The sequence below is a fragment of the Micromonospora mangrovicola genome (assembly GCF_047200535.1).
Lineage (GTDB): Bacteria > Actinomycetota > Actinomycetes > Mycobacteriales > Micromonosporaceae > Micromonospora.
Window position 1 is genome coordinate 1 of record NZ_JBJZOG010000005.1, and the last position, 53,715, is coordinate 53,715.

Annotated in this window: 62 protein-coding genes, 2 pseudogenes and 3 riboswitches; of the genes and pseudogenes, 34 read left to right on the top strand and 30 right to left on the bottom strand. The window is 73.2% G+C overall.

Annotated elements, in window-relative coordinates; genetic code table 11:
• Positions 1–11: 11 nt before the first annotated feature.
• On the bottom strand, positions 12–1,247 hold the full coding sequence (locus tag ACL02O_RS03210) for an MFS transporter (RefSeq protein ID WP_412816412.1): 1,236 nt from the start codon (positions 1,245–1,247) through the stop codon (positions 12–14).
• A gap of 72 nt (positions 1,248–1,319) precedes the next feature.
• Here ACL02O_RS03210 and ACL02O_RS03215 point away from each other — a divergent pair, with 72 nt between their 5' ends.
• From ACL02O_RS03215 to ACL02O_RS03235, 5 genes are all read left to right on the top strand, one after another.
• Positions 1,320–1,844 carry a MarR family winged helix-turn-helix transcriptional regulator gene (locus ACL02O_RS03215; RefSeq protein ID WP_412816413.1) on the top strand — a complete coding sequence of 175 codons (525 nt, stop codon included), beginning with the start codon at positions 1,320–1,322 and terminating at the stop codon, positions 1,842–1,844.
• 40 nt (positions 1,845–1,884) lie between these two features.
• Complete coding sequence (locus ACL02O_RS03220) at positions 1,885–2,466, top strand: isochorismatase family protein (RefSeq protein ID WP_412816414.1); 582 nt, start codon at positions 1,885–1,887, stop codon at positions 2,464–2,466.
• Between the two features lie 61 nt (positions 2,467–2,527).
• Positions 2,528–3,067, top strand: a complete 540-nt coding sequence (locus tag ACL02O_RS03225) for a DUF2087 domain-containing protein (RefSeq protein ID WP_412816415.1) — start codon at positions 2,528–2,530, stop codon at positions 3,065–3,067.
• 21 nt (positions 3,068–3,088) lie between these two features.
• Positions 3,089–3,598 (top strand): GNAT family N-acetyltransferase, encoded by a 510-nt coding sequence (locus ACL02O_RS03230; RefSeq protein ID WP_412816416.1) that lies wholly within the window; start codon positions 3,089–3,091, stop codon positions 3,596–3,598.
• A gap of 81 nt (positions 3,599–3,679) precedes the next feature.
• Positions 3,680–4,105: an Hsp20/alpha crystallin family protein gene (locus ACL02O_RS03235; protein ID WP_412816551.1), complete on the top strand. Its 426-nt coding sequence runs from the start codon at positions 3,680–3,682 to the stop codon at positions 4,103–4,105.
• 17 nt (positions 4,106–4,122) lie between these two features.
• On the opposite strand, the gene ACL02O_RS03240 is transcribed toward ACL02O_RS03235, so the two are convergent.
• A complete protein-coding gene (locus ACL02O_RS03240; RefSeq protein ID WP_412816417.1) occupies positions 4,123–5,151 on the bottom strand; it encodes a helix-turn-helix transcriptional regulator in 1,029 nt (342 codons plus the stop codon).
• Between the two features lie 168 nt (positions 5,152–5,319).
• Between ACL02O_RS03240 and ACL02O_RS03245 the strand changes: the two genes are divergently transcribed.
• From ACL02O_RS03245 to ACL02O_RS03255, 3 genes are read left to right on the top strand one after another with little or no spacing between them, the layout of a single operon-like run.
• Positions 5,320–6,312 (top strand): tyrosine-type recombinase/integrase, encoded by a 993-nt coding sequence (locus tag ACL02O_RS03245; RefSeq protein ID WP_412816418.1) that lies wholly within the window; start codon positions 5,320–5,322, stop codon positions 6,310–6,312.
• 42 nt (positions 6,313–6,354) lie between these two features.
• Positions 6,355–7,137, top strand: coding sequence for a TetR/AcrR family transcriptional regulator (locus ACL02O_RS03250; protein ID WP_412816419.1), 783 nt, complete (start codon positions 6,355–6,357; stop codon positions 7,135–7,137).
• Entirely contained in the window at positions 7,134–7,508 is a 375-nt protein-coding gene (locus ACL02O_RS03255) for a VOC family protein (RefSeq protein ID WP_412816420.1), read from the top strand. The genes ACL02O_RS03250 and ACL02O_RS03255 overlap by 4 nt, the downstream gene beginning before the upstream one ends.
• A 123-nt stretch (positions 7,509–7,631) precedes the next feature.
• Here the strand turns inward: ACL02O_RS03255 and ACL02O_RS03260 are convergent, their stop codons facing one another.
• Positions 7,632–8,576, bottom strand: coding sequence for a helix-turn-helix transcriptional regulator (locus ACL02O_RS03260; protein WP_412816421.1), 945 nt, complete (start codon positions 8,574–8,576; stop codon positions 7,632–7,634).
• A gap of 88 nt (positions 8,577–8,664) precedes the next feature.
• Between ACL02O_RS03260 and ACL02O_RS03265 the strand changes: the two genes are divergently transcribed.
• Positions 8,665–9,069 carry a VOC family protein gene (locus ACL02O_RS03265; RefSeq protein ID WP_412816422.1) on the top strand — a complete coding sequence of 135 codons (405 nt, stop codon included), beginning with the start codon at positions 8,665–8,667 and terminating at the stop codon, positions 9,067–9,069.
• 97 nt (positions 9,070–9,166) lie between these two features.
• Here ACL02O_RS03265 and ACL02O_RS03270 read toward each other — a convergent pair whose 3' ends face one another.
• Positions 9,167–9,538: a VOC family protein gene (locus ACL02O_RS03270; RefSeq protein WP_412816423.1), complete on the bottom strand. Its 372-nt coding sequence runs from the start codon at positions 9,536–9,538 to the stop codon at positions 9,167–9,169.
• 122 nt (positions 9,539–9,660) lie between these two features.
• On the opposite strand from ACL02O_RS03270, the gene ACL02O_RS03275 reads away from it, so the two are divergent.
• Positions 9,661–10,119, top strand: coding sequence for an Rv0361 family membrane protein (locus ACL02O_RS03275; RefSeq protein WP_412816424.1), 459 nt, complete (start codon positions 9,661–9,663; stop codon positions 10,117–10,119).
• A gap of 40 nt (positions 10,120–10,159) precedes the next feature.
• Positions 10,160–10,236: riboswitch (ZMP/ZTP riboswitch) on the top strand.
• A 23-nt stretch (positions 10,237–10,259) separates the two neighbouring features.
• Positions 10,260–11,150 (top strand): metallophosphoesterase, encoded by an 891-nt coding sequence (locus tag ACL02O_RS03280; protein WP_412816425.1) that lies wholly within the window; start codon positions 10,260–10,262, stop codon positions 11,148–11,150.
• Positions 11,151–11,156: 6 nt separating this feature from the next.
• Here the strand turns inward: ACL02O_RS03280 and ACL02O_RS03285 are convergent, their stop codons facing one another.
• From ACL02O_RS03285 to ACL02O_RS03295, 3 genes are read right to left on the bottom strand one after another with little or no spacing between them, the layout of a single operon-like run.
• Positions 11,157–11,876 carry a thymidine kinase gene (locus ACL02O_RS03285; RefSeq protein WP_412816426.1) on the bottom strand — a complete coding sequence of 240 codons (720 nt, stop codon included), beginning with the start codon at positions 11,874–11,876 and terminating at the stop codon, positions 11,157–11,159.
• A 55-nt stretch (positions 11,877–11,931) separates the two neighbouring features.
• Positions 11,932–13,323: an MFS transporter gene (locus ACL02O_RS03290; RefSeq protein ID WP_412816427.1), complete on the bottom strand. Its 1,392-nt coding sequence runs from the start codon at positions 13,321–13,323 to the stop codon at positions 11,932–11,934.
• A gap of 15 nt (positions 13,324–13,338) precedes the next feature.
• A complete protein-coding gene (locus ACL02O_RS03295) occupies positions 13,339–14,106 on the bottom strand; it encodes a glycerophosphodiester phosphodiesterase family protein (RefSeq protein ID WP_412816428.1) in 768 nt (255 codons plus the stop codon).
• Positions 14,107–14,205: 99 nt separating this feature from the next.
• Between ACL02O_RS03295 and ACL02O_RS03300 the strand changes: the two genes are divergently transcribed.
• Both ACL02O_RS03300 and ACL02O_RS03305 read left to right on the top strand, forming a co-directional pair.
• Positions 14,206–14,664, top strand: coding sequence for a helix-turn-helix domain-containing protein (locus ACL02O_RS03300; protein WP_412816429.1), 459 nt, complete (start codon positions 14,206–14,208; stop codon positions 14,662–14,664).
• Positions 14,657–15,022 carry a DUF4180 domain-containing protein gene (locus tag ACL02O_RS03305; RefSeq protein ID WP_412816430.1) on the top strand — a complete coding sequence of 122 codons (366 nt, stop codon included), beginning with the start codon at positions 14,657–14,659 and terminating at the stop codon, positions 15,020–15,022. The genes ACL02O_RS03300 and ACL02O_RS03305 overlap by 8 nt, the downstream gene beginning before the upstream one ends.
• 10 nt (positions 15,023–15,032) lie before the next feature.
• Here the strand turns inward: ACL02O_RS03305 and ACL02O_RS03310 are convergent, their stop codons facing one another.
• The gene (locus ACL02O_RS03310) at positions 15,033–15,875 is read right to left on the bottom strand and encodes an SDR family NAD(P)-dependent oxidoreductase (protein WP_412816431.1); all 843 of its coding nucleotides are present in this window, start codon (positions 15,873–15,875) and stop codon (positions 15,033–15,035) included.
• 65 nt (positions 15,876–15,940) lie between these two features.
• Positions 15,941–16,717 (bottom strand): lysophospholipid acyltransferase family protein, encoded by a 777-nt coding sequence (locus ACL02O_RS03315; RefSeq protein WP_412816432.1) that lies wholly within the window; start codon positions 16,715–16,717, stop codon positions 15,941–15,943.
• A gap of 177 nt (positions 16,718–16,894) precedes the next feature.
• On the opposite strand from ACL02O_RS03315, the gene ACL02O_RS03320 reads away from it, so the two are divergent.
• Both ACL02O_RS03320 and cydB read left to right on the top strand, forming a co-directional pair.
• Positions 16,895–18,307, top strand: a complete 1,413-nt coding sequence (locus ACL02O_RS03320; protein WP_412816433.1) for a cytochrome ubiquinol oxidase subunit I — start codon at positions 16,895–16,897, stop codon at positions 18,305–18,307.
• A 15-nt stretch (positions 18,308–18,322) separates the two neighbouring features.
• Positions 18,323–19,321, top strand: a complete 999-nt coding sequence (gene cydB, locus ACL02O_RS03325) for a cytochrome d ubiquinol oxidase subunit II (RefSeq protein ID WP_412816434.1) — start codon at positions 18,323–18,325, stop codon at positions 19,319–19,321.
• Between the two features lie 65 nt (positions 19,322–19,386).
• On the opposite strand, the gene ACL02O_RS03330 is transcribed toward cydB, so the two are convergent.
• The 3 genes from ACL02O_RS03330 to ACL02O_RS03340 form a co-directional block, all read right to left on the bottom strand.
• A complete protein-coding gene (locus tag ACL02O_RS03330) occupies positions 19,387–20,277 on the bottom strand; it encodes a GNAT family N-acetyltransferase (RefSeq protein ID WP_412816435.1) in 891 nt (296 codons plus the stop codon).
• A gap of 188 nt (positions 20,278–20,465) precedes the next feature.
• Entirely contained in the window at positions 20,466–21,149 is a 684-nt protein-coding gene (locus tag ACL02O_RS03335; protein WP_412816436.1) for a hypothetical protein, read from the bottom strand.
• Positions 21,150–21,216: 67 nt separating this feature from the next.
• Entirely contained in the window at positions 21,217–21,675 is a 459-nt protein-coding gene (locus ACL02O_RS03340; protein WP_412816437.1) for a peroxiredoxin, read from the bottom strand.
• Positions 21,676–21,803: 128 nt separating this feature from the next.
• On the opposite strand from ACL02O_RS03340, the gene ACL02O_RS03345 reads away from it, so the two are divergent.
• Positions 21,804–22,532 carry an SDR family oxidoreductase gene (locus ACL02O_RS03345; RefSeq protein WP_412816438.1) on the top strand — a complete coding sequence of 243 codons (729 nt, stop codon included), beginning with the start codon at positions 21,804–21,806 and terminating at the stop codon, positions 22,530–22,532.
• A 56-nt stretch (positions 22,533–22,588) separates the two neighbouring features.
• Here the strand turns inward: ACL02O_RS03345 and ACL02O_RS03350 are convergent, their stop codons facing one another.
• From ACL02O_RS03350 to ACL02O_RS03360, 3 genes are all read right to left on the bottom strand, one after another.
• Positions 22,589–22,744: an MFS transporter small subunit gene (locus ACL02O_RS03350; RefSeq protein ID WP_412816439.1), complete on the bottom strand. Its 156-nt coding sequence runs from the start codon at positions 22,742–22,744 to the stop codon at positions 22,589–22,591.
• On the bottom strand, positions 22,741–24,159 hold the full coding sequence (locus ACL02O_RS03355) for an OFA family MFS transporter (RefSeq protein ID WP_412816440.1): 1,419 nt from the start codon (positions 24,157–24,159) through the stop codon (positions 22,741–22,743). Before ACL02O_RS03355 ends, ACL02O_RS03350 begins: the two co-directional genes overlap by 4 nt.
• 150 nt (positions 24,160–24,309) lie before the next feature.
• Positions 24,310–25,449 carry a hypothetical protein gene (locus tag ACL02O_RS03360; RefSeq protein ID WP_412816441.1) on the bottom strand — a complete coding sequence of 380 codons (1,140 nt, stop codon included), beginning with the start codon at positions 25,447–25,449 and terminating at the stop codon, positions 24,310–24,312.
• Between the two features lie 295 nt (positions 25,450–25,744).
• On the opposite strand from ACL02O_RS03360, the gene pdxY reads away from it, so the two are divergent.
• Positions 25,745–26,596, top strand: a complete 852-nt coding sequence (pdxY, locus tag ACL02O_RS03365; RefSeq protein WP_412816442.1) for a pyridoxal kinase PdxY — start codon at positions 25,745–25,747, stop codon at positions 26,594–26,596.
• 30 nt (positions 26,597–26,626) lie between these two features.
• Here pdxY and ACL02O_RS03370 read toward each other — a convergent pair whose 3' ends face one another.
• The 3 genes from ACL02O_RS03370 to ACL02O_RS03380 form a co-directional block, all read right to left on the bottom strand.
• Positions 26,627–28,420: an aminotransferase class V-fold PLP-dependent enzyme gene (locus tag ACL02O_RS03370; protein WP_412816443.1), complete on the bottom strand. Its 1,794-nt coding sequence runs from the start codon at positions 28,418–28,420 to the stop codon at positions 26,627–26,629.
• A 400-nt stretch (positions 28,421–28,820) separates the two neighbouring features.
• Positions 28,821–29,057 carry a YgaP-like transmembrane domain gene (locus ACL02O_RS03375; RefSeq protein WP_412816444.1) on the bottom strand — a complete coding sequence of 79 codons (237 nt, stop codon included), beginning with the start codon at positions 29,055–29,057 and terminating at the stop codon, positions 28,821–28,823.
• Between the two features lie 120 nt (positions 29,058–29,177).
• Entirely contained in the window at positions 29,178–29,828 is a 651-nt protein-coding gene (locus ACL02O_RS03380; protein WP_412816445.1) for a hypothetical protein, read from the bottom strand.
• Between the two features lie 70 nt (positions 29,829–29,898).
• On the opposite strand from ACL02O_RS03380, the gene ACL02O_RS03385 reads away from it, so the two are divergent.
• The 10 genes and pseudogenes from ACL02O_RS03385 to ACL02O_RS03430 all read left to right on the top strand — a co-directional run bounded on the left by ACL02O_RS03385 (position 29,899) and on the right by ACL02O_RS03430 (position 37,053).
• Positions 29,899–30,891, top strand: a complete 993-nt coding sequence (locus ACL02O_RS03385) for a tyrosine-type recombinase/integrase (protein WP_412816446.1) — start codon at positions 29,899–29,901, stop codon at positions 30,889–30,891.
• A 39-nt stretch (positions 30,892–30,930) separates the two neighbouring features.
• Positions 30,931–31,659, top strand: a complete 729-nt coding sequence (locus tag ACL02O_RS03390) for an SAM-dependent methyltransferase (RefSeq protein ID WP_412816447.1) — start codon at positions 30,931–30,933, stop codon at positions 31,657–31,659.
• A 95-nt stretch (positions 31,660–31,754) separates the two neighbouring features.
• A complete protein-coding gene (locus ACL02O_RS03395; RefSeq protein WP_412816448.1) occupies positions 31,755–32,786 on the top strand; it encodes a hypothetical protein in 1,032 nt (343 codons plus the stop codon).
• A riboswitch (ZMP/ZTP riboswitch) is annotated at positions 32,778–32,861 on the top strand. It overlaps the preceding gene by 9 nt.
• 13 nt (positions 32,862–32,874) lie before the next feature.
• Entirely contained in the window at positions 32,875–33,753 is an 879-nt protein-coding gene (locus tag ACL02O_RS03400) for a bifunctional 5,10-methylenetetrahydrofolate dehydrogenase/5,10-methenyltetrahydrofolate cyclohydrolase (protein ID WP_412816449.1), read from the top strand.
• Positions 33,754–34,121: 368 nt separating this feature from the next.
• The gene (locus ACL02O_RS03405) at positions 34,122–34,472 is read left to right on the top strand and encodes a hypothetical protein (protein ID WP_412816450.1); all 351 of its coding nucleotides are present in this window, start codon (positions 34,122–34,124) and stop codon (positions 34,470–34,472) included.
• The gene (locus ACL02O_RS03410; protein WP_412816451.1) at positions 34,469–34,924 is read left to right on the top strand and encodes a MerR family transcriptional regulator; all 456 of its coding nucleotides are present in this window, start codon (positions 34,469–34,471) and stop codon (positions 34,922–34,924) included. Before ACL02O_RS03405 ends, ACL02O_RS03410 begins: the two co-directional genes overlap by 4 nt.
• Positions 34,911–35,216, top strand: a complete 306-nt coding sequence (locus ACL02O_RS03415; protein WP_412816452.1) for a hypothetical protein — start codon at positions 34,911–34,913, stop codon at positions 35,214–35,216. Before ACL02O_RS03410 ends, ACL02O_RS03415 begins: the two co-directional genes overlap by 14 nt.
• Positions 35,213–35,544: pseudogene (locus ACL02O_RS03420) on the top strand (YnfA family protein). The gene ACL02O_RS03415 and the pseudogene ACL02O_RS03420 overlap by 4 nt, the downstream one beginning before the upstream one ends.
• 49 nt (positions 35,545–35,593) lie before the next feature.
• Positions 35,594–36,427, top strand: a complete 834-nt coding sequence (locus ACL02O_RS03425) for an SDR family NAD(P)-dependent oxidoreductase (protein WP_412816453.1) — start codon at positions 35,594–35,596, stop codon at positions 36,425–36,427.
• Positions 36,428–36,612: 185 nt separating this feature from the next.
• Entirely contained in the window at positions 36,613–37,053 is a 441-nt protein-coding gene (locus ACL02O_RS03430; protein WP_412816454.1) for a tyrosine-type recombinase/integrase, read from the top strand.
• Between the two features lie 126 nt (positions 37,054–37,179).
• Here ACL02O_RS03430 and ACL02O_RS03435 read toward each other — a convergent pair whose 3' ends face one another.
• Positions 37,180–38,094, bottom strand: a complete 915-nt coding sequence (locus ACL02O_RS03435; protein WP_412816455.1) for an EamA family transporter — start codon at positions 38,092–38,094, stop codon at positions 37,180–37,182.
• Positions 38,095–38,206: 112 nt separating this feature from the next.
• Here ACL02O_RS03435 and ACL02O_RS03440 point away from each other — a divergent pair, with 112 nt between their 5' ends.
• Positions 38,207–38,749 (top strand): MarR family winged helix-turn-helix transcriptional regulator, encoded by a 543-nt coding sequence (locus ACL02O_RS03440; protein WP_412816456.1) that lies wholly within the window; start codon positions 38,207–38,209, stop codon positions 38,747–38,749.
• A 127-nt stretch (positions 38,750–38,876) separates the two neighbouring features.
• Here ACL02O_RS03440 and ACL02O_RS03445 read toward each other — a convergent pair whose 3' ends face one another.
• Complete coding sequence (locus ACL02O_RS03445; RefSeq protein ID WP_412816457.1) at positions 38,877–39,656, bottom strand: endonuclease/exonuclease/phosphatase family protein; 780 nt, start codon at positions 39,654–39,656, stop codon at positions 38,877–38,879.
• A gap of 186 nt (positions 39,657–39,842) precedes the next feature.
• Here ACL02O_RS03445 and ACL02O_RS03450 point away from each other — a divergent pair, with 186 nt between their 5' ends.
• Positions 39,843–40,616: a sulfite exporter TauE/SafE family protein gene (locus ACL02O_RS03450; RefSeq protein ID WP_412816458.1), complete on the top strand. Its 774-nt coding sequence runs from the start codon at positions 39,843–39,845 to the stop codon at positions 40,614–40,616.
• A 9-nt stretch (positions 40,617–40,625) separates the two neighbouring features.
• Here the strand turns inward: ACL02O_RS03450 and ACL02O_RS03455 are convergent, their stop codons facing one another.
• Positions 40,626–41,225, bottom strand: coding sequence for a malonic semialdehyde reductase (locus ACL02O_RS03455; RefSeq protein WP_412816459.1), 600 nt, complete (start codon positions 41,223–41,225; stop codon positions 40,626–40,628).
• Positions 41,226–41,320: 95 nt separating this feature from the next.
• On the opposite strand from ACL02O_RS03455, the gene ACL02O_RS03460 reads away from it, so the two are divergent.
• Both ACL02O_RS03460 and ACL02O_RS03465 read left to right on the top strand, forming a co-directional pair.
• Positions 41,321–41,683 carry a winged helix-turn-helix transcriptional regulator gene (locus ACL02O_RS03460; protein WP_412816460.1) on the top strand — a complete coding sequence of 121 codons (363 nt, stop codon included), beginning with the start codon at positions 41,321–41,323 and terminating at the stop codon, positions 41,681–41,683.
• Between the two features lie 24 nt (positions 41,684–41,707).
• Entirely contained in the window at positions 41,708–42,478 is a 771-nt protein-coding gene (locus tag ACL02O_RS03465; RefSeq protein ID WP_412816461.1) for a GNAT family N-acetyltransferase, read from the top strand.
• Positions 42,479–42,538: 60 nt separating this feature from the next.
• On the opposite strand, the gene def is transcribed toward ACL02O_RS03465, so the two are convergent.
• Both def and ACL02O_RS03475 read right to left on the bottom strand, forming a co-directional pair.
• Complete coding sequence (gene def, locus ACL02O_RS03470) at positions 42,539–43,048, bottom strand: peptide deformylase (protein ID WP_412816462.1); 510 nt, start codon at positions 43,046–43,048, stop codon at positions 42,539–42,541.
• Between the two features lie 10 nt (positions 43,049–43,058).
• Positions 43,059–43,598, bottom strand: a complete 540-nt coding sequence (locus tag ACL02O_RS03475; RefSeq protein WP_412816463.1) for a MarR family winged helix-turn-helix transcriptional regulator — start codon at positions 43,596–43,598, stop codon at positions 43,059–43,061.
• 51 nt (positions 43,599–43,649) lie between these two features.
• Here ACL02O_RS03475 and pip point away from each other — a divergent pair, with 51 nt between their 5' ends.
• Positions 43,650–44,597 carry a prolyl aminopeptidase gene (pip, locus tag ACL02O_RS03480; RefSeq protein ID WP_412816464.1) on the top strand — a complete coding sequence of 316 codons (948 nt, stop codon included), beginning with the start codon at positions 43,650–43,652 and terminating at the stop codon, positions 44,595–44,597.
• Positions 44,598–44,628: 31 nt separating this feature from the next.
• Here the strand turns inward: pip and ACL02O_RS03485 are convergent, their stop codons facing one another.
• A complete protein-coding gene (locus ACL02O_RS03485) occupies positions 44,629–45,825 on the bottom strand; it encodes a chorismate-binding protein (protein WP_412816465.1) in 1,197 nt (398 codons plus the stop codon).
• Between the two features lie 123 nt (positions 45,826–45,948).
• Between ACL02O_RS03485 and ACL02O_RS03490 the strand changes: the two genes are divergently transcribed.
• Positions 45,949–46,149, top strand: coding sequence for a DUF5999 family protein (locus ACL02O_RS03490; RefSeq protein WP_412816466.1), 201 nt, complete (start codon positions 45,949–45,951; stop codon positions 46,147–46,149).
• 123 nt (positions 46,150–46,272) lie between these two features.
• Here ACL02O_RS03490 and gcvP read toward each other — a convergent pair whose 3' ends face one another.
• Positions 46,273–49,095, bottom strand: a complete 2,823-nt coding sequence (gene gcvP, locus ACL02O_RS03495) for an aminomethyl-transferring glycine dehydrogenase (protein ID WP_412816467.1) — start codon at positions 49,093–49,095, stop codon at positions 46,273–46,275.
• A 74-nt stretch (positions 49,096–49,169) separates the two neighbouring features.
• A riboswitch (glycine riboswitch) is annotated at positions 49,170–49,269 on the bottom strand.
• Between the two features lie 66 nt (positions 49,270–49,335).
• Positions 49,336–50,199 carry an NAD-dependent protein deacetylase gene (locus ACL02O_RS03500; RefSeq protein WP_412816468.1) on the bottom strand — a complete coding sequence of 288 codons (864 nt, stop codon included), beginning with the start codon at positions 50,197–50,199 and terminating at the stop codon, positions 49,336–49,338.
• Positions 50,200–50,342: 143 nt separating this feature from the next.
• Between ACL02O_RS03500 and ACL02O_RS03505 the strand changes: the two genes are divergently transcribed.
• Positions 50,343–51,002, top strand: a complete 660-nt coding sequence (locus ACL02O_RS03505; protein ID WP_412816469.1) for an NAD(P)H-binding protein — start codon at positions 50,343–50,345, stop codon at positions 51,000–51,002.
• A gap of 46 nt (positions 51,003–51,048) precedes the next feature.
• Here ACL02O_RS03505 and ACL02O_RS03510 read toward each other — a convergent pair.
• The 4 genes and pseudogenes from ACL02O_RS03510 to ACL02O_RS03525 form a co-directional block, all read right to left on the bottom strand.
• A pseudogene (locus tag ACL02O_RS03510) lies at positions 51,049–51,369 on the bottom strand (winged helix-turn-helix transcriptional regulator); the annotation flags it as partial.
• 1 nt (position 51,370) lies between these two features.
• On the bottom strand, positions 51,371–52,054 hold the full coding sequence (locus ACL02O_RS03515; protein WP_412816470.1) for a DivIVA domain-containing protein: 684 nt from the start codon (positions 52,052–52,054) through the stop codon (positions 51,371–51,373).
• A complete protein-coding gene (locus tag ACL02O_RS03520; RefSeq protein ID WP_412816471.1) occupies positions 52,051–53,217 on the bottom strand; it encodes a globin domain-containing protein in 1,167 nt (388 codons plus the stop codon). Before ACL02O_RS03520 ends, ACL02O_RS03515 begins: the two co-directional genes overlap by 4 nt.
• A 2-nt stretch (positions 53,218–53,219) precedes the next feature.
• On the bottom strand, positions 53,220–53,609 hold the full coding sequence (locus tag ACL02O_RS03525) for a group I truncated hemoglobin (protein ID WP_412816472.1): 390 nt from the start codon (positions 53,607–53,609) through the stop codon (positions 53,220–53,222).
• Positions 53,610–53,715: the final 106 nt, after the last annotated feature.

Genomic DNA, 53,715 nt, shown 5'->3' on the forward strand with positions numbered 1-53,715 from the left:
GAGACGCCGGGTCAGCGTCCCACCGGCACCTGCTCCGCGGTGCCGGCGGGGACGCTCGCCGGCCAGCCCAGCCGACGTACGCCGGGGACGGCGGCGGTGCCGGCGCAGGCGAACAGGACCAGCAGGCCGGCGACCGCGAGGGGCGCGGGCGGCCCCCAGGCCCGGGCGGCGAGCGGGGCCAGGGCGTACCCGAGCGGCATGGCGCCCAGCGACATCAGCCAGTCGTACGAGGTGACCCGGGCCAGCACCTCGGGCGGGAACTGGCCCTGCACCACCGTCTCCCAGACCGGGTTGAGGAAGCCGAGCGCGGTCAGCGCGAGGCAGTAGGCGGCGATGGTCACCGGGGCGGGCGCGGCGGCGGCGAGCAGGAGCAGCGGCGCCGCGTACGCAGCGAGGGCGAGGTTGCCCAGCAGCACCGGCCGGGCCGGGCGGACCCGGGCGGCGAGCAGCGACCCGGCCAGCAGGCCGACCGCCCCGACCTGCTGGAGCAGCACCCAGACGCCTTCCCCGCCGAGGCGCTCCACGGCGACCAGCGGTCCGACGGTGAGCAGCACCGCAGCGGCGCCGTTCCACACGCCGTGGGCGAGCAGACTGCTCCAGTACCAGTCGCGGGAGCGGACCTCCCGCCAGCCGTGCACCAGGTCGGCGCGCAGCGACCGGTGCGGGACGGGCACGTGCCGGACCCGGATGACCGCGAGCAGCGCGGCGCTGGCCGCGAACGAGGCCGCGTCCAGCACGAACGCCCAGCCGGGGCCGGCGGTCCAGATCAGCAGCCCGGCCAGTGCGGGGCCGGCCAGTCGGCTGGCGTTGGCGGTGACGCCCATCAGCGCGTTGGCGCGCTGCCGGCCGTCGGCGTCGACCGTGCCGGCGACCAGCGGGGACGCGGTGGGGATGGCGAATCCGGAGGCCGCGCCGCCCACGGCCGAGGCCACCGCGAGGTGGGTCAGGGACGGGGCCCCGCCCAGCAGTTCCACGCCGACGACGAGTTGGGCGGCGCTGCGCACCAGGTCGGTGACGAGGGCGACGCGCCGCGCGTCGAAGCGGTCGGCCACCACGCCGCCGAGGGGGAGCAGCAGCAGCCGGGGGACCATGGCGCAGCCGAGCACCAGGGCGAGGGCGGCCGTGGACCCGGTGGCGCGGAGCACCGCCAGGGCCAGCGCGGTGGGGACCACCGCGTCCCCGACGGCGGAGACGGTACGGCCGAGGAAGAGCAGTCGGAAGGCCGGCAGGCGGAGGGGATGAGTCATCACCTCGACAGGGTATTTAGACATCGAATATTTCGGCAACGAATATTTCGTGCCCCGGCGTACGGTGTTCCGGTGACCGAACGCGACCGCACCGACCAGCACGTCGCACGCTGGCTGCCCGTCCTGCCCGACCTGGACCCCGACGTCGAGGGCGCGGTCACCCGGATGTCCCTGCTCAGCCGGCACCTGCGCGAGGTGAAGGAGCGGGCCCTCGCGGAGCTGGACCTCCAGGAGAAGGAGTACGGCACCCTGCACGCCCTCGCCGGCCGCGGCGGGCGGGCCGCACCCTCGGAGATCGCCGGCGACCTGCGGATGGCGCCCGCCTCGATCACCGCCCGGGTGGACGCGCTGGTCCACCGGGGCTTCGTGCGGCGGATCCCGTCCACCGCTGACCGGCGGCGGATCGACGTCGAACTGACCGACGCCGGCCGGGACGCGTGGCGGCGCGCGATGGGCGTGGTCGGTGACGAGGAGCACCGGGTGCTGGGCGCCCTGTCCCCGGACGAGCGGCGGCTCCTGTCGGACCTGCTCCGCCGGGTCGCGCTGGTCGCCGAGCGGTCACCGTCGCCCGCCCGGAATGTCGGTGGGCCGGTCTAGGTTGGTCCCGGACCATCAGCCGCACCATCGGGAGGGCAGCATGACCACGCTCGTCGACCGACCGCACACCGCCCTGCTCGTCATCGACGTGCAGAACGGCGTCGTGGCGCAGGCGTACGACCGGGACCGGGTGGTGGGCAACATCGCCACCCTGGTCGAGCGGGCCCGCGCCGGCGGGATCGAGGTCGTCTGGGTCCAGCACCACAGCGAGGAACTGCCCCAGGGCAGCGACCAGTGGCGGTACGTGCCGGAGTTGGTGCGCCGCGACGCCGAGCCGCTGGTGCACAAGGCCTACGGCGACTCCTTCGAGGACACCGACCTGGAGCAGGTTCTGGCCGAGCGCGGCGTCGGTCGGCTCGTGGTCGCCGGCGCCCAGACCGATGCCTGCATCCGCTCGACCCTGCACGGGGCGCTCACCCGGGGCTACGACACCATGCTGGTCGCCGACGCGCACACTACCGAGGACCTGACGGCCTACGGTGCGCCATCGCCCGACCTGGTCATCGCCCACACCAATCTCTACTGGCGCTACCAGAGCGCGCCCGGCCGAACCGCCGGCACGCTCGACACCGCCGACGTCGACTTCGCCGCCGCTCCCGTCCCCGCCTACCCGCGCCCGTAGGGACACCGGGGCGACGAAAACGCCTGGCCGTCCGGGGCGGCGCGCTGGCAGGCTGCCCGGTATGACCTCTGATGCCCTGTCGGGCGCGCTCGCCGACGACCGACGTCGCGCCGTGTTCGCCGCGATCGTCCTTGGCGCCGGGGACGTCCCGGCCGTCGTGGCGCGCACCGGTTTGTCCGCCCGGGACGCCGTCACCGGGGTGCGCCGGCTCGTCGACGCCGGGATCGTCGCCGAGGACGGCACGGCCCTGCGGATCGACGGCGAACGGCTGCGCGGGTTCGCGCGGTCCGGGGGCGCGGCGGGCCTGTCCCCGGCGGCGAACCCGCGCGAGGCGATCCTGCGCACCTTCGTCCGCGACGGCCGGCTGATCCGGCTGCCCGCCCAGCGGGGACGGCGCCGGCTGCTGCTGGAACACATCACCGAACGGTCCTTCGAGCCCGGCGTCCGGTATCCGGAGCGGGCCGTGGACGACGCGCTGCGCGCGTGGTGCGAGGGCGGCGAGGCGGACCATGTCACGCTGCGCCGCTACCTGGTGGACGACCTGCTCCTGACCCGCGACCACGGGATCTACTGGCGCCCTGACCGGGGAAAATGTCGTTGACCGTCCGGTGAGGATCAGGCCGTGACGACCTGGACGACGACGCCCACCCGGCCCGACGCGCCCGAAGCGGCCACCCTGCTGCGCGAGTACCTGGCGGAGATGGTCCGTCGCTGGTACGGCCGCCCGGAACGGCCCGGGGAGGTGGACGCCGCGCTCGCCGAGTCGCCCAGTGACGACCTGCTGCCGCCCACCGGCCTGTTCCTGGTGGCCCACCGGGACGGGCGGCTCGCCGGCTGCGCGGGAGTGCGCTGGCGTCCCGGCTGGGCGGAACTCACCCGGGTCTACGTCCGTGCGGCGCACCGGGGCGCCGGAGGTGGGGCCGCCCTCCTCGACGCCGTCGAGGCGTACGCGCGCGCGGCCGGGGCGGACCGGATCCGGCTGGACACCCGCAGCGACCTGGTGGAGGCGCGTGCCCTCTACGCCCGCCACGGCTACGTCGAGATCCCGGCCTACAACCACGACAGGTACGCCCAGCACTGGTTCGAGAAGCTGTTACCGGCCGGAGTTGACGACGCGCTCGCCCCGCGCTAAAACGGAATCGAGGAGTTGAGTCACTCAGACTCAACTCGACTCTCGACACCTTCGGCCAGGAGAACCGAGGAGGGCATGGCCATGTTGATGCGTACCGACCCGTTCCGCGAGATCGACCGGATCGCCGATCAGTTCTTCGGCACCACCGCCCGGCCGGCGGTCATGCACCTGGACGCCTACCGCGACGGCGACTTCTTCTACGCAGCGTTCGACCTGCCCGGCGTCGACCCGGACAGCATCGACTGCACGGTGGAGCGCAACGTGCTGACGGTCCGCGCCGAGCGGCGCCGGCCCACCGGGGACGACATCGAACTCGTCGCCGCGGAGCGGCCGATGGGCACCTTCACCCGGCAACTCTTCCTCGGCGACACCCTCGACACCGAGAAGCTGGAGGCCGGCTACGAGAACGGCGTGCTGACCCTGCGCATCCCGGTCGCCGAGCGCGCCAAGCCGCGCCGGATCAGCGTCACCGCGACCGGCAACGGCCGCCGGGAGATCAGCGCCTGACCCGGCATCGGCGCAGATCAGCGACCGGCGGCGGAATCGGTGGGGGCGTCCGGTGCGGACGCCCCCACCGACGCGTCCGGGTAGAGCCGGGCCAGGGCGTGCGCGGTGGCGCCGAGCCGGTCCCGCAGCTCCGCCGGCTCGAGCACCTCCACCTCGGCGCCGAGCTTGAGCAGTTCGGTGTGGGCGTGCCGCACCGACTCGATCGGCACGGTGGTCTCCAGCCAGCCGTGCTCGTCCGGCTCACCCGCCGCGGCCCGGGCCGCCCGGCTCATCTCGGGCGGGAAGACGTACGGCATGAACTCCAGCGCGGCCACCGTCATCCGGACCCGAGCCTGGGCGCGGTAGACGTCCCGCTCGTAGCGCTGCGTCCACTCCCGCCAGTACCCGGCCAGGTCGAAGTCCGCCGGACGGGTGTACCGCTCGTCGGAGACCACGACGTCGAGGACCGCGCCGACCCGGTAGGTGCGCAGCTGCTCCTCGCAGGAGGCCACCAGGTACCAGCGGCCCGCCTTGAGCACCACGCCCAGCGGGGCCACTACCCGGGTCACCTCGCGCGGGGCGCGCCAGCGCCGGTAGCGCATCTCCACCAGCCGGTCCTCCCACACGGCACGGGCCAGCGTGGCCAGGTGCGGGGTGGCCTCGGGATGCCGGAACCACCCGGGCGCGTCCAGGTGGAACCGCTGCCGCATCCGGCCGCCCCGGTCGGCCAGCTCGTCGGGGAGCGCGGCCAGCACCTTCAGCTCGGCCGCGGCCACCACCGGGCCGAGCCCCAGCTCGGCGGCCGGGCCGGGCACCCCGGCGAGGAACAGCGCCTCCGCCTCCGGCGCGGTCAGCCCGGTCAGCCGGGTCCGGTAGCCCTCCAGCAGCCGGTAGCCGCCGGCCGGGCCGCGGTCGGCGTACACCGGGACACCCGCGGAGCCCAGCGACTCGACGTCCCGGTAGACGGTCCGGACCGACACCTCCAGGGCGTCGGCGAGCTCCTGGGCGGTCATCCGTCCCCGCGTCTGCAGGAGCAGCAGCAGGGAGACGAGGCGGCTGGCACGCACGCCGTGACGGTATCCCGGGCGGATGGCCGGTCGCGCCAGGGCCCGAACGCGGGTGGGCTTCGACCGGTCCCGACGGTCGACTCGTGGCGGCGGTCGGGTGAGGTTCGGCGGACTTCCGTCTGGCGCGCCTCGTCGCGATTTTGCGCGCCGGCTGAGAGCCTTTCTCACATGCTGCGTCCCGAGGTCCTGCCCCGTGCGTCGGCCCGCCTCGCCGCAGGTGGCGGGCCGGCCGACTTCACCGAGGCGTGGCTGCGCAACCGGCGGCTGTCGGAGCACACCCGCGACGCGTACCGGCGGGACGTCAACGGCTGGCTGAGCTGGTGCGCCGACCGGGGGATGGACCCGCTGGGGGCCAACTTCCTGGACGTCAACGCCTACGGCCGGGAACTGGAGTCCACGCTGGGCGCGCGCAGCGGGCGCCCGCTCACCCCGGCCACCGTCGCCCGTCGACTCTCCGCCCTGTCCAGCTGGTACGACTTCCTGGTCAAGCTGCGTGCGGTCGAGGCCAACCCGGTCGCCGGCGCCGACCGTCCCCGGGTCGACCGGGACCACTCGGCCACGGTGGGGCTCACCCCGGAGGAGGTGGACGCGCTGCTGGCGGCCGCCGAGGCGGACAGCGGCCCGACCGCCGCGCGCAACCGGGCCACCATCGCCCTCCTGGCCGACCTGGGGCTGCGGGTCGGTGAGCTGATCTCCCTGAACCTGACCGACCTGGGTGCCGAGCGTGGGCACCGCAGCGTCCGGTTCGTCGGCAAGGGCGGTAAGGTGCGCCGCCGGGCGCTCACCCCGGGCACCGCGTACGCGGTGGACGCCTACCTGGCCGCCCGGGCCGCCGCGCAGCGGCTGACCGTGCCCGAGCTGACCGGGCCGCTGCTGGTCACGGCGACCGGCGCCCGGCTGGACCGGCACTCGGTGTTCCGGCTGGTCCGCCGGCTCGCCCAGGCTGCCGGCATTCCGGCGTGGGCGAAGCTGTCTCCGCACTCGCTGCGGCATGCGTTCGCCACCTCGGCGCGCGCCGAGGGGGTGCCGCTGGAGGACGTGCAGGACGCGATGGGCCACGCGGACCCGCGGACCACCCGCCGCTACGACCGGGACCGGCACAACCTCGACCGCGATCCCGCGTACGTGATCTGGGCCGCCCGGGCGCGCCGGCGCGGATAAACCCGTTGACGGAGTGAGTACTCACTCCGCATGCTGGGCGGCATGACGGACACCACCGCGCCCCGACGCCGCGCCCCGGGAATGAGCCCGGACGAGCGCCGCGCGATGATCGTGCGGACCGCCCTGCCGCTGCTCGTCACTCACGGCGCGACCATCACCACCGCCCAGGTCGCCCGGGCGGCCGGCATCGGGGAGGCGACCGTCTTCCGCGCCTTCGCCGACAAGGACGCCCTGCTCGACGCCTGCGTCGCCGAGGCACTGCGGCCCGACACCGCGCTCGCCGAACTGTCCGCGATCCCGCTCGACCAACCCCTCGGAGACCGGCTCACCGACGCAGCCGGCGCGCTGCTCGCGCACTTCGAGCGGATGGGCGCGGTGCTCGCCGCCGCCCACGCCGCCGGCCGCCCCGGGCGGTCCCGCCGTGGTGGCCGCACCGCCGAGGGCCGCGACCACGGCGGGACGGCGGCCACCACCGCCGACGGTCCCACGTCGACCGCTACCGCGGGTGCCCCGCCCTCGTCGGCCACCACGCCGCGGGACCGGCCCGGCGGCACCGCGTGGGGTCCGGCGGAGCCGCCCGCCGGCGACCGTCCCGTCGCCGGCCGCCAGGAGTCGGCCGCCGCCGTCCGGGCGGCCGTGGCCGTACTGCTCGCCCCGGAGCGGGACCGGTTGCGGCTGCCGGAGGACCGGCTGGCCGCGCTGTTCCTCGCCGTCCTGCTGCCCGGGCGCGGGCCGCTGCCGGGCGACGCACCCACCCCGGCCGAGCTGGTCGACCTGTTCCTGCACGGCGCGCTCACCCCGACCGCCGAGGAGGCGAACCCGTGACCGTCACCCTCAACCACACGATCGTCCCGGCCCACGACCACCACGCCGCCGCCCGGTTCTTCGCCGAGGTGATGGGACTACCCGTACTGCCGCCCGCCGGCCGGCGCGGTCACTTCGCGCCGGTACGCGTCAACGACCAGCTCACCGTCGACTTCATGAGCGTGCCGACGCCCGAGGGGCATCACCTCGCCTTCGACGTGGACCCGGACACCTTCGACGCGATCCTCGGCCGGCTGCGCGACGCCGGGGTGCCGTACGGCAACGAACCCGGGTCGCCCGACAACGGGCGTACCGACCATCCACTGTGCGCCCGAGGGCTGTTCTTCCGGGACGACTCCGGCAACCTCTACGAGGTGATGTCCCCGGCGTGACCGGCGTACCCCGGTCGTGGCTCGTCCGGATGCGACACGGGCTGGAGATCTCCCGCGTCGGCGGTGTCCACCCTCGCCGAGGCGCGGCGACCGCCACGACGATGGCATCCTCCTGAGCCGCGTTCAGCCGGCGTGGCGGGTGACGAGTTCGGCCCCGATGCGGGCCAGCTCGTCCCGCACCGACGGCGGGTCGACGACCTCGACCAGCGCGCCCCAGCCGGCCAGCTGCCGGGCGATGTCCAGCGGGGTCGGGGCGGCGACCCGGACCCGGACCCGGCCGTCGACGGGTTCGCCGTCGAGGTGGCAGTGCCGGCCGAACTGGTCGTGCAGGACCGGCGCGAACCGGGTCGGCAGCAGCACCGTCGCCCAGGTGCCCGAGCGCCGCCGCTCGATCTCGTCGACGACCTTCTGCCACGCGTCGGCCAGGACGAGGTCGTCGGGGCGGTCGGCGGGCCGGTCGGTCGGTTCGGCCCGGGCGATCCGGTCGACCCGGAAGGTGCGCCGCCCCCGGTCGGTGCCCGCCAGCAGGTACCAGACGTCGTCCTTGTCGATCAGGCCCCACGGGTCCACCAGGCGTTCCGTCGGCTTCCCGGCACGCCCGGCGTAGCTGAGGCGGACCTTGCGGCGCCGGACCACGGCGGTCTGCAGAACGTCGACCGTGGAGGGCCGGGTCCGGTCGCGCTCGCCCCACCGGACCGGGTCGACCAGGGTGGCGTCGCCGGCGGCCTCGGCGTCGGCCCGGAAGGTGCGCGGCAGCGCCGTCAACAGCTTGCGCAGCGCCGCCCGGGCCTCGGGCGAGACGGCCGCGGCGGGGCCGACGAGCAGGAACAGCGCCTGCGCCTCGGTCGCCGTCAGGCCACTGAGATCGGTGCGTGCCCCGCCGACCAGGGACCAGCCGCCACCGCGCCCGGCCTGCGGATACACCGGTACGCCCGCCGCCGAGAGCGCCTCCAGGTCGCGCCGCGCGGTGGCGACCGACACCTCCAGTTCGGTGGCGAGTTCGGCCGCGGTCACCCGGCCCCGGGTCTGCATGAGCAGCAGCACGGCCACGAGGCGGTCAGCGCGCATGACCGGGATTCTCCCCCAAAGTGCTCAGAAGGTGAGCACTTTACGACGAAGGATGGGGCGTGTCATCCATCGAGAAGGGAACCAACCGATGCTGCGAGGTCTCACCACCGTCAGCTTCTACGCCGCCGACGTCGCCGCCGCCGCCAGCTGGTACAGCGAACTGCTCGGCACCGAGCCGTACTTCACCCGCCCGGCCGCGGGACCGCCCGCGTACGTCGAGTTCCGCATCGGCGACCACCAGCACGAACTGGGCATCATCGACAGCCGGTTCGCCCCGCGTCCCCGGCCCGCGGAGGCCGGCGGCGCGGTGGTCTACTGGCACGTCGACGACGTGGAGGCCGCCTTCGCACGGCTGCTGGGGCTGGGCGCCACGGCGTACGAGAAGCCGGTCGAGCGCGGGCCGGGCTTCGTCACCGCCTCCGTGGTCGACCCGTTCGGCAACCTCCTCGGCGTCATGTACAACCAGCACTACCTGCGGATGTCGAACCGGTGACGCACTTCGCGGACACCGCCGTCCGGCGGAGGGCCGTCGGGTGACCGCCGGGGTCGGCTCGGCGGGTGGGCCGACCACCCGCCCAGCCGACCCGCCCTCAGTCCTGCGGACGCGGGCAGAGGCAGAACGGCTGCCCCACCGGGTCGAGCAGCACCGTCCACCGCTCGCCGCCCGGCTGGAACTCCGGCCTACGGGCGCCGGCTGCCACGAACTCCTTCTCGGCGACGGTCACGTCGTCGACGTACAGGTCGAGGTGGTAGCGCTTGCCGGCGGTCTCGTCCGGCCAGGCCGGCGGGGTGTACCCGGGCACCAGGCCGAAGCCGATCGAGACCCCGTCCTTGCTGATCATCGCGTACTCGGCCTGGCTGTGGGTGACCTCCCAGCCGAGGACACGGGAGTAGAAGCCGGCATGGGCGACCGGGTCGGAGCTGTCGAGGTTGACCATCGCGAGGTTGGCGTGCACTGTCATGCCGCCCATCCTCGCCACCGAAGCTGACACCTGCTGGCAGGTACCTCCGCCGGATCTCGGCCCGCCGGCAGGGGGCACAACCGCCTGCGCGGGCCGGGCGGTGTCTCTACGGTCGGTAGGTGATGGGCAGGGATCAGGGGTGGACCAGACCGGCCCGGCGCCGCCGGCCGGTCCGCGCGGGCCTGCTGTTCGGCGGCCTCGGGGTCGGCCTGTGCCTGGTCGGGGTCGCCGGCCTCGGCGTGTGGAACGTGCAGGTGGTGCTCCAGGCCAACGGCCCGGTCCGGGAGACCGCCGACACGTTCCTGCGGGAGGTCGCCGCCGGGGACACCGACCCGGCGTACGAGAAGCTGTGCCGGCAGGCGCGCGGCAAGTGGAGCCAGGTCGGGTTCCGCAGCTGGGTGCGCACCCCGCCGCAGGTCACCGGCTACGAGATCGTGGACGTGTCGGTGGCCACCCGGAGCGGTCGCCCGCGCGGCACGGTGAAGGTGCGGCTGACCCGCGAGGGCGGCGGCAGCGAGGAGCGGGACCTGCCGGTGGTGCAGGAGAACGGAGAGTGGCGGGTCTGCGGAGACCCGTTCTGACCGGTCGGGGGCAGCGTCGCCGGCCGGTCCTGTCCTAAGCTGTCGGCCACACGACTGGCGCGGGTGGGCGACCACCGGGGAGTGAAGTCGGGGGCGTCGACCGCCTGGGGGTCCCCTCATCGACACCGATGAGGAGCCAGATGTCCGCCACCTCGATCGCCCGCCACCGGATCCTGCACCTGTCCGACACCCACGTCGGCGCCGACGGCCGCGTCGAGGACGGCGTGGACGCCCGTGCCGCCCTCGACGGGATGCTGCACGACGTGCGGCACGTGCCCGACATCGACCTGGTGGTCGTCAGCGGGGACATCGCCGACGACGGCTCGGTCGAGGGCTGCGTCGCGGTGCGGGAGGCGGTCGGCCGGTTCGCCCGCGAACGCGGCATCCCGCACGTCTACTGCCCGGGCAACCACGACCGCCGGGCGTCCTTCGCGGCCGCGCTGGGCACCGGCCACCTGGCCGCCGACGGAACCGACACGGGTGAGCCGGCCCGCCCCGCGGGCGAGGAGCGGGCGGCGGTCAGCGTGGTCCGCGGGCTGCGCGTGGTGACGCTCGACAGTCTCGTGCCGGGGGCGGTGCACGGCCAGCTCGGTGACCGGCAGCTGCGCTGGCTGCGCAGGGTGCTGGCCCGGCCGGTCGAGGCCGGCACGGTGGTGGTGCTGCACCACCCGCCGATCGCGCTGCCCTCGTCGCCGCTGATGGCCTCGGTCAACCTGCGCGACGTCGACGGATTCGCCGCCGCCCTGGCGGGCAGCGATGTGCGGGCGGTCCTCTGCGGCCACTACCACCTGCAGTTGTCCGGCGCGCTGGGCGGCGTGCCGGTGTCGGTGACGCCCGGTGTGGTGACCCGCATCGACCTGACCGCCCCGCCCCGGCTCGAGCGGGCCGTCACGGGCGCCGGCGCGACCGTGGTCGACCTCGGCGGTCCCGGGTCACCGATGTTCCACACCCTTGCCGCCCGGGATCCGCGGGCGGGTCGACAGGTGTACCTGGTCGACGCCGTGTCGGGCGTCGACGTGCCGGGGGAGTGAGTGGGGTCAGCCGCGCGGGCCGAGGTCGCCGGAGCGGTAGTGCCGGCGGCAGAGCACCTGGTAGCGCACATCGGCGGTGTCGACGGTGTCCCCGATGACGACCTGCTCGCCCTCCCGGACCACCCGCCCGTCGACGACCCGGGCGTTGAGCAGCCCCTCCCGGCCGCACCAGCAGAGCACCTCGACCTGGATGCGGGCCACCTCGTCGGCGAGCTCGAACAGCCGCTGCGCGGCCGGGAACAGGCAGGAGCGGAAGTCGGTGGCCAGGCCGAACGCATACACGTCGACGTCGTAGTTGTCAACCAGCTCGGCCATCTGCTCGACGTGCTCGAGGTTGTAGAAGGACGCCTCGTCGCAGATCAGGTAGTCGACCCGTACCCCCTCGGCCCACGCGTCGCGGACCAGGTCGCGCAGGTCCAGGGCGTCGGTGACCTCGATGGCCGAGTGGGCCAGGCCGATGCGGGTGGTGACCTGCGGGCCGAGGGAGCGGTCGATACGGGTGGTGACCAGGCCGCGGCGACCCTGCCGGGCGTGGTTGTAGTTCATCTGCAGGGCCATCGTGGACTTGCCGCAGTCCATCGGGCCCCAGAAGAACTTCAGCGCGGCGGCGTGCAGCGGTCGCCCGTCGACCCCGCGGGCGGCGGCGCAGCCGCCGGCAGGGCCGTCGCCCGGCCCCGGGAGGGGGCGGGCCAGGCAGGTCGGGGCGGCAGCGGCGTCGTCGGTCACGTCGGGGCAGCCTAGCCCATCGACGCGAGAGGATCTTGCCGGCGCGCGCCTCGACCTACAGCACCCGGGGCGGGGTGTTGCCGGCGGCGACGATGGCCCGCCGCATCGGCACGGCGGCCAGCAGCGCGAAGCCGACCACGAAGAAGATCAGCAGGGAGACCAGACCCACCCGGTACGAGGCGGTGAGCTGGAACACCAGGCCGAAGGCGAGCGGGCCGAGCCAGCTGGTGCCCTTGTCGCTGATCTCGTAGAAGCCGTAGTACTCGCCCTCCTTGCCGGTCGGGATGAGCTGGCTGAACAGCGATCGGCTCAACGCCTGGCTGCCGCCGAGCACCAGGCCGATGCAGCCGCCGAGCAGCATGAACGGCAGCGGCGCCTCGGCGGGCAACCGGAACGCGGCGATGATCACCGCGGTCCAGAGCACCAGGCTGAGCAGCACGGTCTTCCACGCGCCGATGCGCCGGGCGAGGGCGCCGAGGGCGAGCGCGCCGCCGAAGGCGAGGAACTGCACCAGCAGGATGGTGACGATCAGGGTGCTCTGCTTCAGGCGCAGCTCCTCGGTGCCGTACTGGCTGGCCAGGGTGATGACGGTCTGGATGCCGTCGTTGAAGACCAGGAAGGCGAGCAGGAAGAACAGCGTCAGCGGGTACGTCTTGATCTCCCGCAGGGTGCGGCCGAGCTGCCTGAACCCGTCGGTGAGCACATTGCCGCCCCCGTGCAGCGCCTCGGCGGTGGGATGCTCGCGCAGCCAGCGCAGCGGCAGCAGGGTGAACGCCGCCCACCACAGGCCGGCCGAGACGATCGACCAGCGGGCCAGGTCGAGGGTGCGCTGCGGGTTGCCCTCCTCACTGAGCATCGTGACCGCGACCAGGTTCAGCGCGAGCAGCAGCCCGCCGCCGAGGTAGCCGATGGCCCAGCCGCGGCTGGAGATGGCGTCACGGTCGTCGGGGCCGCCGAGCTGCGGCAGGAACGAGTTGTAGACCACGACGGCCGCGCCGAAGGAGATGTTGGCGATCAGGAACAGCGCCCCGCCGAGCAGGTACCGCTCGCCGGTGACGAAGGCGAACGCGATCGTCGCCCCGGCGCCGGTGAACGCGGCGGCGGCCAGTAGCCGCTTCTTGTGCACCGAACGGTCGGCGACCGCCCCGATCACGGGCAGCACGAACACGGTGAGGAACACCGACAGCGAGATCAGGTACGGGTAGTAGGAACCGGCGGCGACCCGGATGCCCAGTGGGTGCACGTACCCGTGGCACTCGTCGGCGCCCAGCTCGCAGCCGGCGGCGAGTTCGGTGACGGTGGTGAGGAACGGCCCGAGGAAGACCGTGATCACCGTGGTCTGGAAGGCGGAGTTCGCCCAGTCGTAGAAGTACCAGCCGGTGCGTTCGCGGCGGGTGCTGCCCGGGTGGCCGGGCTCGACGACGGCTGGGGCGACCGTTTCGGCCAATGGGGGTCCTCTGGCTCAGGCGGCCCAGTGGCCGCGGCTGCGGTAGACGTCGCGCAGCACGCCGACGTGATCGGTCATGATGCCATCCACACCAAGATCAAGTAAGTCGTGCATTTCGGCAGGTTCGTCGATCGTCCAGACGTGCACCTGCAACCCGAGTCGGTGGCAGTACGCGAGGAACCGCCGGTCGACCACCGGGATGCGCCCGTACCGGACCGGGACCTGGGCGGCGACCACGGACGGTGGCAGCCGCAGGGACCGGCCGTGCAGGGAGGCCATCCGCAGCCGGGCCACCCCGCGCATGCCGAGGCTGGTGGCGATCTTCGGCCCGGCGAGGGCGCGCAGCCTCGCCAGCCGGGCGTCGCTGAACGAGGCGAGCAGCACCCGCTCGCCGGCGCCGGCCCGGGTGAGCGTGTCGACGGTCGGCGTGACCGCGCCGTCGGACTTGACGTCGACGTTGAACCGGACCTCGGGCCAGGCGGCGAGGACCTCGTCGAGGCGGGGCACGACGGCGGCGCCGCCGACGCGCACCGAGGCGAGGTCGGCCCAGCGCAGATCCGCGATGCGCCCCGGCTCGCCGGTGACCCGTAGCAGCGTGGCGTCGTGGAAGATCACCGGCACGCCGTCGGTGGTGGCGTGCACGTCGGTCTCCACGTACCGGTAGCCGAGGGCGATGGCCCGGGCGAACGCGGCAGCGGTGTTCTCGTCGCCGTCGGCCGCGCCACCGCGGTGGGCGAAGGCGAGGGGTGCGGGGGCGTCCAGGTAGCCGTGTCGGGGCTGCACGCGGGAAGTATGCCGCGCGCCGGTGGCATCCGGATGACCGGCCGGCGTCGCCACAACGAACTTCCCCATCGCTCCCTATTTCCCGTAGGATAGGGAACGATGGGTAATGACATGTACTCGGTTGAGCAGGTCGCGGATGTGCTGGGGCTGCACGTGCGCACGGTGCGCGGCTACATCCGCGCCGGCCGGCTGCCGGCGGTGCGGATCGGCAAGCAGTACCGGATCGCCCGCGCCGACCTCGACGCGCTGACCGGCCGACCCGCGGCGGCCACGCCCGCCGGTCCGGCGGTGCTGGAGGTGTCGAGCATCGCGCAGGTCGACGGCGTCGACCGGGCCACCACCGACCGGCTCACCACCCTGCTGCTGGCCACCGCGAACACCCACCACGATCCGGCGCGCCCGCTGCGCGTGCAGACCGTCCACGACGAGGAACGCCACCGCATGAAAATCGTGATCCTGGGCGACGCCGCCGCCACCGCCGACCTGCTGCACCTGCTCGACGCCGTCCTGCACGGCGCGGGCGGCCTGCTCGCCCGGGAAGGGCCCACCGATGTCTGACCTGCTTGAGCAGCGGGCCGGGGTGCGGGTGCTGGTGTGCGACCCGACCGGGCCGCCGATCGCCACGGAGCGCGACGCCCTGGACCTGATCGGGGCGGCCTTCCTCGGCGCCGCGGTGGTCGCCGTACCGGCCGAGCGGCTCGACCCGAGCTTCTTCTCCCTGGGCACCCGCTTCGCCGGGGAGATCATGCAGAAGTTCGTCAACTACCGGCTGCGGCTGGTGGTCGTCGGCGACATCTCCCGGCACCTGGCGGCCAGCGCCGCCCTGCGGGCCCTGGTGACCGAGTCCAACCGGCACGACCACGTCTGGTTCGTCCCCGACCTGGACGCCCTCGACGCCCGGCTGGGCCGCGCCTGAACCTGGACCCTCAGCGCAGCCAGCCGGCGGTCAGCGCGGTCACCCCGAGCCCGTCGGTGTCGGTCAGCTTGACGCCGACGAACTGTCGGGCGGCGGGGGAGGTCTGTACCCGGGGCGCCGGCTCCGGGTCGATCAGCGTCGCCACCACCACGGCGGCGGCATCGGCCGCCGACTGCGCGGCCGTGAACGCGCCCGCGCTGCGCGCCAGGTACGCCCGCAGCGCCGGGCCGTACACCCCGGCGGCGGCGATCGCGGCCTCCGGGTCGATGCCGACGTTGGCGACGAACTCGCTGGCCACCGCGCCCGGCTCGATCACGGTGACGCTCACCCCGACGGTGGCGGCGACCGGGGCGAGGGACTCCATGAACCCCTCGACGGCGAACTTCGCGGCACAGTACGCCTCGTTGAACGGCTGCCCGACCACCCCGCCGACGCTGGTGACGGTGAGCAGCCGGCCCTGCGCCGCCCGCAGGTGCGGCAGGGCGGCGCGGGTGACGTGCAGGACGCCGAAGAAGTTCACCTCCATGACCGCCCGGACGTCCGCGACGCTCTCCCGTTCGAGGGTGCCGACGTGGCCGGCCCCGGCGTTGTTGACCACCGCGTCGAGCCGGCCGTGGCTGGCCACCACGTCGGCCACGCAGGCGGCCACCGACGCCTGGTCGACGACGTCGAGCCGGCGCACCTCGACCAGGTCGGCGACCCCGGCGTCGGCGGCGGCGGCGCGCAGCCGGTCGGCGCGGGCGAGGTCGCGCATGGTGGCGACGGCCCGCCACCCGGCACGGGCCGCGCCCAGCGCGATCTCCAGCCCGATGCCGCTGGACGTGCCGGTGATCAGCACGGTGGGTGCGCTCACGGATGCCTCCCTGCGGGGTGTCCCGGCCCGAAGGGTCTCACCGTCGGGGGCGGTGGCGTGCCGATTCAGCCGGACCGGTGCCGCCGGTGGGCGCGGGTGGTCTCCACCGGCCGGCCGGGGTCGACGTGGCGGGGCCGGTCGGGCTCGTCGGGGCGCAGTGGCACCAGGTCCTCGGTGATCGCGTCGATGATCCGGTCGGTGGCCCGCCGGGCCGCGCCGGGCGTGCCGGCGTGCAGGTCGCGCAGCGCCACCGGGGCGCCGAAGTGCACCCGGATAGCCGGCCGGCGCACCAACGCCCGGGCGATCCCGCGCAGCATGCCCTTGGGCGTTCGGTACGGCAGCACCTCGTGGGAGCCCCACTGGGCGACCGGGACCACTGGCGCGCCGCTGGCGAAGGCGAGCCGGGCCGCGCCGGTCTTGCCCCGCTCGGGCCACAACCCGGGGTCCAGGCCGATGCGTCCCTCGGGGTAGACCAGGACGACCGACCCGCCGGCAACGGCCGTGGCGGCGACCTCCAGGGCCCGGTGCACGGAGGTGGTGCCGCGGTCGACGCGGATGTGGCCGGCGCGACGCATCAGCGGGCCAACGACAGGGGCGCGGAACAGTCCGGCGGTGGCCATGATCCGCGGGTGGATCCGGCGGGCCCGGCAGGCGGCGGTGAGCACGACTGGGTCGAAGGGGCTGATGTGGTTGGCGGCCAGGATCAGCGGCCCGTGCCGCAGCCCGGCCGGCACGTCGCCGGTGACCTCGAGGCGGCCGAGCAGGGCGACGACGGCGCGGGCGAGCAGTTGCGCGACGCGCCAGAGCAGCGGCGCCCGCCAAGGGGAGGTCGGGGTGTTCATCAGTGCTGGATGGTCGCACGCCGCCGGGTGAGGCGGGGGTCCGGTCCCGGGTCGAGCGGCAGAGGTGATCAGGGTCATTGGTCCCGGGACTGATCGGGCCCTGCGGCCCTGCCAACTCTTGTACGACGCCAAGTAGTATTTACTACGTCTCGTAGTATGCACAGCTGGGGGTTTCAGGTGGACGCGTTGGACGTCGCCCGCTGGCAGTTCGGTGTCACCACCGTCTACCACTTTCTCTTCGTGCCGTTGACCATCGGGCTGTCCATCCTGGTGGCGATCCTGCAGACCCTGTGGCACCGCACCGGCAACGAGCGGTACCTCAAGCTCACCAAGTTCTACGGCAAGCTCTTCCTGATCAACTTCGCGATGGGTGTGGTCACCGGCATCGTGCAGGAGTTCCAGTTCGGGATGAACTGGTCGGACTACTCGCGCTTCGTGGGGGACATCTTCGGCGCACCCCTGGCGATCGAGGCCCTGGTCGCGTTCTTCCTCGAGTCGACCTTCATCGGGCTGTGGATCTTCGGCTGGGACCGGCTGCCCAAGCGGCTGCACCTGGCCGCCATCTGGGCCGCCGCGATCGGCACCAACCTGTCCGCGTACTTCATCCTCGCCGCGAACTCGTTCATGCAGCACCCGGTCGGCTACCGGATCAACCCCACCACCGGCCGCGCCGAGCTGACCGACTTCTTCGCCGTGCTCACCAACAAGGTCGCCCTGATCACCTTCCCGCACACCCTCGCCGGGGCGTTCCTGGTCGCGGGGTCGCTGATCGTCACCGTCGGCCTGTGGCACGTCATCCGCAACCGGGACAGCGCCGACACCGACGCCTACCGCTTCGCCACCAGGTTCGGCTCGTGGGTGGTGCTGATCGCCTCGGCGCTGGTGCTGTTCACCGGCGACATCCAGGGCAAGATTATGACCGACGTGCAGCCGATGAAGATGGCCGCCGCCGAGGCCCTCTACACCACCGAGAGCCCCGCCTCGTTCTCCGTGTTCACCGTCGGCAGCCTCGACGGCAGCCGCGAGGTCTTCGCCGTCAAGCTCCCGTACCTGCTGTCGTTCCTCGGCACCGGCGACCCCAACGGCACCGTGCAGGGCATCAACGACCTGCAGGCCCAGTACGCCGCCCAGTACGGCGCCGGCAGCTACACCCCGATCATCCCGGTCACCTACTGGAGCTTCCGCTTCATGATCGGCTTCGGGCTGGCCGCCGCAGCGATCGCCCTGATCGTGCTCTGGAGCCAGCGCAAGGGCCGCACCCCCAGCAGCAAGTGGCTGCTGCGCGCCGGCCTGGTCCTGCCGGCGCTGCCGCTGCTGGCCAACTCCTTCGGCTGGATCTTCACCGAGATGGGCCGCCAGCCCTGGATCGTCTTCGGCGAGATGCTCACCCGCAACGGCGTGTCCCGCACCGTCTCGCTGACCGAGGTGCTCACCTCGTTCACCGCGTTCACCCTGATCTACGCCGTCCTCGCCGTCATCGAGTTCAAGCTGCTGCTCCGCTACGCCAAGGCCGGCGTCCCCGACGTCACCCCGGCCCCCGTTGACGACGACACCGACGACGCCGAGCGCCCGCTCGCCTTCGCCTACTGATCCCCGGAGCCCATCGTGGAACTGACGACCGTCTGGTTTCTCCTCGTCGCCGTACTCTTCACCGGCTACTTCATCCTCGAAGGCTTCGACTTCGGCGTCGGCATGCTGCTGCCCGTGCTCGGCCGCGACGACCGGGAACGCCGCGTCCTGATCAACACCATCGGCCCGGTCTGGGACGGCAACGAGGTGTGGCTGATCACCGCCGGCGGCGCCATGTTCGCCGCCTTCCCCGAGTGGTACGCCACCCTCTTCTCCGGCTTCTACCTGCCGCTGCTGCTGATCCTGCTCGCCCTGATCGCCCGGGGTGTGGCCTTCGAGTACCGGCACAAGCGCCCCGAGGCGTCCTGGAAGCGCCGCTGGGACCAGGCCATCTTCTTCGGCTCGCTGGTACCGGCCATCCTGTGGGGCGTCGCCTTCGCCAACATCTTCCGGGGCGTGCCACTGGACGCCGACCACGAGTACGTCGGCGGATTCTTCAACCTGCTCAACCCGTACGCCCTGCTCGGCGGCGCGACCACCCTCGGGCTGTTCCTCACCCACGGCGCGGTGTTCCTCGCCCTCAAGACCAGCGGCGACATCCGCGAGCGCGCCGCCGCACTCGCCGTCAAGGTCGGCGTCGGCACCGCGGTGGTGGCGGTGGCCTTCCTGAGCTGGACGCTGACCATCCGCTCCAGCGCCACCGCCGTCGTGCTCGCCGTCGGCGCCGCACTCGCCCTGGTCGGAGGTATCGCCGCCGCCCGGGCACGCCGGGAGGGCTGGGCGTTCACCGGCACCGCCGTGGCGATCGGCCTGGCCGTGGCGACCATGTTCGCCGCGCTGTTCCCGAACGTGCTCCCGTCCACCCTGGACGCAGCCGGCACGCTGACCGCCAGCAACGCCGCCTCCACCCCGTACACCCTGAAGATCATGACCTGGGTGGCCGTGGTGTTCACCCCGATCGTGCTGGCCTACCAGGGCTGGACCTACTGGGTGTTCCGCAAGCGAATCGGGGTAATGAACATCCCGCAACACTGATCAGCCTGCGGGCGTGGGTGACGCGGGGTCGGTGCGAGGGGGTCGCACCGGCCCCGCGGGGCGCCTCAGACCAGGTCGACGCGTTCCCACTCGACCGGGTGGCCGGCCCGGGCGAAGGTGGCGGCCATCGGCGTGTTGTGCTGGTCGGTGGCCGCCACGATCTGCTCCGCGCCCACCTCGACCAGCCGGTGGGTGGCCTCGACCAGCAGGTCGTAGGCGTATCCGTGGCCGCGCTGCCCGGGCAGCACCCCGACGAACCCGACGATGTGATCGGTCTGGGTGCGGGCCGGCACGATGAGGCCGGCCAGCTCCCCGCCGGGGGTGTACCCGAGCCGCCACCAGTCACGCGGGCTCGGCAGCCACCGCAGCAGGTCCAGGTCCTCCCGCGCCGCGGCCTCCGGGCCGTGCCGCTCGGCCGCGTGCCGGTAATGGGCGTCCAGGCTGCCCTCGCCGATGCGGCGCAGCACGTCCAGGATCACCGCGTCGTCCGGCTCGGGCCGGAACCGCAGCCGGCCCGGCCGCGCCGGCAGGCCGCACTCCGGTGTCCACCGGTACCGGTAGCGTTCGACCAGCACCCGCATGCCGGCGGCCGTCGCCGCGTCGATGCGGGCCTGCCCCTGCGCGCGCAGCACCGGATCGTCCCGCCAGCCGGGCGGCAGCAGGATCGAGTACTCGGCCCGCAGCGGCGCGGTGCGCAGCAACGCCACCGCGGCGTCCGGATCGGTGAAGTCGAACCAGTCCAGCGCCAGCGGCGCCGGGTCGTCCGGCGCGGCCCACCAGGCGGCGCGGGCGACCACCACGCCGTCGCGCAGCGCCACCCAGGTCCACTCCGGGCGGTAGCCGCCGTCGGCGTACGTCCGGCCGAGCACGGCCCGCCCGACCAGCCCCGGGTCGGACAGGGAGTCGAAGAGGTGTTCCTCGCCCGCGACGAGCGGGCGGATGACCAGGTCGGTCATGAAGGTCCTTCCGGGAAGCGGTGCGCTCCCGGTTCAGGAACCCGAGGTCCTCGCGGTCGGGTGGGAGCGCATGACAGTCGTACGTGCCATGGCGCTCACCTCCCTCCGGTCTCGTCGAGGACGTGGCGGAACCGTACCAGACGGCCCGCGCCCCGGCCGAGGCGAATTCCGGCCGGGGCGCGGCGTGCTCAGTGGGCCTCGCGCAGCTCCGCCAACCGCGCCTCGATCTCCGCCAGCTCGGCGCGCAGCTTCTCCGCCTGCTGCTCCGCCTCCGTGCGCTCCGCGGCCAGGATCTGCTCCACCGCCTCCTGCACCCCCGGCACGTCCACCAGGGCCACCATCCGCAGCGCCTCCGCCGGCTTCACCACGTACGGCCGCGCGAGCGCCTTGCTGCCCTGCTGCGCCGCCACCGTCCACTCGCCCTCGGCGTACGCCAGCGTCACGGTCAGCCCGGCCGGGCTCTTCGGCTTCGCCGCCTTCGCCGCCCGCTTCGCCGGCCTCGGCTCCGCCTGCCGCTGCTCCACCTTCGGCTCCTCCCGACGCGGTGCCGGCACCGCCGGCGTGTCCAGCACGAACTCCGGCTCCGCCGGCGCCGGCGGCTCCTCGATCTCCGGCTTCGGCTCTGCCGGCTTCCGCCCGGCCCCCCTCGGCGCGATCGACACATCGACGGGGGAGAAGGGCAGCTCGTCGCGGCCGAACCGGACCACCACGAACTCCTCGGACAGCTCCGGGTCGGTCAACTCCACCACCTGCCCGAGCTGACCGGCCATCTGCCCGGCGGCCGCGGTGAACACCACCTTCGGCTTGCGGCCCGCCGCCAACGCCTCCCGGATCCCCTGCACCTCGTCAGTGGACAAACCCTGACCCGCCATCACGCCCTCTTCCGTACACCCGTCTGATTAGCAGCCTTGATACCAGCCGGCTGCGACAACCGGAAGATCAACCCCCCAGGGCGCGCAACGCCGCGTCGGCGTGCTCGTTCATGCTCAGCTCGCTGTGCACCACCGCGAGGACCCGCCGGTCCGCACCGATCACGAAGGTCATCCGCCGCATGCTCAGCGCACCCAACGGCAGCCGCCGGCGCACCCCGAACGCGTCCGCCACCGTCCCGTCGACGTCCGACAGCAGCGGATAGTCGAAGCCGTGCCGGCGGGCGAACTCCGCCTGCTTCGCCACCGGGTCCCGGCTGATCCCGACCCGCTGCGCCCCGACGGCCGCGAACTCCGCCGCCAGGTCACGGAAGTGGCAGCTCTCCGCCGTGCAGCCCCGGGTCATCGCCGCCGGGTAGAAGAACAGCACCACCGGCCCCGCCGCCAGCAACTCCGACAGCCGCCGCGGCGTACCCGTCTCGTCCGGCAGCTCGAAGTCCTCGACCAGGTCACCAACACCCACCGCCATCGCGTACCTCCACTCGCCGATCCCGACGCGGTGAGCCTAGGCCGTCCCGGTGTGACCGTCCTCTCCACCCTGGCGCCCCGCCGGCCACGGTAACGTCACCGGCACCACCAGGGCAGGGGAGAGGGCCATTGACCTCCGTCACCATCATCACCGGCGGTAGCCGCGGCATCGGCGCCGCCACCGCCCGACGGCTCGCCGCCGCCGGCCACGACGTCGCCATCGCCTACCGCAGCGACCACACCGCCGCCCAGGCCGTCCTCGCCGACATCCGCGCCGCCGGCCGCCGCGGCGTCGCCGTGCCCGCCGACACGACCGACCCCGACCAGGTGCACCGCCTCTTCGACGCCGCCGCCGACCTCGGCCCCCTCACCGGCCTGGTCAACAACGCCGGCATCACCAGCCCGATCGGCCCCTTCACCGACCTGCACGCCGACGACCTGCGCCGCGTCGTCGACGTCAACCTCATCGGGTACGTCCTCTGCGCCCAGCAGGCCGCCCGCCGGATGACCCGCGGCGGCGCCATCGTCAACGTCTCCTCCTCCGCCGCCACCCTCGGCAGCCCCGGCGAGTACATCCACTACGCCGCCGTCAAGGCCGCCACCGACACCCTCACCGTCGGCCTGGCCAAGGAACTCGCCCCCCACGGCGTCCGGGTCAACGCCGTGGCCCCCGGCATCATCCGCACCGACATCCACGCCCTGTCCGGCGCACCCGACCGCGCCGACACCGCCGTCGGCCGCATCCCGCTGGGCCGCGCCGGCGAACCCGACGAGATCGCCGGCGCCATCGCCTTCCTCCTCGGCCCCGACTCCTCCTACACCACCGGCGCCGTCCTGCGCATCGCCGGCGGCCTCTGACCACCCGCCCGAACGGGCCCGGGGGCGCACCCCCGGGCCCGTCGGCTGCCCACCGCTCAGTTGGTGAACAACTTCGCCGCAGTGATCATCGTCTGCACCACGCCGTAGACCAACAGTGCCGTCACCACCAGCCACGACACCATCAGCCGGACCCGCTGGCCGTGCATCGCAGGCTCGTCCACGGTCTGCTCGTGCACCGCGTCCTCGTTCACGACGCGCTCCTCTCCGCCGCCACCGGCTCCGTACCCTCAGCCTCGTCCCGGTCCGACGCCGGTTCGTGGAACCGTTCCGGCACCGGCCGGATCAACAGGTTGGCGATGAACCCCACCGCCAGGATCCCGACCATCGTGAACAGCGCCGGCCGGTACGCCGCTGCGGTCAACGTGCCCGGCTTGCCCTGCGCGTCCAGGAACGCGTTCACGATCAGCGGACCGGCCACCCCCGCCGCCGACCACGCCGTCAACAGCCGACCGTGGATCGCACCCACCTGGTAGGTGCCGAACAGGTCCCGCAGGTACGCCGGCACCGTGGCGAACCCACCGCCGTAGAACGACAGGATCACGCACGCCAGCAGCACGAACAGCGCCGTCGCGGTCTGCCCGAACAGGGCCAGCAGCGTGTACAGCACCATCCCGACACCGAGATAGACCAGATAGATCGGCTTACGGCCGATCACGTCCGACGTCGACGACCACACGAACCGGCCCGCCATGTTGAACAGCGAAAGCAGCCCCACGAAACCGCCGGCCGCCGCCACCGACACCGAAGAGGTCCCGTTGTCCCGGAAGAAGTCCTGGATCATCGGACTCGCCTGCTCCAGGATCCCGATACCCGCGGTCACGTTGCAGAACAGCACGATCCACAGCAGCCAGAACGACCACGTCCGCACCGCGTTCGCCGCCGACACGTTCGCCGTGGTCACCAGCGGCTTCGCCGCCACCCGCGCCGAATCGAACCCGGCCGGACGCCAGTCCACCGCCGGCACCCGCACGTTGAACACCCCGAACATCATGATCACGAAGTAGCCGATGCCGAGCGTCACGAACAGCCACACCAGCGCGCTGCCCGTCGCCGTCGACCCCGCCACCGCCGGGTCGTACCCGGAGTCGTAGAACGACAGCAGCTGCCGGGACAGGGGAGAGGCCACCATCGCCCCACCACCGAACCCCATGATCGCCAGACCGGTCGCCAGACCCGGCCGGTCCGGGAACCACTTGATCAACGTCGAGACGGGGGAGATGTACCCGATCCCCAACCCGATCCCGCCCAGCACCCCGTACCCGAGGTACAACAACCACAACTGCTTCGTCGCGATACCCAGCGCCCCGACCAGGAAGCCGGCCGCCCAGAAACACGCGGAGACGAACATCGCCTTACGCGGCCCGTTCGCCTCCACCCAGGTGCCCGCCACGGCTGCCGACAACCCCAGCATCACGATCGCGATGCTGAAGATGATCCCGATCGCCGTCTGACTGGCACCGAAGTGCGCGATCAAAGAGTTCTTGTAGACGCTGGTCGCGTAGACCTGCCCGATACACAGATGGATCGCCAACGCGGCCGGGGGAATCAGCCAACGGCTGTACCCGGGCGGCGCGACGGTGTGCCGACGATCGAGTGCGGAAAGCATCCGTGCTTCCTCTCGGAAAAATGACGGGAAACTTCCCGCCACATGCCCACACCGCCCGCTGCGCGCAAACCCACCACGCGCCGGACGGTCGAAACCCTGAGCCGAACGGTCACCCGCCCACACCGCGGCGCACCCACCAACCCCACCAGGTCACGCCGCGGAACTGTCCGAACCCACCCCGGACTCCGCCCCGCCACCGTTCGACCCACCGACCAGCCCGCCACCGGGGATCAGCCGCAACGCCAGCCGCGCCCGCCCCGGCCCGATCAACCGGCGTGGCCCGTACTTGGCGTCGAACAACGCGAACACCCGCGCCCGCTCCGCATCCCCGTCCACCCGCGCCAGCCGGAACCGCGTACCCGACCAGCCGTTCACCGCCAACGGCCGGGACAACTCCACCTCCAACGGCCCGGTGCCGAAGTCGGTCAACTGGTCCACGATCGGCGACCCATCGATGCACCAACCGCCCGCCGTCACCACGAAGTGCATCACGCAGGACCGCAACACCACGCCGTCGTGCCGCAGCGTCACCGGCAGGCAGATGTACTCCTCCAACGGCCGCGTGCTCGGATGCCACCACAACTCGTCGAAGCGACTCTCCACGAACTCACCCAACGGGCTGCCCATGAAGACCTCCAGATGCGGAGCCGCCGACGCCCGAACCCCGATCGGAAAGAACGAGATCAACGCCTTCTCGTCCCAGCGGAACATGTGCACCGACGGCGAGGCGTCGTAGATCCGCACCTGGAACCGGTTGCGCTCCGCGACGTCCAGGGACTCGACGAACTCGTTGAGCCGGCGCAGGTTGTCCACGATCACCTCCCGGACGTTCACCGGACGGATCTCCTCGGCCCGCTGCGACGCCGCCGCCGAGTCCGGATCCAGCAGCAACAACCGCACCAGCACGCCGTTGGTCAACGCCGTCCGCAACGCCCGCAGGAACCGCTCCCGCCCCGACCCCTCCAACAGGTGACTGCCGATATCCATGATCGACACCGTGGACGTCGCCGCCGCCACATTCCGGCTGAACTCCTCATCGTCGAAGCGTGGACGCTCCTCCACCCGGGAACGCCGCAACTCCTCGAACAACGGATCCACGATCGCGTACGAGAACGCCACGATCACCGTGCTGGCCCCGATGTTCAGCAGCAACTCCTGGTTGTAGCCCTCGACCATCCGTCCCCAGGCCAACAGGCCCACCGACACGGCCAGCAGCCCCAGCACCCCCACCACCCGACGGGCCCGCCAACGCAACCGCCTACGCAGAGCCCCCACGACCGGTCCGCCCACGCGCCCTCCCCACTGACGCAGGTAGATCGATGATGCCCACCACAGTGGAACGACGCAACGACATCCACCTGCCGCCGGCCGCGAGCACCGGACTCGGCCAGAACAAGCCGCCGCGAGACCGAACTGACCGAAGCACCGGGGAAGGTGGCCGAACCAGGCGCCACCGCCCACCGCCCGCGGCCGGCCGAGTCGCCGAGTCGCCGACGGCGGCTACCGGGCGCACCCGCACGCCCGGCTACGCACTGCCGGCCGACCAGGCGCCACCTGCGAATTCGCAAGGTGCGACCATGAGCTGGTGAAGATCCTGTCCATCCAGTCCTCGGTCGCCTACGGCCACGTCGGCAACTCCGCCGCCGCCTTCCCGCTGCAACGGCTCGGGCACGAGATCTGGCCGGTGCTGACCGTGCACTTCTCCAACCACACCGGCTACGGTGCGTGGCGCGGGCCGCTGCTGGCCCCCGGGGACGTGGCCGACGTGATCGCGGGCATCGAGGACCGGGGAGTGCTCGGCGACGCCGACGCGGTGCTCTCCGGCTACCAGGGCGACCCGGCGATGGGCGCGGTGATCCTCGACGCCGTCGACCGGGTCAAGGCGGCCAACCCCGACGCCGTCTACTGCTGCGACCCGGTGATGGGCGACGTCGGCCGCGGCATGTTCGTCCGCCCCGGCATCCCGGAGTACCTGCGCGACACCGTCGTCCCCCGCGCGGACATCGTCACCCCGAACCAGTTCGAGCTGGAGTTCCTGGCCGGCCGGACGACCAACTCGCCCGCGGAACTGCTGGCCGCCGTCGACGTCGTACGCGCCATGGGCCCCCGGCACGTGCTGGTCACCAGCGTCCTGCACGGCGACGTCCCGCACGGCTCCCTGGAGGTGGTCGCCGTGTCCGACGAAGGCGCCTGGGCGGTCACGACGCCGCTGCTGCCGATCAGCCCCAACGGCGGCGGCGACGTCACCGCCGCGCTGTACCTGGCGCACCTGCGGACCACCGGCTCGCCCGCGACGGCACTGGAGCGCACCGTCAACGCCGTCTTCGCCGTCTACGAGACGACCCTCACCGCAGGCACCCGGGAACTCCAACTGGTCGCCGCCCAGGACGCCATCGCCCACCCGCAGACCCGGTTCGCCGCCCGACAGCTGCGCTGACCGGCCCCGGCGCCGGCCGCCCGCCCGACGTCAACCCGCACCAGCCAGCGGCAGCCGCGCCTCGACACCACACGCCCGAGCAGGCCCGAGCGTGACACCCTCCACCCGGTCCACCGGCACCAGGCAGGCCGGCGGCAGCTGGAACCAGCGCAGTGCCTCGAAGTCGTCCGGCAGCCCGGTGACCCCCTCGTCGACGTGATCGTCCCGGGCGGCGAAGAGCTCCCGCGCCTCGCGCAGGTACCCGACCAGGGCGTCCTCACCGACCCGGTCCCGCGACTGCGGGGCCGGCACCACGCCGCCGAACAGGTAGCCCAGCTCGGCCAGCCGCAGCGGCGGCTGGGCAGGGCCACGATGGTGCCGCCACAACCCGGTGCGGGCATCGAAGCGGTAGTCGGTCAGCAACCGGTGCCCGTACCGGGCGACCAGGTCGACCGCCTCGATGAGATAGTCGGCGACAGCGTCGGAGATGAAGTAGTTGAAGTTGATCCGCGTCCAGCCGGGTTTGATCCCCTCGCAGCCCAGACCGATCTCGTCCCGGAACGCGTGCGACCGCTCCGCGTCGATCGCCAGCAGACGGTGCCCGTACGGCCCGGCACACGAGCAACCGCCGCGCGTCTGGATGCCGAACAGGTCGTTGAGCAGCGCGACCACGAAATTGTGGTGCAGGTAGCGGACTCCGTGGCGGACCCGCAGCGACACGATCGACAGGCGCCGGGCCGTCCGGTTCCCCAGCACCTCGATGCCCGGGTTGTCCGACCAGCGCCCCAGCGCGCGGGACCACAGCCGCTCCTCGCGGGCCTGGATGACATCAGTGCCGACCGCCTGCTTCAGCGCGAACACCAACCCGGCCCGGATCGACTCGACGATCGCCGGCGTACCGCCCTCCTCCCGCGCCACCGGGTCGTCGAGATACCGGTGGCCGACCGGGTCGACGAACGCCACCGTGCCGCCGCCGGGCACGGTCGGTACCCGGTTGCGGACCAGGTCGCGGTGCACCACCAGCACACCGGGTGTCTGCGGTCCGCCGACGAACTTGTGCGGCGACAGGAAGACCGCGTCCTTGCCGTCACCGGCCCCCGGCCTCGACTCGCCCATCCGGATCGGCACGTACGGGCCGGCGGCCGCGTAGTCCCAGAACGACAGCGCCCCGTGCGCGTGCAGCAGCGCCGCGACCGCGTCGGCGTCGGACAGGATGCCGGTGACGTTGGAGGCGGCCGAGAAACTGCCGATGCGCAGTGGCCGATCCGCGTGCCGGATCAGCTGCCCGGCCAGCTCCGCCTGGTCGATGTGCCCGTCGGCGTCCGCGCCGATGGCGACCACGTCGGCGTACGTCTCCCGCCACGGCAGTTCATTGGAGTGGTGCTCGTAGGGACCCACGAACACCACGGGCCGCAGCTCGGGTGGGATGCGGTCGGCGAGCCCGTAGCGCCGCGAGGGTCCGTCGGGCAACCGCAGTTCCAGGATCCCGATCAGTTTGTTGACCGCCGCCGTGGCGCCCGAACCACAGAAGATCACCACATGCTCGTCGGTCCCGCCGACGGCGTCGTGGATGATCTGCCGGGCGTCCTCGCGCAGCCGCCCCGTCGCGAGGCCGGTGCCGGAGCTCTCCGTGTGGGTGTTGGCGTAGCGGGTCAGCACCCACGTCCGGATCGCGTCCTCGATGAAGTCGAGCGACCGGCCCGACGCGGTGTAGTCGGCGTAGGTGATCCGCCGCGGCCCGTAGGGGCAGTCCAGCACCTCGCCCTCACCGATGATCCCGTCGCGGATCCGGGCCAGCAGCTGTTCCTTCCCGCCGGGCGCAACCGGATCGTCGGTCAGGCCCATCTCGCACCCCTTCCTCAGCCGGTCGAAGTCAGAGCCGGATTTCGGGCACCCGCGCCAGGCTCGCGTCGGCGACCTGCCCGCCTGCCTGCGCCATCGGTTGCTCCCTTCGCTGCCTCATCAGCCAACACCCGCGACCGGTGTCAGCGGTAGGCCCGCCCGGCTCGGGCTGCCGGGCCATGTGACCCGCCCTCGGCCCGCCGGCAGCTCGGGCCGGGGCCGGGCGAGAGTTGCCGGGCGCCCCGGGTCGCTCGATGATCCGAAGCGCCCTGCCGCGGGTCAGGAGTTCGCAGCCGTCCCGAACGAATCCGGGCTGCCGAGGCCGGCGTCGTGTGTCGAAGGCCCAGGGGAGTAGCACCGCGCGGTGCTCTCAGGTCGGTGGGCAGCTGATGGCGCAGCGTGGTCAGGCCCGGCGTCCGCCCCGGGTGGCCTCTCGAAAACGGCGGCCGGAAAGCGGCAGGTGGAACAGGGGAGCCAGGGTGCAGATGTCGAACAGGCCGGCGAGCAGCGGAAGCAGGCCGGCGAGGGCCAGCAACCACCACCAGCCGCCCAACGACACGCCGATCACGATGAGCACCAGCCCAAGGACGACTCGTGTGACCCGGCCGGCCGGCGAGTTGAAGAAACGCAGGATGGGCATGACCGCTCCCTGGGGAAAATAGGGACGAAAGTCTCCCGCTTCCCGGTCAGCCTACCGCCATCGGGAGAGCCTGACGCCGCGCTGCGGAAAGCTCGCCATGCGAAGATTCGATAATCTACATTATGTCAAGTAGCGTCGTCCCGGCCCTCCTCCGGGGAGGGTCAGCGGAGTGGTGATCTCGAAATCGCGGTCGACCGCCGCGACGAGGGCGGCCCCCCGCGCACCGAGCCCGCTGTCGCGCGCCCAGTGGTCGAGCCGGTCGAGGAAACCCACCAGATCGGCCTGAGCGGACGCCAGCAGCTCCGCCAGGCCCGCCCGGGTCAGGTCGACGTACGGGCCGTGCCGCCGCGGCCCGCCGTGCTGCCACGCGCGCAACAGTTCGCCCCGCATCTCGATCTCCGGCCGGGGGTCGTGGCCCAGCCAGGGCGCGCCGCCATCCAGCGCCGACGTCCACTCCCGCCAGTCCTCCAGGCCCGCGCAACAGCCCGGCGACAGGGACGCCCCGGTGGCGCTGTCCTCCAGCCGTAGTCCGCCGGCGGCCAGCAGCGGGTCCTCGCCGAGCAGCGCGTCCACCACCTGGTCCCGGCTGCCGGGCGGCTCTACCTCGACATTCGCCGCGAGGTTCGCGAGGAACGCCTCGACCTCCTCCGGCGGGCAGCCCGCGTGCAGCGTGAGCCATCCTCCGGGCGGCGGCGTGCGCGCCGGCCACGTACGGGTCGCGGCGGGCTCGGACAGCTCGACGACCGGTCGCAGGGTGAGCATGTTGCTCATTTCATCGTGCGTTCCGCTCCCCTGTGGTCCCGGCATGACCAGAACGCGAAAATCATGCATAATATCCCTTATGCATGACAAACCGGGCGAATCGATTGGGTGGTTGATCGAGGAGTTCCTGACCGCGCGGGCCACCCGCAAGCCCTCCCCGCACACTCTCGCGGCCTACCGTCGCGACCTGACCGGCGTCGCGGCCCTGGTAGTCGAGGACGACGCCACTCCCCTCCCCCTCGACCAGCTGCCGGTCGCCGCACTCTCCCCCCGCGTCATGCGCGCCGCTTTCGCCCGGTTCGCCGCTCCCCGCGCCGCCGCCTCGGTCCACCGTGCCTGGTCGACGTGGAACAGCTTCTTCACGTTCCTGGTCGCCGAAGGCGTCGTACCCGGAAACCCGATGCCGGCCGTGGGGCGGCCCCGGGCGCCGCTCCCCCAGCCCAAGCCGCTGCGTGGCGAGGACACCCCGGAGGAGCTGCTGACCGCGGTGGCCCGCGAGCACGGCCGGCAGCGGGACCCCTGGCCGGAACGCGACCTGGCGGTGCTGGCTCTGGCGCTCTGCGCCGGCCTGCGCCTGTCCGAGTTGCTGGCGCTGCGGGTGGCTTCGGTGGCCGGCCGCGTCGGCGAGCGGCGGGTCGACGTGGCCGGCAAGGGCGGGCGTCCGCGGACGGTGCCGATCGAGGCGGGTCTGGATCGGGCGTTGGTGGACTATCTGGACAGCCGGCGGCGGCGCTTCGGCGAGCGCAGCGTCCGGCCGGACTCGCCACTGCTGGTGGACCGTCGGGGTGAGCCCTTGCGCCGTGGTGGCCTGCAGTATCTGGTGGAGTCGTGCTATCGCCGGTCGGGCATCGGTGACCGGGTGCCGCAGGGGGCGCGGCTGCACGCGCTGCGACACACCTTCGCGACCCGGTTGGCCGAGGACGGGGCGAGCGCGGCGGAGATCATGCGGTTGCTGGGGCACGCGTCGTTGGCGTCGTCGCAGACGTACATCGAGGTGACGGCGGGTCAACAGCGCGCGGCGGTGCGGTCGAACCGGACGAACGCGGCCGTGGCGGCGCTGGTCGGGGATTAATCGGAGGTGTGGTTGACCGGTGCGTGGCATCCTCGCCGGATGCTGTCGGCCGAAGAGTTCGCCACGTTGCGTCATGCGCGGATGCGCTGGAACACCCCCTTGTCGGAGGAGCATGCGGCGCTGCTGTTGCAGCGGCTCGAGGTGCGTTCCGGCGTGCGGGTGCTCGACCTCGGTTGCGGGTGGGGTGAACTGCTGCTCCGGGCGGTCGCCGGCGGGGCCGGGGCGGCGGGTGTCGGTGTCGACACCGATGAGGCCGCCCTGGTGCGGGGGCGGGCGTTGGCGGCGAGCCGGTCGTTGGGCGATCGGGTCAGGTTCGTGCGGGAGGAGGCGGCGGCCTGGCGGGAGCCGGCCGATCGGGTGCTGTGTGTGGGCGCGGCACATGCCTTCGGTGGCACGGTGGGTGCCCTGGATGCGCTCGCCGGGGTGGTCCGGCCCGGTGGTCGGCTGTTGTTCGGCGACGCGTGCTGGGAGGCCGCGCCGGGCGGTGCCGCGGTGCGGATCTTCGGGGATGCGGTGCTGCCGCTGGCGGAGTTGGTCGAGCAGGTGCGGGTGGCGGGCTGGCGGGTCCTGCATCTGAGCACGGCCGACCTGCGGGAGTGGGACGACTTCGAGTCGACCTGGCGGGCGGGGCGGCAGGAGTGGCTGCTGGAGCATCCGGAGGATTCCCGTGCGGCGGAGGTCCGCGGGGAGCTCGACGTGCGGTTGCGGGAGTACGTCGGCGCGTATCGCGGGGTGCTGGGTATGGCGTACCTGGTGCTCGGTCGCTGATCTCGCCGGTCGCGGCTGCGGAGCGTCGTCGGTGGGGCGCGGGCCGGGTGCGGTGATTGCGGCTGCTCGCTGAGGTCGGTGGCAGCATCGGTTGGATGCGGGTGGGTGCGGCGCGGGCGGCGGCGGTGGACTGGGTACGCGAGCGGGCGCGCCGCGATCCTGGCGTCCAGGGTGCGTTCTTCAGCGGGTCGACGGTGGGGTTGCCGGACGATGCGGTGCTGGCGGCGTCGTCGGACGTGGATGTGCTGCTGGTGCGGGACGGGCCGGGTCCGAAGCTGGGCAAGTTCCGCCACCGGGGGGTGCTGGTGGAGGTCAGCACAGTCGGCTGGGACGAGTTGGGCGGGCCGGAGGACGTGCTGGGGTCGTGGGTGTTCGCGCCGTTCTTCCGTACGGACACGGTGATCGTGGATTCGGCGGGTCGGCTGGCGGCGATCCGGGAGCGGGTGTCGGCCGGGTACGCGGATCCGGTGTGGGTGCGGCGGCGGTGCGCGGGGGTGCGCGGGCGGATCGAGGCGGGGCTGCGGTGGCTGGATGACACGGCGCCGCTGCACGATCAGGTGCTGGCGTGGGTGTTCCCGACGTCGGTGCTGGCGTTGCTGCCGGTGGTGGCGGGGTTGCGGGATCCGACGGTGCGGCGGCGGTACGTGCGGGCGCGGGAGGTGCTGGCCGGGCACGGCCTCGCCGACCGGTACCCGGAACTGCTGGCGACGCTGGACGGTGGCGGGGTGGGTCCGGGGCGGGTGCGGGGGCACCTGGCCGGGTTGGCGGTGACCTTCGACGAGGCGGCGCGGGTGGCGCGTACCCGGTTCCCGTTCAGTGCGGATGTCACGGCGGCGGGGCGGCCGGTGGTGGTGGACGGCGGCGCGGAGCTGATCGGGGTGGGGGCGCACCGGGAGGCGATGTTCTGGATCGTGGTCACGTACGCGCGGTGTCACGCGATCCTGGCGGCGGACGCCCCGGGGCGGGAGCGGGTGTTGCGGCCGGCGTTCGAGGCGGCGGTGGCGGATCTGGGGGTGGGGTCGGCGGTGGACCGGCGGCGGCGGGCGGACGGCCTGCTGGGGTCGCTGCCGGCGTGGCAGGCGGTGGCGGATGCGGTGGCGCGGCGTGCTGTGGCAGGCTGGGGGTGACGCGACTGGCGGCACGGGGATGGCAGCAACCATCGGGGAGCTTCGTCGCGGGGGTCGACCGCCTGGGCCTCCGCGAGCGAGGTGTGGCATGTCTTCTTCGGGTACGACGGCTCGGCTGTTGCCGGGTGGGCCGGTGGCGCAGCAGGTGCTGGCGGAGGTCGCCGAGGGTGTGACGGCGCTGCGCGCGGCGGGGGTGACGCCGGCGTTGGCGACGGTGCTGGTGGGTGACGACGACGCCAGCGCCGGGTACATCCGGATCAAGCAGCGGCAGGCGGCGGAGTTGGGTTTCGACTCGCCGCATGTGCACCTGCCGGCGTCGGCGTCGCAGGTGGATCTGCACGTGGTGTTGGAGGACTTCAACTCCGACAAGGGTGTGCACGGGGTGCTGGTGCAGCACCCGATTCCCGGCCATCTGGACTACGACCGGGCCCTGGCCGTGCTGGATCCGGACAAGGACGTCGACGGGATGCATCCGGTGAACATGGGCCGGCTGGCGTTGGGCCTGCCGGGGCCGTTGCCCTGCACTCCGGCGGGGATCGAGGCGCTGCTGGCGTTCCACGGGGTTCCGGTGGCGGGTCGGGAGGTGGTGATCCTTGGCCGGGGTGCCACGCTGGGCCGGCCGTTGGCGATGTTGCTGGCGCAGAAGCGGCCGACGGCGAACGCGGCGGTGACGGTGGTGCACACCGGGGTGGCGGATTGGCCGCGCTACACGCGGCGGGCGGAGATCCTGGTGGCGGCGGCGGGGGTGCCGGGGATCGTGCAGCCGGAGCACGTGCGCCCGGGCGCCGTGGTGGTCGGTGGCGGGGTGCGCTACGAGGGGCGGCGGCTGCTGCCGGACGTGGACGAGTCTTGTGCGCAGGTGGCGGGGGCGATCACGCCGCGGGTCGGTGGGGTCGGCCCGACGACGGTGGCGATGCTGTTCCGCAACGCGGTGCGGGCGGCGCAGCGGGCGGCCGGGCTGGGCTGAGCCGGTCCGGTGTGATGACGGGCGGCCCGACCAGGTGGATAGCCGGTCCGAAGGCGTTGCCGCGAGGGCCTGCCAGGTGGGCGGCGGGTTGTTGCCGCCCCCGTCGATGTGGCTGGTGGTGAGGTGGACCGGCGCGTGGGCCAGGCGCGCCGGGGGCCGGCCGCCTGCGCCATGAGGCAGCGGACACCAGCCCAACACGCCCAGATATGGCTGCTTGCGACGATTGATGCGCTTCGAGCTGTCTGCGCGGTGTTGTGTGGTGCTGATTGTCGACCATGCGGTGACGGTAGGGCTGTACCCGGGTACCGGATGCAGCCTCGCACCCGCGACTTGCATCCGGTAGCCGGGTACGGGTTTAGCGTGGGGACGTGAGCGAGGAATTTTCGGCTGGCGGGCTGAGTTGGGCGCCGCCGGCCTGCAATTTGCCCACCGCCGGGCAGCCGCTGCGGGTCGCGGAGTTCGACGAGCTGTTTGCCGCCGCGACGCGCCAAATCGAACGGCGGGATTCGTCACGGCTGGCTGTCGAACTGGTCTGCGATACGCAGGTCGCGGTGCGGGCAGCCAGCCTGGCAGTACGCGAGACCGGCTGCTGCTCGTTTTTCACCTTCGCGCTGCCCGCGGCCGGTGGCCGGCTGACGCTTGAGGTGAGTGTCGATGACGGGCACACCGGAGTGCTGGACGCGCTCGCCGAACGCGCCGCGGCCGGGGCAGCACGGTGAGCGGGGCGCTGAGCTCCGGGCAGGTGGCCACCGCGGCCGGGGTGAACCAGCAGACGCTGCGCTACTACGAACGCCGGGGCTTGCTCACCACGCCGCCGCGCAGTCTCGGCGGGCACCGGCGGTACCCGCCAGACACGGTCCGGCTGCTGCGGGTGATCAAGACCGCACAGCGGCTCGGGTTCACCCTCGACGAGATCGCCGACCTGCTGGAGGCGGTCGGCGCCCGGCGTAGCCTGCGGCCCGCGGCCGGATTGCAGGATCGGGCGCGGGCCAAGCTGGCCGAGGTGGAGGCCAAGATCGCCGACCTGTCGACGATCCGGGACACTCTGGCCCACGCGGTCGCGGCCGGCTGTGATGACCTGGCCGCCTGCGCCGACACCCCGGGCTGCCCCTTGCCGTTCACCGACATCGATCCCGGTGCCGATTCGGAGGCTGGCTGTGCGTGTCCCTGACCGGAGGACCGTCCCGGCGGGGCTTGGTGGCCTGGCCGGGTTTGCGTGCCTGGCCTGCTGCGCCATACCCGCCCTGCTGGCCGCCGGGATCATCGGCGGCGCCGGCTGGATCATGCTTGGGCGTGCCCTGCCCGCCCTCGCCGTCGGGCTGGTCGCGGCAGCCGCTGTCACCTGGTGGTGGATGGCCCGCCGCCGGCGGCGTGACCACATCGGCTGCGCCGGCGGCGACTGTTCCTGCGACACCCCGCCCGACCGGCAACCCGAACGGCCCGCCGTAGCATCCAGGCCGTGACCATCGCCCGATCCCTGGTCCTGTTCCTCGTCGCCGCCCTCAGCGAGATCGGAGGCGCGTGGCTGGTCTGGCAGGGCTGGCGCGAACACCGCGGCATCCTGTGGATCGCCGGCGGCGTCCTCGCTCTGGGCGCCTGCGGGTTCGTCGCCACCTTTGAACCTGATCCGCACTTGGGCCGGATCCTCGCCGCCTACGGCGGCATCTTCGTCGCCGGCTCCCTGGCCTGGGGATCATCGTCGACAAGTTCCGGCCCGACCGCTACGACCTGATCGGCGCCGCCATTTGCCTGCTCGGCGTGGCCGTCATCGTGTACCCGCACCTCGGCTGAACCGGCGGCCACCGAAGACCGGTCGCCGCCGTCGCGAGACACTGCCACGATGACGCCTACATCCCCATCCAGCCGCACTGTCCTGGTCACCGGCGCCTCGTCGGGCATCGGCCAGGCCACCGCCCGACTGTTCGCCGAATCCGGGTTCCGCGTGTTCGGAACCAGCCGACAGCAGCGCCCCGACCAACACGGCGTACGCATGCTGACCATGGACGTGCGGTCCGCCTCGTCCGTCCAGCACTGCGTCGACCAGGTGCTGTCTGACGCCGACTGCATCGACGTACTGATCAACAACGCCGGAGTCATGCACGAAGGCTTCGCCGAAGAAACCACCATCGCCGAAGCCGAAGCCATCCTGGACACCAACCTGCTCGGCGCCGCCCGCGTCATCAACGCGGTACTACCCGGCATGCGCGCCCACCGCCACGGCCGCATCATCACTGTCGGCTCGTTGGCCGCCTGGGTCGGCGAGCCCGGGGAAGCGTTCTACGCCGCCTCCAAAGCCGGCCTTGCCCGCTACACCGAGGCACTCCGACATGAGGTCTGGCCGCTGGGCGTCGCTGTCTCCCTCATCGAACCCGGTGCCTTCACCACCAACGTGCTCGACGCTGCCTCCGCCAGCGCCGGCACCATCGCCGACTACGACCAGGCACGCCAGGCTGCCCGCGCCACCCTGCACAACAGCCTGCGCAACGGCGCCGACCCCCGCGCAGTCGCCACCCGCATTCTCGCCATTGCCAACACCCGCACCCCGCGCTACCGGTACGGGGCAGGCCGAGACGGACGATGGCTTCCGTACCTCAAACTCCTCGTCCCCCAACGGCTGTTCGATTACCTGCTACGCCGAAGCTTCGGCCTGCACGATCGCCAAACCACCCGATAGGCTACTCAATTTCCGAGAACCCCCATTCTCAGAAGTAAACTGCCGGAGTGTCCGAGAACGCGGCGCAGCGGGGTCGGCAGCCCCCGAAACGACTTCCGAGAACCCGAAGCCGATCTCTGGGCCGCGGCGCCGGGGACGCGCCCCGGTTGTCCTGCCGGTCCGGCTGGAGGCGACCCACACCGGGTGTGCCGCCCAACTCGCCCGCGCGCCGCTGTCGGCCGAGACGCGCCGCACCTACGCCTTCAAGGTCCGCAGCTACCAACGGCGATGGCGCCGCGGCAGCCCGAGACCGCGCACCTGCTCCGCCTGGCTTGCCGACACCGACGTCGACGGCGACCCGCTCACCGACCGCCGCGGTGTTTCTCAACCATCGCGGCGGCATGGCTCTCGCCCGCGGCGCCAGCGCGATGTTCACCGCCATCATCGACACCGCCGGCCTCGACGACCACGCCACCGCCCAGGTCCTACGCCACACCTTCGCCACCCGACTCGTCCGCGTCGGCACCGACTTGGTGGTGGTCGCCGACATGCTCGGCCACACCTCCCTCGACCAGATCCGCCGCTACACCCCGCCCACCACCGCCGACCGATGCGACGCCCTCAAACACCTACCCGTCGACCGCTGACACAGCAGCCTGCCGCAAGATCACGGGTTGGATTTCTCCGTTTGCTACCGGGCCCCCTCGGTGCGGAACCGGGCGAGGCGGCGTCTCGTCGGTGCGCTGTGCGGTGGTCGGCGGGCGCGGTGGTCGTCAGGTCATTCCCGCCGGTACCTGCCGATGGTCGGGCTCGGGTTCTGGTGGGCCGTCGGCGACCGGCGTGGGCGTGGCGCCGCTGTGCGGGCGTGATCTCCTGATCTGCACGATGATGACCGAGGCGAGCACGATCGCCGCGCCGGCGATCTGCGCCGGCGTCAGGCGCTGGTCGAGGATCAGCCAGCCGAGTGCCGTGGCCACCAGTGGGCTGAGCAGGCCGAGGAAGGTGACCTCGATGGGGGCAAGCAGGCGGATTCCCCGGAACCAGAGCGTGTACGCGATGGCCGAGCCCACGACGGCGAGATAGGCGTAGCCGAGGGTGTTCCGCGGGGTCAGGTGCGTGGGAGGTGCTCCTTCGACCAGCAGGGTCACCGGCAGCAGCAGCAGGCCGCCGGTGACGAGTTGCCAACCGGTGCTGGCCAGCACCGGTGCGGGCGGGATCCAGCGTTTGCTCAGGACGACGCCGAGCGCCATGCTGATCGCGCCGCCGAGGGCGGCGGTCAGGCCGATGGTGTCGACCTGCGCGTCGGCGCGCAGGACGAGCAGGCTGACGCCGGCGAAGCCGGCGAGGGCGCAGAGCCCGACGCGTAGGGTGAGCCGCTGCGCGAGCAGCAGGGCCGCGAAGCCGGCGACGATGAGGGGCTGGACCGCGCCGACGGTGGCGGCGACGCCTCCGGGCAGCCGGTAGGCCGCGACGAAGAGCAGGGCGAAGAACGCCCCGATGTTCAGCGCGCCGAGTACGGTCGCTCGCCACCACCAGTCGCCCCTGGGCAGGCGTCGTGTGATCGCGATCAGGGCCAGCCCGGCGGGCAGGGCGCGGACCGTCGCCGCCAGCAGGGGTCGCCCGGGCGGGAGGAGTTCGGTGGTCACCAGGTAGGTGGAGCCCCACACGGAGGGCACCGCGGCGGTCATCAGGATGACGCCACCTCGATTGCTTAGCACTAAGACAAAGTACCTTACCGCTAAGAGATCTGGGAACCCGTGCCCCGAGGGCCCGCAGGGGCACCCCGGCTACGCTGCTGCTGTGGCCGATCACGTGGATCACGTACTGGAGCAGTGGGCCGCGCAACGCGCGGACCTGGACGTGTCGCCGATGGCGGTGATCGGGCGGATCTCCCGGCTCGTCCGGGTCGTGAACGGCGAACTCAACCGCACCTTCGCCGCCCACGGACTCGATGCCGCCTCCTTCGACGTGCTGGCCACGCTGCGGCGCAGCGGAGAGCCGTACCGGCGCACACCCGGCGAGCTGATGCGCGACGCCATGGTGACCTCGGGCGCCGTCACCCAGCGGCTGGAACGGCTCGAGCAGCGCGGGCTCGTCGCCCGCACCCGCAGCGCCGCCGACCGGCGCGCGGTGCACGTCACCCTCACCGCGGACGGGCTCGCGCTGATCGACCGCGTGCTGCCCGAGCACGTCGCGACGGAGCATCGGCTGCTGGCCGCTCTGTCGCCCGCGGCACGGGCCGGCCTCGCCGACACCCTGCGGGCGCTCCTGGAGTCGCTCGGCGACAGCCGGCACCGGCCCCCGCCCGCCGGTGCGGCCGCGCCGTCCACGTACGGCGGGTGACTCCCGCCACCGTCGGCAGCCACCTGATCCGCCCGAATCCCGGCAGCGGTGACGGCTTCGGCGCCGGCCCCCGACGTCCCGGCAGGCCGGGCGCCCGGTCCCTGCCCCGGTGACGGAGAGGGGCGGCTCAGCCGAGGTCGACGACCAGCGGCCGGTGGTCGGAGATCACCGACAGCGGGGTGTCGACGGCGGTGACGGGGGGCAGCCGGTCGAGGCCCTGCCGGTCGGCGAGGATGTGGTCGAGCTGGACGCGGGGCTGCCCGGCCGGGTAGGTGGGGCGGCGACCCAGGGGCCGCCAACGGGACACCAGCCCGGCCGGGCCGGCGGGCAGGTTCAGGTCGCCGAGCAGGATCCGTGGCGCGGGCAGCGTGCGCAGGGCCCGCACCACCCGGCGCAGTTGCCGGATGTTCCAGCCGGGCACGAAGGACAGGTGGGTGGCGGCGACGGTCAGCGGCCCGTGCGGGGTGTCCAGGACGGCGGCGAGCACGACGCGGGGTTCGTCGCGCAGCAGCACCAGTCCCCCGCCGGGGCCGGGCACGTAGATCGGGGAGCGCACCGGGGCGGGACGCAGCCGGGTGACCTGCCAGGAGCGGACGGGGTGGCGGCTGACCAGGCCGACGCCGTAGAGGGGCTCGCCGTGCCCGTCGTCGTCGTGGGTGAGCGGGCGGAACTGTTCACCGGGGGTGCCGACCACGGCGGCGGCGAAGCGGTGCTCGGGGGCGTCGAGGGCGCGGGCGGCGATGGCGGTGAGGTCGAGGTTGCCGCTGCGGGACTGGTCCCGGTCGACCTCCTGCAGGGCCAGGACGTCGGCGTCGAGCTCGGCGACGGCGGCGCCGAGCCGGTCGGGGTCGACCAGCCCGTCGGTGAGGGAGCGGCCGTGCAACAGATTGAAGGTGGCCAGGCGCACCTGCACACCCTACGTCTCCGTGGCAGGCTTGCCGGGTGCTCAAGGCGTTGGTCTGTTCGATGCTGGTTTTCGTGGCGGTGGCGTCGGCAGGGCTGTGGTTGCGGCGGCGTCGGGGGCGTTGAGCCCTGGTGAGCCTGGCCACAGCCGGTCTCGCCGGGGCGGCGGTGGTGGGAAGAATGGCCGCCCGTGGATCCTGTCTCGCTGACCACCCTGTTGACCGCGGCCACCATGGCGGGCTGGGTGGACGCCGTGGTCGGTGGCGGCGGGCTGTTGCTGTTGCCGGCGCTGCTGGTGGCCGCGCCGGGGGTGCCGGTGGCCACCGCGTTGGGCACGAACAAACTGGCCGCGATCTTCGGTACGTCCACGGCGGCGGTGACCTACGCGCGACGGACCAAGCTGGACTGGGCCCTGTCCGGCCCGGCGGCGGGCCTGGCGGTACTGAGCGCCGGGCTGGGCGCGGCGCTGGCGGGGGCGGTGCCGGCCGGCGCGTACCGGCCGGTGGTGCTGGTGGTGCTGCTGTCGGTGGCGCTGTTCGTGCTGACCCGGCCGCGGCTGGGGGTGGTGGCGCAGCCGCACCGGCGCACGCCGGCGCGGGTGGCCGCGGCGGTGACGGTGGCCGGGCTGGGCATCGCCCTGTACGACGGGTTGATCGGCCCGGGCACCGGCACGTTCCTGGTGTTGGCGTTCACCGCGCTGGTGGGGGCGGACTTCGTGCACGCCTCGGCGATGGCAAAGGTCGTCAACGCGGGCACGAACCTGGGCGCACTGGTGGTGTTCGCGCTGACCGGGCACGTGTGGTGGCTGCTGGGCGCGGGGATGGCGGTGTGCAACGTCGCCGGAGCCGCGCTGGGCGCGCGGATGGCGCTGCGGCGCGGCTCCGGCTTCGTGCGGGTGGTGCTGCTGGTCGTGGTGGTGGCCCTGGTCGCCAAGCTGGGCTACGACCAGTGGACGGCGAGCTGACCGCTCGGGTCAGGCGTGCCGGACGACGTCGTCGTAGTCCAGGCGGGGCAGCCGGGGGAACCAGGCATCCGGGCCGGGCTTGCCGATGTTGACCACGAGCAGGGACCGCCAGCTGCTGTCGGCGAAGAACTCCTTGTCGAGGCCGTCGGCGTCGAAGCCGGCCATCGGGCCGGCGGCCAGGCCGGCGGCGCGGACGGCGAACAGCCAGTAGCCGATCTGCAGGGTCGCGTTGAACCGGGCCATCCGCTCCCGGGCCACGGCGTCGGCGGCGAGGCCGTCGCGCATCTCCGGGCGGATCGGGAAGACCCGCGGGATGAACTCGTGGAAGTCGGTGTCGACGGCGAGCACGGCGACGACCGGCGCGCTCGCGGTCTTGGCCCGGTTTCCCTCGCTCATGTGGGTCAGCAGCTGCTCGCGGGCCTGGCCCTGGCGGACGAACAGCACGCGCAGCGGCTGCGTGTTGGCGGCCGTCGGCGGGTACTTGGCCAGCTCGAAGATGGCGCGCAGCTGCTCGTCGCGGACCGGCTCGTCGGTGAAGGTGTTCGCGGTGCGGGCGTCGGTGAACAGCTGGGCCTGCGCCTCGGGGTGCAGGGTGATCAGGTCACTCATCGGAGTCCTCGCTCTATCGTTGCCCCTCCGGTGTCGGTAGGGGCTAGCTTTTTAGTAGTGCCTTCCGGGTTGAGGGTAGCGCGTATCCTGGACAGGTGACAGTCAGGCCGGAGGTGGGCGGCACGCCCCGCATGTGCGATCAAGGGCTGGCCCGCGCCTTCGCCTTCCTCGGCAAGCGCTGGAACGGGGTGCTGCTGGGCACCCTGGCCTCCGGGCCGGCCGGCTTCGCCGAGCTGGGCCGGGCGCTGCCCGGGATCAGCGAGTCGGTGCTGTCCGACCGGCTCGGCGAGCTGTGCCGGGTCGGCCTGGTCTCCCGCACCGTCCGGGAGGGCCCGCCGGTCGGTGTGAGCTACGAACTCACCGAGCGCGGCGCCGCCCTGCTGCCGGCCCTGGATGCGCTCGCCCGCTGGGCGCACGAGAACCTTCCCGCCCAGCCGGGACGCGCCGGCGGCTGCTGACCGCCGCCGTGTGATCATCACCGGATGCCCATACGCGCCGAACACGACCGAACCGTCCTGGCCGAGCTGCTCGGGCGGGACCCGGTGCTGCACGCGTATCAGCTCGGTGACCTGGACGACTTCTTCTGGCCGTACACCTCCTGGTACCGCCGCGGCGACCAGGTGGCCCTGCTCTACCACGGCGTCGAACTGCCGACCCTGCTGGCGTTCACGTCACCGGAGCGCACCGGCGAGCTGGCCGCGCTGCTGGCCGAGGCGGCCCCGGTGCTGCCGCCCCGGCTGTGGGCGCACCTCTCCCCCGGCCTGGACGCCACCGTGGCCCGCTGGTACGAGCTGACCGACGCCGCGCCGCACCACCGGATGGCGCTGACCGACCCGGCCCGGCTGGCCCGGACCACGCCCGCCGGGCAGGTGCTCGACCGCACCGACCTGCCCGCGCTGCACGACCTCTACGCGGCCGCCTACCCCGGGAACTGGTTCGACCCGCGGATGCTGGACACCGGCCAGTACGTGGGGATCCGCGCGGACGGCGACCTGGTGGCCGTGGCCGGGGTGCACGTCTGGTCGCCCACCTGGCGGGTGGCCGCCCTGGGCAACGTCACCACCCATCCGAGGTTCCGCGGCCGGGGTCTGGCCGGCGCCGCGGTGGCCGCGCTCTGCGCCCGCCTGCGGGACACCGTCGACCACGTGACCCTCAACGTCCGGGCCGACAACACCGCCGCCGTAGGCCTCTACGAGCGGCTCGGCTTCACCCGGGTCGCCGAGTTCACCGAGTGCGGGCTGCACCGCCGATGACCTGTCACCGGCGGGACACCCCGTCCTGACGCGGGGGCGGCCGGTCGCCCCCGCGCCGGGTCACAGGCCCCGGCTGGGCGAGTGGAACCGTCCCGCGCGGACCTCCCGCAGCGCCCGGCGGCGGGTCTCCCCGCGCAGCGTGTCGACGTAGAGACGGCCCCGGAGGTGGTCGGTCTCGTGCTGCAGAGCCCGGGCCAGGAAGCCCCGGCCCGAGATGGTCAGCGGCTCGCCGTGCTGGTCGAAGCCGTGCGCGGTGGCCCGCATCGCCCGCGGGGTCGGGAAGTACAGCCCGGGGATGGACAGGCAGCCCTCCTCGTCGTCCTGGAGCTCCTCGGACAGCTCCAGCGTCGGGTTGATCAGGTGGCCGCGATGGCCGTCGGCGTCGTAGACGAACGCCTGCGCGTTCACCCCGATCTGGGGCGCGGCGACCCCGGCGCGGCCGGGCGCGCCGAATAGCGTGTCCATCAGGTCCTGCACGAGCGCGCGCAGCTCGGCGTCGAAGCTGGTGACCGGCTCGGAGGGGGTGCGCAGCACGGGGTCGCCGATGATCCGGATCGGGCGCATAGTCATGTCCGGAAGGCTATCCGTCCGTTACCTCACCGGTGGGCGCACCCGCCGGTCGGCCGGCCCGGGCCCCCGTCGCCCGCCCCGGGGCCAGGCCGGTGTCGGCGATCCGGTCGCGTAGCGGGCGGCGGCGCAGTGCGGCCAGCACCGCGTACAGTTCGTCGGCCAGCGGCACGGGCAGCTCCGCGTCGAGGTTGCGCATGGCGGTGGTGGTGGCCGCCCACTCGGCCTCGATGACCGGCCGCAGCGCGTGGGCGCGGTCGGTCAGGGCGACGATGCGTTGCCGGGCGTCCGCGCCGGGACTGAGGGTGACCAGGCCGGCGCGGTTCATCTGGGCGACGGTCTGGCTGGCCGCCGAGTGGGTGACGCCGACCCGGGCGGCGAGGTCGCGGATGGCCGCCGGCCCGTCGGCGAGCAGCGCCCGCACCAGCGGCGAGTAGCGGGGCCGGTAGTCGGCCAGGTCGAGGTCGGCGTAGACGGCGGCGACATCGCCGTCGAGCAGTTCGAGGACGTGGCGCAGCAGGGTGCCGAGTGCCTCGCGGTCGGGGGCGGTCACATCCGCTAATGTAACAGCACTGTTGTGTCTGGTGCGTGGGAGGGAACCAGGATGTATCCACCGATCGAGCCGTACGCGCAGGGCCTGCTCGACGTCGGCGACGGCCAGCGGATCCACTGGGAGACCTGCGGAAACCCGGACGGTCGCCCCGCCCTGGTGGTGCACGGCGGCCCCGGCTCGGGCGCCACCCCGTCGTGGCGGCGGCTGTTCGACCCGGCCGCCTACCGGATCATCCTGTTCGACCAGCGCGGCTGCGGCCGCAGCACCCCGCACGCCAGCGACCCGGCGGTCGACCTGTCGGTGAACACCACCGCGCACCTGCTGGCCGACATGGAACGGTTGCGCGAGCACCTGGAGGTCGACCGGTGGCTGCTCTGCGGCGCCTCCTGGGGCTCGTCGCTGTCCCTCGCCTACGCCCAGCGCCACCCCCACCGGGTCACCGCGCTGGCGCTGTTCAGCGTGGTCGCCAACACCCGCCGGGAAGTCGACTGGGTGACCCGGGACATGGGCCGGGTCTTCCCCGAGGAATGGGCCCGCTTCCGCGACGGCGTGCCGGCGGCCGACCGCGACGGCGACCTGTCCGCCGCGTACGCCCGGCTGGTCAACGACCCGGATCCGGCGGTGCGGGAGCGGGCCGAGCTCGACTGGTGCGCCTGGGAGGACGTGCACGTCTCGCTCGCCGGCGGGTTCAAGCCCAGCCCCCGCTACGCCGACCCGGTGTTCCGGGCCGCCTTTGTCCGGATCGTCACCCACTACTTCAGCCACCTCGGGTTCCTTCCCGACGGGCAGCTGCTGCGCGACGCCGGCAAGCTCGCCGGCATCCCCGGGGTGCTGGTGCAGGGTCGCCTCGACGTCAGCGGCCCGCCGGACATCGCCTGGCAGCTCACCCGGGACTGGCCGGACGCCCGCCTGGAGATCGTCGAGGCGGGGGGACACGGCAGCGGCCACGGCATCGGCGAGCGGGTCGTGGCCGCCCTGGACGCCTTCGCCCGGGCCTGACCCCGGTCGTCGCGGGGCGCCCGGCCCGGGTTCAGCCGGCGGCGAGCAGCGCGCGCACCGGGGCGGCCTTGGCCGCCGCCTCGGCGACCTCGGACGCCGGGTCGCTGCCCCAGGTGATGCCACCACCGGCCCACAGGTGCAGCCGCTCGGCGTCGGCCGCGGCGGTGCGGATGGTCAGGCCCAGGTCGATGCGCCCCGGCCCGACCCAGCCCAGCGCGCCCATGCTGGCGCCCCGGCCGACCGGCTCCAGGGCGGCGATCCGCTCCAGCGCGGCGAGCTTCGGCGCGCCGGTCACCGACCCGCCGGGGCAGACCGCGCGCAGCAGCGCCGCCAGGCCCAGCCCGTCGGCAGGCGCCGCGGACACCGTCGACTCCGCCTGCCACAGGTCGCACCACCGGCGTACGGCGAACAGCTCGTCGACCCGCACCGAGCCGGTCCGGGCCACCCGGGCCAGGTCGTTGCGCTCCAGGTCGACGATCATGATGTGCTCGGCCCGCTCCTTGGCGGAGGCGAGCAGTTCCCGCCGCCCGCTCGTGGTGGCCGGCCGGGTGCCCTTGATCGGCCGGGTGACGAGCCGGCCGTCCTCGAGGGCGATCAGGGTCTCCGGGGAGGCGCAGCCGATCGCCCAGCCGAGCCCGGCGAGGGTGCCGCCGTAGCGGGCGCCGGGCAGGGCGGCCAGCCGGGCCAGGGCCGGCAGCGGATCCCCGGCGTACGGCGCGGCGGCGTGGCCGACCAGGTTGACCTGGTAGACGTCGCCGCGCCCGATGGCGGCGCGGACCGCCGCCACGGCGTCGGCGTGCGCGCCGGGCGTCCAGCTGTCCCGCCAGTCCCCCAGCCACCAGCCGCCCGGCGTGGGGTCGACGGGCGGTCCGGCCGGCGACACGGCGTGGCCGTAGACGACCACCGCCATCTCGGGCAGCGCCGGCACCGGGGTGGGCGCGCCGGGTGGCCCGCCGGCGGTGCGGGCCCCGGCCGCGGCGGAGAGGTACAGGGCGGCGCCGCACACGCCACGGGGGTCGTGGGCGGCGGGACGGGACAGGTCGTCCAGGGCGATCCCGTGGTCGGCGAGGAACTCCTGGGCCAGGGTGGCCGGGTCGCCGCCGTCGGCCGGCCACCACTCCAGCCGGGCGCGTTCGGTGAGCCGGTCCCGGCATCCGACGGGCGCGGCGGGGACGTCGACGTACCTCATTGGGAGCGCTTCCACGCCGTCTGGACCGTTCTCTCTCATCCGTTCAGCCGATTCTGGGTGAACAAGCCGGAACCCTGCTCGATAGCGCGCAGTTTTGCTTGGTACTGTGCGTCACTGGTCATGTGAACCATGACACAGTGCCCCCACAGTCCGGAGAACCCGATGTGCCAGCACCAACCCACCTGCCCCTCCGCCGAGGCGACCGACCGAGACGCCGCCCGTGTCATCGCCTGCTTTCCTGAACAGGGCTGGAGCCTGCTCTGCAACGGTGTGATCATCTTCGAGGACACCGGTGAGCTGCTCCCCGACGGCAGCAGCATCGCACCGCACCGAGGCCCCGCCCGACACGCCCTCGTCGCCTGATTTCACCACGCTGCGTGATCGCAGTGTGCGTCGTCGACCCAGGCTAGCCCCCACCGGCGGGGGCGCCCTCCCCAGGTCGACGACGCCGGGGCGGCCCGACGACCGCCCCGGCTTCCGCGCATCTCAGTTCTCGAACGCCTCCGGCGACGGGCACGAGCAGACCAGGTTCCGGTCGCCGTACGCGCCGTCGATCCGCCGCACCGGCGGCCAGTACTTCCCCGCCCGGTCCACCCCGGCCGGATAGGCGCCCACCGACCGCGGGTACGGGTGCGGCCACTCGTCGCCCGACACCATCGCCGCGGTGTGCGGGGCGTTGGACAGCGGGTTGTCCCCGGCCGGCCACTCCCCCGAGCCCACCTTGTCGATCTCCGCCCGGATGGCGATCATGGCGTCGCAGAACCGGTCCAGCTCCGCCAGGTCCTCGCTCTCGGTCGGCTCCACCATCAGCGTGCCGGCCACCGGGAACGACATCGTCGGCGCGTGGAAGCCGTAGTCGATCAGCCGCTTCGCCACGTCGTCCACGCTCACCCCGGCCACCTTCGTCAGCGGCCGCAGGTCCAGGATGCACTCGTGCGCCACCAGGCCCTTGTTGCCGGCGTACAGCACCGGGAAGTGGTTGCGCAGCCGCACCGCCACGTAGTTCGCCGCGAGCACCGCCACCCCGGTCGCCCGGACCAGCCCCGGCGCGCCCATCATCCGCAGGTACGCCCACGGGATCGGCAGGATCCCCGCCGACCCGTACCGGGCCGCCGAGATCGCCGGCGCCCCGTCGGCGCGGTCACCGCCCGGGTCACTGGGCAGGAACGGCGCCAGGTGCGCCCGCACCGCCACCGGCCCGACACCCGGACCGCCGCCGCCGTGCGGGATGCAGAAGGTCTTGTGCAGGTTCAGGTGCGACACGTCCGCCCCGAACCTGCCCGGCTTGGCGAACCCGACCAGCGCGTTGAGGTTCGCGCCGTCGACGTAAACCTGACCGCCGGCGTCGTGCACCTTCGCGCACAGCTGCGCGATGCCCGTCTCGTACACCCCGTGCGTGGACGGGTAGGTCACCATGATCGCCGCGAGGGCGTCCCGGTGCTTGTCGATCTTCGCGTCCAGGTCCACCAGGTCGACGTTGCCGTCCGCGTCGCAGCCGACCACGACCACCCGCATGCCGGCCATCACCGCAGATGCGGCGTTGGTGCCGTGCGCCGACGACGGGATCAGGCACACGTCCCGGTCCCCCTCGCCCCGCTGCCGGTGGTAGGCGCGGATCGCCAGCAGGCCGGCCAGCTCGCCCTGGGAGCCGGCGTTGGGCTGCACGCTGACCGCGTCGTAGCCGGTCACCTCGGCCAGCCAGTCCTCCAGCTGCCCGATCAGCTCCCGGTACCCGGCGGTCTGCGACTCGGGCGCGAACGGGTGCAGGTGGGCGAACTCGGGCCAGGTGATCGCCTCCATCTCGGTGGTGGCGTTCAGCTTCATCGTGCACGACCCGAGCGGGATCATGCCCCGGTCCAGGGCGTAGTCGAAGTCGGCCAGCCGGCGCAGGTAGCGCAGCATCGCGGTCTCGGAGTGGTGGGCGCGGAACACCGGGTGGGTGAGGAAGTCCGACGTGCGGGCCAGCGCGGCCGGCAGCGTCGCGTCCACCTCCCCGTCGACGCCGTCGACGCCGAACGCCGCCCACACCGCCGCCAGGTGTGCCCCGGTGGTCGTCTCGTCGCAGGAGACGCCCACCCGGTCGGCGTCGACCAGCCGCAGGTTGACGCCGAGCCGCGCGGCGGTGGCCACCACCTCGGCCGCCCGCCCCGGCACGGTCGCGGTGACGGTGTCGAAGAACGGCACCTCCGCGACCTGGACGCCGCCCGCGCGCAGCCCGGCCGCGAGCCGCGCCGCCATGTCATGGGTACGCCGGGCGATCGCCCGCAGCCCGTCCGGGCCGTGGTACACGGCGTACATGCCGGCCATCACCGCCAGCAGCACCTGCGCGGTGCAGATGTTGCTGGTCGCCTTCTCCCGCCGGATGTGCTGCTCGCGGGTCTGCAACGCCAGCCGGTAGGCCGGGTTGCCGTCGGCGTCCTTGGACACCCCGACCAGCCGGCCGGGCAGCATCCGCTCCAGACCGGAGCGGACCGCCAGGTAGCCGGCGTGCGGGCCACCGAAGCCCATCGGCACGCCGAAGCGCTGGGTGGTGCCGGCGGCGATGTCCGCGCCGATCTCCCCCGGCGCGCGCAGCAGCGTCAACGCCAGCAGGTCCGCGGCCACGGTGACCAGGGCCCCGGCCGCGTGCGCGGCCCCGACCAGGCCGGCGTGGTCGCGCACCGCCCCGGACGCGCCCGGGTACTGCAGGTGCAGGCCGAAGAACTCGCCCGGCAGTTCGTCGGTGTCGACGTCGAGCACCCGCACCTCGATGCCGAGCGGCTCGGCCCGGCTGGTGATCACCGCGATGGTCTGCGGCAGGGTGTCCGCGTCGACGACGTACACGTTGCTCTTGCTCCGCCCGGCGCGGCGGGCGAGGGTCATCGCCTCGGCCGCGGCGGTGCCCTCGTCGAGCATGGAGGCGTTCGCGGTGGCCAGCCCGGTCAGGTCGGTGACCATGGTCTGGAAGTTCAGCAGCGCCTCCAGCCGGCCCTGGCTGATCTCCGGCTGGTACGGCGTGTACGCCGTGTACCAGGCCGGGTTCTCCAGCACGTTGCGGCGGATGACACCTGGGGTGTGGGTGCCGTGGTAGCCCAGGCCGATCATGGACACGGCCACCGTGTTGCGGGCGGCCAGGGCGCGCAGCTCGGCGAGGGCCTCCTGCTCGCCGGCCGGGGCGGGCAGGTCCAGGGTGCCGTGCCAGCGGATCACCTCGGGGATCGCGGCGTCCATCAGCTCGTCGATGGAGCTGTAGCCGACGGCCTCCAGCATGCGGCGTTCGTCGTCGGGGCCGGGACCGATGTGCCGGTCGGCGAACTGCTCTGCGGTCATGCGCTGCGCTCCTTGTGGGGGCGAGGTCGACGGGTCAACCTCCCCCTGAGTCACGCACGAAGCGCTCCACAGCGCCTGCCCACATGGTCCTTTTGCCTGAGAGGTTCCGGGGAGGAAGCTGCCCCTTCGGCGCCGTCCGGGAGGTCCCCGGGCGGTCTCTCCCGTGTGGGTGGTACCGGCATGGTCAACGCTACCAGCGACCGTGTTTCCGGCTCATGTCCTACCCCGGGCCGGCCTGCGCTACACGCCGGCCGGCTGCACCCCCGCCGCCGCGGCGCCGGCCGCCACCCGGTCGGCGAGGCTGGTCAGCACCGCGCCCAGCGGCGCGTCCAGGGTGAGGGCGGCGTGCCCGTCGCCGCGGGTGGGCCCCTGGTTGACGATGGCGACCGGGATGCCCAGCTTCGCCGCGCGGATCACGAACCGGCGCCCCGACATGACGGTGAGGGACGAGCCGAGCACCAGCACCGTCCGGGCCCGCTCGACCACGGCGAAACACTGCGCGACCCGGGCCGGCGGAACGGTCTCGCCGAAGAACACCACGTCCGGTTTGAGCAGACCGGTGCCGCAGATGCCGCAGTCCACCGTCCGGAACCGGGCCACCGCCTCGTCGGGCAGGTCGACGTCGCCGTCGGGGTTGACGTGGGCGACGTGCGCGTCGAAGCCCGGGTTGGCCTCGGTCAGCCGCCGGTCCAGCTCCTCGCGGGAGGTGAGGTTGCCGCAGTCCAGGCAGGTCACCTCGTCGAGGCGGCCGTGCAGCTCGATCACCCCGGTGGCCCCGGCGGCGGTGTGCAGGCCGTCGACGTTCTGCGTGATGATCCCGCCGAGCAGGCCGGCGCGTTGCAGCCGCGCCACCGCCCGGTGCCCGGCGTTCGGGGCGGCCCGGGCGATCATCCGCCAGCCCAGGTGGCTGCGCGCCCAGTAGCGCCGCCGCGCCACCGGGTCACGGGTGAACGCCTGATACGTCATCGGGGTGTGTCGGCGGGCCGCGCCGCTGGGCCCCCGGTAGTCCGGGATGCCCGACTCGGTGGACAACCCGGCGCCGCTGAGCACCACGACGTCCCCGGCACCGACGAGCCGGGTCAACGCGTCGAACGTCTCCGTCACCCGTCCATGCTGCCTCAACCGGCGCCCCACGACGACCGCCACCGTCGGGACGCCCGGCCCGGGTGACCCCCGTCACCGGTAACCGGGCACGCCCCGGCGGGCACCGACCGGCGAGCGGGCCGGCCCGCCGCTAGGTTGAGGGTATGCGCGTCGTCATCGCCGGAGGCCACGGCAAGATCGCCAAGCTGCTGGAACGGGAACTCGCCGGCCGCGGCGACACCGCGATCGGGTTGATCCGCAACCCCGACCACGCGGCTGTGCTGCGCGCCGCCGGCGCCGAGCCCGTGCTGTGCGACCTGGAGCGGGCCGACGTCAACATCGTCGCCGGCCACCTGACCGGCGCCGACGCGGTGGTGTTCGCCGCCGGCGCCGGGCCGGGCAGCGGCGCCGCCCGCAAGGACACCGTCGACCGGGCCGCCGCCGTGCTGCTCGCCGACGCCGCGCAGCGCGCCGGGGTCCGTCGCTACCTGCTGGTGTCGTCCATGGGTGTGGACGCCCCGCCCGCCCCGGACCGGGGCGAGGTGTGGGCGGCGTACCTGCGGGCGAAGAAGGCCGCCGAGCAGGACGTCACCGGCCGGGACCTCGAGGTGACCGTGCTGCGGCCCGGCCGGCTCACCGACGACGAACCCGTCGGCCGGATCACGCTCGCCCGGCACGTGCCGGGCGGCCCGGTCACCCGCGCCGACGTAGCCCGGGTGCTGCTCGCGCTGCTGTACGCCCCGGACACCGCCGGGCTGACCCTGGAACTCGTCGGCGGGGAGACCCCGATCGCCGACGCCGTGGCCGCCGTCGCCGTCCGCTGACCGTCAACCGGCCCAGCGCGCCTCGCCCCCCACGCCACAGCGCCGCCAGCACCGGGCGCAACGACCCGGCGCGCGGGGTCGACGCGTACGTGGCCCGGGGTGGCGTGCCGGACTGCTCGTCACGGCGCACGATGTCGTCCTCGGCGAGCAGCCGCAGCCGCTCGGTGAGGACCTTCGCGGTGACCGGCCCGACCGCGGCGCGCAACCGCGTGTACCGCCGCGGGCCGTCCAGCAACGCACGGATGATCACGCCGTTCCACCGGCCGCCCACGATGTCCAGGGTGCGCGACAGCCCGCTGACCCCGCCGAGCCGCGACTGCGCCCGGGTCGATGGTCGGCCCGCCCTCGCCGGCGGGCCGACCGGCACGTCAGCGCTGATGCCGGGGCAGCGCCGGCTGCGGCTGCCCCGCCCCGATCGGCGGCGCCTCCCGGGCGATCCGCTCCATCGTCTGCGCCAGCTGCTCGCTGCCGTCGTCGAGGTGCCGCGCCGCCGCCCGCATGTGCGAGATCATCATCTCGCCGAAGATCCGCAACGCCTCGCGGGTGGCCACCGAGTCGTCGAAGTTCGCGCCGGCGGTACTGCGGTACTGCGCCACCACCCGCTCGGCCTCCTGCTTCGCCTCCTCGGCTGCCGCGCGCATGTAGCTCTCGTACTGCAGCTGGGCGTACTCGGCGACCCGCCGGGCGTAGTCGTGCGCCTGGGCGATGATCTGCTCGGCCTCCCGCTGCGCGGCCGACAGCAGGTTCACCTCCTTGGCCGCCGGCAGCGTCGCCGCCCGGTCGGTGCTCGGGATCACCCCGTGCCGGTGCAGCTCCAGATGGTCCTGCAGCCGCTCGGCCTCCGCCCGCAGATTGGCGATCTGCGTGGCCAGCAGGTCCAGCTCGTCGGCCACCTGCAACTTGAACCGGTCCACATCGGCATGGTCGTAGCCGCGTCGGGTGAACGACGTGCTGCCGAACTCCCACCGGCGTACCCGGTCCGCGGTCAGGCGCACCTGCGCCCCGCCGGAGAACTGTCCGCTCTCGTACCTGCTGATCGGGGTCGCGCTCACCGGGCACCTCCGGATTCGTCAGTGGCGGTCGCGGTCCGCCAGGTCGGCCCGTACCAGTGCTTGCCGAAACCCTCGTGGTGCAGCTGACCGCCGTGGTAGCCGGCCCGGGTCAGCGTCGTCACCGAGTGGCTGACCATCTCGTCGGAACCACACACGTACACGTGCCGGGACCGCCAGTCCCCGTCCGCGACCGCCCGGTCCGCCACCTGAACGAAATCGCCGGGGTGCAGCGGATCCGCACCGGCCACGTAGGTCACCGTCAACCACGGGTGCGAAGCGGCCAGCTTGTCGATCGCGTCGGTGTCGTAGAACTCCATCCGGGAACGGGCCCCCACGTACAGGTCCACCCGGCGTCCCGAGCCCTCCGCCGCGACCTGCTCGACGAGGGCCTTCACCGGCGCCCAGCCGGTCCCGCCGGCCAGCAGCAACAGATCCGACGACCCGGCCGGCCACAACGTCAACCGGTCGCCCACCGGGGAAGCCAGGTGGATCTGGTCACCGACCGCGCACCCGTACACCAGCCGCGACGACACCACACCGCCCGGCGTGGCCCGTACGTGCAGCTCCAGCGTCCCGTCCGGGCGCGGGGCGTTCGCCGGCGAGTAGTACCGCCACGAGCGCACCGCCGGATGGGACACCCCGACCGACTGGCCCGGGGTGAACGGCAACAGGTACTGCGGACGGACCGTCAGCACCGCCACGTCGAACGTGCGCCGCTCGTGCCCGAGGATCTCGCCCATCCACCACGGCGGCGACACCGACTCCGCGGCCTGCGCCGCCTCGATCATCACCTGCGAGACCAGCCCGTACGCGGCCGTCCAGTCCGCGGCCAGTTCCTCGGTCCACTGCTCCCCGAGAAAGTGCTGCAACGTGGCCACGAGCGCCTCGCCGACCGCCGGATAGTGCTCGGCGCGCACCGCGAACTTGCGGTGGTCGGCCCCGAGCTCCTGCAGGAACCCGACGAGCCGGTCCAGCTGGTCCACATGGGACACGATGTGTCCCAACGCGGTCACCAGGCGGTCCCGCTGACCGGCCATGTTCGTGGGGAACATCTGCCGCGTCTCCGGGTACGCCAGGAACAGCGTCGAGTAGAAGTAGAGCGGCACCTGGTCGCCGTGCGCGGCGACCAGGGACCAACTCTGCTTGAGCCGTGCGGCGTCCACGCTCAGGCGTTCCCCACGGACACGACCTGGTCCCGCACCTGGCCCAGCACGACCTGCACGTCGGCGAGGATGTCCGCCGGCACGCCCAACTCGCTCAGCGTCGCCATCAGATGCTCACCGACCTTCGCGTAGTGCGCCGGCGGGATGTTCAGCGGCTGGTGCGCCTCGGCCAGCCCACGACCGGTGTACTCGTTCGGGCCGCCGAGCACCACGGCCAGCATCAGCGCCAGGTGACGCCGCTGCTCGGCCATGTTCACGTCGGTGAAGTAACCGGCAAGCTCCGGGTCGGCCAGCACCTTGTCGTAGAACAGCTCCACGGCCGCCTTCACTGCGGCGGCACCGCCGATCCGCTCGTAGTGGGAGGCCGGGGCGGTCTCTTCCGTCACCGTCATGGTGGATTCCTCTCGAGATGAGGGGTACGCGGCCGCAGCCGCGGAGGGGGCAACGGCAGCCGGCGCGCCGTACGACGGTCCGCCGGGACGTCCACGCGCAAGCGAC

Excerpts from the sequence above, each read along its gene's own strand:
- ACL02O_RS03210 (WP_412816412.1), bottom strand. The coding sequence starts at position 1,247 with ATGACTCATCCCCTCCGCCTGCCGGCCTTCCGACTGCTCTTCCTCGGC.
- ACL02O_RS03220 (WP_412816414.1), top strand. The coding sequence starts at position 1,885 with ATGACCACGCTCGTCGACCGACCGCACACCGCCCTGCTCGTCATCGAC.
- ACL02O_RS03225 (WP_412816415.1), top strand. The coding sequence starts at position 2,528 with ATGACCTCTGATGCCCTGTCGGGCGCGCTCGCCGACGACCGACGTCGC.
- ACL02O_RS03235 (WP_412816551.1), top strand. The coding sequence starts at position 3,680 with ATGTTGATGCGTACCGACCCGTTCCGCGAGATCGACCGGATCGCCGAT.
- ACL02O_RS03245 (WP_412816418.1), top strand. The coding sequence starts at position 5,320 with ATGCTGCGTCCCGAGGTCCTGCCCCGTGCGTCGGCCCGCCTCGCCGCA.
- ACL02O_RS03250 (WP_412816419.1), top strand. The coding sequence starts at position 6,355 with ATGACGGACACCACCGCGCCCCGACGCCGCGCCCCGGGAATGAGCCCG.
- ACL02O_RS03260 (WP_412816421.1), bottom strand. The coding sequence starts at position 8,576 with ATGCGCGCTGACCGCCTCGTGGCCGTGCTGCTGCTCATGCAGACCCGG.
- ACL02O_RS03265 (WP_412816422.1), top strand. The coding sequence starts at position 8,665 with ATGCTGCGAGGTCTCACCACCGTCAGCTTCTACGCCGCCGACGTCGCC.
- ACL02O_RS03270 (WP_412816423.1), bottom strand. The coding sequence starts at position 9,538 with ATGACAGTGCACGCCAACCTCGCGATGGTCAACCTCGACAGCTCCGAC.
- ACL02O_RS03275 (WP_412816424.1), top strand. The coding sequence starts at position 9,661 with ATGGGCAGGGATCAGGGGTGGACCAGACCGGCCCGGCGCCGCCGGCCG.
- ACL02O_RS03280 (WP_412816425.1), top strand. The coding sequence starts at position 10,260 with ATGTCCGCCACCTCGATCGCCCGCCACCGGATCCTGCACCTGTCCGAC.
- ACL02O_RS03300 (WP_412816429.1), top strand. The coding sequence starts at position 14,206 with ATGGGTAATGACATGTACTCGGTTGAGCAGGTCGCGGATGTGCTGGGG.
- ACL02O_RS03305 (WP_412816430.1), top strand. The coding sequence starts at position 14,657 with ATGTCTGACCTGCTTGAGCAGCGGGCCGGGGTGCGGGTGCTGGTGTGC.
- ACL02O_RS03315 (WP_412816432.1), bottom strand. The coding sequence starts at position 16,717 with ATGAACACCCCGACCTCCCCTTGGCGGGCGCCGCTGCTCTGGCGCGTC.
- ACL02O_RS03330 (WP_412816435.1), bottom strand. The coding sequence starts at position 20,277 with ATGACCGACCTGGTCATCCGCCCGCTCGTCGCGGGCGAGGAACACCTC.
- ACL02O_RS03335 (WP_412816436.1), bottom strand. The coding sequence starts at position 21,149 with ATGGCGGGTCAGGGTTTGTCCACTGACGAGGTGCAGGGGATCCGGGAG.
- ACL02O_RS03340 (WP_412816437.1), bottom strand. The coding sequence starts at position 21,675 with ATGGCGGTGGGTGTTGGTGACCTGGTCGAGGACTTCGAGCTGCCGGAC.
- ACL02O_RS03355 (WP_412816440.1), bottom strand. The coding sequence starts at position 24,159 with ATGCTTTCCGCACTCGATCGTCGGCACACCGTCGCGCCGCCCGGGTAC.
- ACL02O_RS03370 (WP_412816443.1), bottom strand. The coding sequence starts at position 28,420 with ATGGGCCTGACCGACGATCCGGTTGCGCCCGGCGGGAAGGAACAGCTG.
- ACL02O_RS03375 (WP_412816444.1), bottom strand. The coding sequence starts at position 29,057 with ATGCCCATCCTGCGTTTCTTCAACTCGCCGGCCGGCCGGGTCACACGA.
- ACL02O_RS03380 (WP_412816445.1), bottom strand. The coding sequence starts at position 29,828 with ATGAGCAACATGCTCACCCTGCGACCGGTCGTCGAGCTGTCCGAGCCC.
- ACL02O_RS03385 (WP_412816446.1), top strand. The coding sequence starts at position 29,899 with ATGCATGACAAACCGGGCGAATCGATTGGGTGGTTGATCGAGGAGTTC.
- ACL02O_RS03390 (WP_412816447.1), top strand. The coding sequence starts at position 30,931 with ATGCTGTCGGCCGAAGAGTTCGCCACGTTGCGTCATGCGCGGATGCGC.
- ACL02O_RS03395 (WP_412816448.1), top strand. The coding sequence starts at position 31,755 with ATGCGGGTGGGTGCGGCGCGGGCGGCGGCGGTGGACTGGGTACGCGAG.
- ACL02O_RS03400 (WP_412816449.1), top strand. The coding sequence starts at position 32,875 with ATGTCTTCTTCGGGTACGACGGCTCGGCTGTTGCCGGGTGGGCCGGTG.
- ACL02O_RS03425 (WP_412816453.1), top strand. The coding sequence starts at position 35,594 with ATGACGCCTACATCCCCATCCAGCCGCACTGTCCTGGTCACCGGCGCC.
- ACL02O_RS03435 (WP_412816455.1), bottom strand. The coding sequence starts at position 38,094 with ATGACCGCCGCGGTGCCCTCCGTGTGGGGCTCCACCTACCTGGTGACC.
- ACL02O_RS03455 (WP_412816459.1), bottom strand. The coding sequence starts at position 41,225 with ATGAGTGACCTGATCACCCTGCACCCCGAGGCGCAGGCCCAGCTGTTC.
- ACL02O_RS03465 (WP_412816461.1), top strand. The coding sequence starts at position 41,708 with ATGCCCATACGCGCCGAACACGACCGAACCGTCCTGGCCGAGCTGCTC.
- def (WP_412816462.1), bottom strand. The coding sequence starts at position 43,048 with ATGACTATGCGCCCGATCCGGATCATCGGCGACCCCGTGCTGCGCACC.
- pip (WP_412816464.1), top strand. The coding sequence starts at position 43,650 with ATGTATCCACCGATCGAGCCGTACGCGCAGGGCCTGCTCGACGTCGGC.
- ACL02O_RS03485 (WP_412816465.1), bottom strand. The coding sequence starts at position 45,825 with ATGAGAGAGAACGGTCCAGACGGCGTGGAAGCGCTCCCAATGAGGTAC.
- ACL02O_RS03490 (WP_412816466.1), top strand. The coding sequence starts at position 45,949 with ATGTGCCAGCACCAACCCACCTGCCCCTCCGCCGAGGCGACCGACCGA.
- gcvP (WP_412816467.1), bottom strand. The coding sequence starts at position 49,095 with ATGACCGCAGAGCAGTTCGCCGACCGGCACATCGGTCCCGGCCCCGAC.
- ACL02O_RS03505 (WP_412816469.1), top strand. The coding sequence starts at position 50,343 with ATGCGCGTCGTCATCGCCGGAGGCCACGGCAAGATCGCCAAGCTGCTG.
- ACL02O_RS03525 (WP_412816472.1), bottom strand. The coding sequence starts at position 53,609 with ATGACGGTGACGGAAGAGACCGCCCCGGCCTCCCACTACGAGCGGATC.